This is a genomic window from Labrys sp. KB_33_2 (assembly GCF_052114505.1).
GTDB lineage: Bacteria > Pseudomonadota > Alphaproteobacteria > Rhizobiales > Labraceae > Labrys.
Genome location: NZ_JBFREW010000003.1, coordinates 512133 through 567787 on the forward strand (window position 1 = coordinate 512133; position 55655 = coordinate 567787).

Annotated in this window: 53 protein-coding genes (2 of these 53 cut by a window edge); 27 read left to right on the plus strand and 26 right to left on the minus strand. The window is 63.9% G+C overall.

Features of this window, described 5'->3' with window-relative positions:
* The 5 genes from AB4037_RS07885 to AB4037_RS07905 form a co-directional block, all read right to left on the minus strand.
* Positions 1 to 383: the 5' portion of an ABC transporter ATP-binding protein gene (locus tag AB4037_RS07885; RefSeq protein ID WP_441771116.1), read on the minus strand. 802 nt of this gene lie to the left of the window's left edge; the window shows 383 of its 1185 coding nt (coding positions 1-383); it begins with the start codon at positions 381 to 383; the stop codon falls past the left edge of the window.
* 191 nt (positions 384 to 574) lie between these two features.
* A complete protein-coding gene (locus AB4037_RS07890; RefSeq protein WP_441771117.1) occupies positions 575 to 1615 on the minus strand; it encodes a Gfo/Idh/MocA family protein in 1041 nt (346 codons plus the stop codon).
* 7 nt (positions 1616 to 1622) lie between these two features.
* Positions 1623 to 2456, minus strand: a complete 834-nt coding sequence (locus AB4037_RS07895; RefSeq protein WP_434958387.1) for a carbohydrate ABC transporter permease — start codon at positions 2454 to 2456, stop codon at positions 1623 to 1625.
* A 10-nt stretch (positions 2457 to 2466) separates the two neighbouring features.
* On the minus strand, positions 2467 to 3384 hold the full coding sequence (locus tag AB4037_RS07900) for a carbohydrate ABC transporter permease (RefSeq protein ID WP_441771118.1): 918 nt from the start codon (positions 3382 to 3384) through the stop codon (positions 2467 to 2469).
* Between the two features lie 186 nt (positions 3385 to 3570).
* A complete protein-coding gene (locus tag AB4037_RS07905; protein WP_434958385.1) occupies positions 3571 to 5007 on the minus strand; it encodes an extracellular solute-binding protein in 1437 nt (478 codons plus the stop codon).
* A 349-nt stretch (positions 5008 to 5356) separates the two neighbouring features.
* Between AB4037_RS07905 and AB4037_RS07910 the strand changes: the two genes are divergently transcribed.
* Positions 5357 to 6628, plus strand: coding sequence for an ROK family protein (locus AB4037_RS07910; RefSeq protein WP_441771119.1), 1272 nt, complete (start codon positions 5357 to 5359; stop codon positions 6626 to 6628).
* A gap of 5 nt (positions 6629 to 6633) precedes the next feature.
* Here AB4037_RS07910 and AB4037_RS07915 read toward each other — a convergent pair whose 3' ends face one another.
* Entirely contained in the window at positions 6634 to 7413 is a 780-nt protein-coding gene (locus AB4037_RS07915; protein ID WP_434958383.1) for an SDR family NAD(P)-dependent oxidoreductase, read from the minus strand.
* Positions 7414 to 7861: 448 nt separating this feature from the next.
* Between AB4037_RS07915 and AB4037_RS07920 the strand changes: the two genes are divergently transcribed.
* From AB4037_RS07920 to AB4037_RS07945, 6 genes are all read left to right on the plus strand, one after another.
* Positions 7862 to 8695: a DeoR/GlpR family DNA-binding transcription regulator gene (locus tag AB4037_RS07920; RefSeq protein WP_434958382.1), complete on the plus strand. Its 834-nt coding sequence runs from the start codon at positions 7862 to 7864 to the stop codon at positions 8693 to 8695.
* A 19-nt stretch (positions 8696 to 8714) separates the two neighbouring features.
* The gene (locus AB4037_RS07925; protein ID WP_434958381.1) at positions 8715 to 9515 is read left to right on the plus strand and encodes a BtpA/SgcQ family protein; all 801 of its coding nucleotides are present in this window, start codon (positions 8715 to 8717) and stop codon (positions 9513 to 9515) included.
* A 193-nt stretch (positions 9516 to 9708) separates the two neighbouring features.
* A complete protein-coding gene (locus AB4037_RS07930; protein WP_441771120.1) occupies positions 9709 to 11208 on the plus strand; it encodes an FGGY-family carbohydrate kinase in 1500 nt (499 codons plus the stop codon).
* Positions 11205 to 11882 (plus strand): HAD family hydrolase, encoded by a 678-nt coding sequence (locus AB4037_RS07935; RefSeq protein WP_441771121.1) that lies wholly within the window; start codon positions 11205 to 11207, stop codon positions 11880 to 11882. Before AB4037_RS07930 ends, AB4037_RS07935 begins: the two co-directional genes overlap by 4 nt.
* Positions 11883 to 11977: 95 nt before the next feature.
* Entirely contained in the window at positions 11978 to 12298 is a 321-nt protein-coding gene (locus tag AB4037_RS07940; protein WP_441771122.1) for a hypothetical protein, read from the plus strand.
* Between the two features lie 79 nt (positions 12299 to 12377).
* Complete coding sequence (locus AB4037_RS07945; protein ID WP_441771123.1) at positions 12378 to 14657, plus strand: N,N-dimethylformamidase beta subunit family domain-containing protein; 2280 nt, start codon at positions 12378 to 12380, stop codon at positions 14655 to 14657.
* Between the two features lie 136 nt (positions 14658 to 14793).
* On the opposite strand, the gene AB4037_RS07950 is transcribed toward AB4037_RS07945, so the two are convergent.
* Positions 14794 to 15717, minus strand: coding sequence for a hypothetical protein (locus AB4037_RS07950; RefSeq protein WP_441771124.1), 924 nt, complete (start codon positions 15715 to 15717; stop codon positions 14794 to 14796).
* A gap of 110 nt (positions 15718 to 15827) precedes the next feature.
* A complete protein-coding gene (locus AB4037_RS07955; RefSeq protein ID WP_441771125.1) occupies positions 15828 to 16370 on the minus strand; it encodes a DUF2569 family protein in 543 nt (180 codons plus the stop codon).
* Positions 16371 to 16614: 244 nt separating this feature from the next.
* On the opposite strand from AB4037_RS07955, the gene AB4037_RS07960 reads away from it, so the two are divergent.
* The 6 genes from AB4037_RS07960 (at position 16615) to AB4037_RS07985 (ending at position 23181) form a co-directional block, all read left to right on the plus strand.
* On the plus strand, positions 16615 to 17658 hold the full coding sequence (locus AB4037_RS07960) for a LacI family DNA-binding transcriptional regulator (protein WP_441771126.1): 1044 nt from the start codon (positions 16615 to 16617) through the stop codon (positions 17656 to 17658).
* A gap of 72 nt (positions 17659 to 17730) precedes the next feature.
* Complete coding sequence (locus AB4037_RS07965) at positions 17731 to 19008, plus strand: ABC transporter substrate-binding protein (protein ID WP_441771127.1); 1278 nt, start codon at positions 17731 to 17733, stop codon at positions 19006 to 19008.
* A gap of 117 nt (positions 19009 to 19125) precedes the next feature.
* On the plus strand, positions 19126 to 19974 hold the full coding sequence (locus AB4037_RS07970) for a carbohydrate ABC transporter permease (RefSeq protein ID WP_441771128.1): 849 nt from the start codon (positions 19126 to 19128) through the stop codon (positions 19972 to 19974).
* Entirely contained in the window at positions 19971 to 20810 is an 840-nt protein-coding gene (locus tag AB4037_RS07975) for a carbohydrate ABC transporter permease (protein ID WP_434958372.1), read from the plus strand. The genes AB4037_RS07970 and AB4037_RS07975 overlap by 4 nt, the downstream gene beginning before the upstream one ends.
* A gap of 9 nt (positions 20811 to 20819) precedes the next feature.
* Positions 20820 to 21857: an ABC transporter ATP-binding protein gene (locus tag AB4037_RS07980; RefSeq protein WP_441771129.1), complete on the plus strand. Its 1038-nt coding sequence runs from the start codon at positions 20820 to 20822 to the stop codon at positions 21855 to 21857.
* A 40-nt stretch (positions 21858 to 21897) separates the two neighbouring features.
* Positions 21898 to 23181, plus strand: coding sequence for an MGH1-like glycoside hydrolase domain-containing protein (locus AB4037_RS07985; RefSeq protein ID WP_441771130.1), 1284 nt, complete (start codon positions 21898 to 21900; stop codon positions 23179 to 23181).
* A gap of 5 nt (positions 23182 to 23186) precedes the next feature.
* Here AB4037_RS07985 and AB4037_RS07990 read toward each other — a convergent pair whose 3' ends face one another.
* From AB4037_RS07990 to AB4037_RS08020, 7 genes are all read right to left on the minus strand, one after another.
* Positions 23187 to 24677, minus strand: a complete 1491-nt coding sequence (locus AB4037_RS07990) for an HAL/PAL/TAL family ammonia-lyase (protein ID WP_441771131.1) — start codon at positions 24675 to 24677, stop codon at positions 23187 to 23189.
* A gap of 250 nt (positions 24678 to 24927) precedes the next feature.
* On the minus strand, positions 24928 to 25707 hold the full coding sequence (locus tag AB4037_RS07995) for an ABC transporter ATP-binding protein (protein ID WP_441771132.1): 780 nt from the start codon (positions 25705 to 25707) through the stop codon (positions 24928 to 24930).
* Positions 25708 to 25718: 11 nt separating this feature from the next.
* A complete protein-coding gene (locus tag AB4037_RS08000; protein ID WP_434958367.1) occupies positions 25719 to 26441 on the minus strand; it encodes an ABC transporter permease in 723 nt (240 codons plus the stop codon).
* Between the two features lie 8 nt (positions 26442 to 26449).
* On the minus strand, positions 26450 to 27205 hold the full coding sequence (locus tag AB4037_RS08005) for an ABC transporter permease (protein ID WP_434958366.1): 756 nt from the start codon (positions 27203 to 27205) through the stop codon (positions 26450 to 26452).
* Between the two features lie 209 nt (positions 27206 to 27414).
* Positions 27415 to 28269, minus strand: a complete 855-nt coding sequence (locus AB4037_RS08010) for a transporter substrate-binding domain-containing protein (protein WP_434958365.1) — start codon at positions 28267 to 28269, stop codon at positions 27415 to 27417.
* A 154-nt stretch (positions 28270 to 28423) separates the two neighbouring features.
* Positions 28424 to 29281 (minus strand): transporter substrate-binding domain-containing protein, encoded by an 858-nt coding sequence (locus AB4037_RS08015; RefSeq protein WP_434959710.1) that lies wholly within the window; start codon positions 29279 to 29281, stop codon positions 28424 to 28426.
* 36 nt (positions 29282 to 29317) lie between these two features.
* On the minus strand, positions 29318 to 30724 hold the full coding sequence (locus AB4037_RS08020; RefSeq protein WP_441771133.1) for a formimidoylglutamate deiminase: 1407 nt from the start codon (positions 30722 to 30724) through the stop codon (positions 29318 to 29320).
* A 112-nt stretch (positions 30725 to 30836) separates the two neighbouring features.
* On the opposite strand from AB4037_RS08020, the gene hutC reads away from it, so the two are divergent.
* From hutC to AB4037_RS08045, 5 genes are all read left to right on the plus strand, one after another.
* Complete coding sequence (gene hutC / locus AB4037_RS08025) at positions 30837 to 31640, plus strand: histidine utilization repressor (RefSeq protein WP_434958363.1); 804 nt, start codon at positions 30837 to 30839, stop codon at positions 31638 to 31640.
* An 80-nt stretch (positions 31641 to 31720) separates the two neighbouring features.
* Positions 31721 to 33394 (plus strand): urocanate hydratase, encoded by a 1674-nt coding sequence (gene hutU / locus AB4037_RS08030; protein WP_441771134.1) that lies wholly within the window; start codon positions 31721 to 31723, stop codon positions 33392 to 33394.
* 399 nt (positions 33395 to 33793) lie between these two features.
* Positions 33794 to 35050 (plus strand): porin, encoded by a 1257-nt coding sequence (locus AB4037_RS08035; protein ID WP_441771135.1) that lies wholly within the window; start codon positions 33794 to 33796, stop codon positions 35048 to 35050.
* 357 nt (positions 35051 to 35407) lie between these two features.
* Positions 35408 to 36577, plus strand: coding sequence for an ATP-grasp domain-containing protein (locus tag AB4037_RS08040; RefSeq protein ID WP_441771136.1), 1170 nt, complete (start codon positions 35408 to 35410; stop codon positions 36575 to 36577).
* 4 nt (positions 36578 to 36581) lie between these two features.
* The gene (locus AB4037_RS08045; RefSeq protein WP_441771137.1) at positions 36582 to 37340 is read left to right on the plus strand and encodes an esterase family protein; all 759 of its coding nucleotides are present in this window, start codon (positions 36582 to 36584) and stop codon (positions 37338 to 37340) included.
* A 20-nt stretch (positions 37341 to 37360) separates the two neighbouring features.
* On the opposite strand, the gene AB4037_RS08050 is transcribed toward AB4037_RS08045, so the two are convergent.
* A complete protein-coding gene (locus AB4037_RS08050) occupies positions 37361 to 38893 on the minus strand; it encodes an MFS transporter (RefSeq protein WP_441771138.1) in 1533 nt (510 codons plus the stop codon).
* 220 nt (positions 38894 to 39113) lie between these two features.
* On the opposite strand from AB4037_RS08050, the gene AB4037_RS08055 reads away from it, so the two are divergent.
* On the plus strand, positions 39114 to 40004 hold the full coding sequence (locus tag AB4037_RS08055) for a LysR family transcriptional regulator (RefSeq protein ID WP_441771139.1): 891 nt from the start codon (positions 39114 to 39116) through the stop codon (positions 40002 to 40004).
* Between the two features lie 113 nt (positions 40005 to 40117).
* Complete coding sequence (locus AB4037_RS08060; RefSeq protein WP_434958357.1) at positions 40118 to 40594, plus strand: VOC family protein; 477 nt, start codon at positions 40118 to 40120, stop codon at positions 40592 to 40594.
* A 165-nt stretch (positions 40595 to 40759) separates the two neighbouring features.
* Here the strand turns inward: AB4037_RS08060 and AB4037_RS08065 are convergent, their stop codons facing one another.
* Positions 40760 to 41017, minus strand: a complete 258-nt coding sequence (locus AB4037_RS08065; protein WP_441771140.1) for a hypothetical protein — start codon at positions 41015 to 41017, stop codon at positions 40760 to 40762.
* Positions 41018 to 41110: 93 nt separating this feature from the next.
* Here AB4037_RS08065 and AB4037_RS08070 point away from each other — a divergent pair, with 93 nt between their 5' ends.
* The gene (locus AB4037_RS08070; protein ID WP_441771141.1) at positions 41111 to 42022 is read left to right on the plus strand and encodes a LysR substrate-binding domain-containing protein; all 912 of its coding nucleotides are present in this window, start codon (positions 41111 to 41113) and stop codon (positions 42020 to 42022) included.
* On the opposite strand, the gene AB4037_RS08075 is transcribed toward AB4037_RS08070, so the two are convergent.
* Positions 42001 to 42426, minus strand: coding sequence for a DUF1772 domain-containing protein (locus AB4037_RS08075; protein WP_441771197.1), 426 nt, complete (start codon positions 42424 to 42426; stop codon positions 42001 to 42003). The genes AB4037_RS08070 and AB4037_RS08075 overlap by 22 nt on opposite strands.
* Positions 42427 to 42479: 53 nt before the next feature.
* On the opposite strand from AB4037_RS08075, the gene AB4037_RS08080 reads away from it, so the two are divergent.
* Positions 42480 to 42962 (plus strand): MarR family winged helix-turn-helix transcriptional regulator, encoded by a 483-nt coding sequence (locus tag AB4037_RS08080; RefSeq protein ID WP_441771142.1) that lies wholly within the window; start codon positions 42480 to 42482, stop codon positions 42960 to 42962.
* 13 nt (positions 42963 to 42975) lie between these two features.
* Here AB4037_RS08080 and plsY read toward each other — a convergent pair whose 3' ends face one another.
* Both plsY and AB4037_RS08090 read right to left on the minus strand, forming a co-directional pair.
* On the minus strand, positions 42976 to 43662 hold the full coding sequence (gene plsY / locus AB4037_RS08085) for a glycerol-3-phosphate 1-O-acyltransferase PlsY (protein WP_441771143.1): 687 nt from the start codon (positions 43660 to 43662) through the stop codon (positions 42976 to 42978).
* A gap of 1113 nt (positions 43663 to 44775) precedes the next feature.
* A complete protein-coding gene (locus AB4037_RS08090) occupies positions 44776 to 46332 on the minus strand; it encodes a vWA domain-containing protein (RefSeq protein WP_441771144.1) in 1557 nt (518 codons plus the stop codon).
* 225 nt (positions 46333 to 46557) lie between these two features.
* Between AB4037_RS08090 and rtcR the strand changes: the two genes are divergently transcribed.
* On the plus strand, positions 46558 to 48153 hold the full coding sequence (rtcR, locus tag AB4037_RS08095; RefSeq protein ID WP_434958352.1) for an RNA repair transcriptional activator RtcR: 1596 nt from the start codon (positions 46558 to 46560) through the stop codon (positions 48151 to 48153).
* Between the two features lie 21 nt (positions 48154 to 48174).
* On the opposite strand, the gene AB4037_RS08100 is transcribed toward rtcR, so the two are convergent.
* The 3 genes from AB4037_RS08100 to AB4037_RS08110 form a co-directional block, all read right to left on the minus strand.
* Complete coding sequence (locus AB4037_RS08100) at positions 48175 to 48819, minus strand: dihydrofolate reductase family protein (protein WP_441771145.1); 645 nt, start codon at positions 48817 to 48819, stop codon at positions 48175 to 48177.
* A 159-nt stretch (positions 48820 to 48978) separates the two neighbouring features.
* The gene (locus AB4037_RS08105; RefSeq protein WP_441771146.1) at positions 48979 to 49371 is read right to left on the minus strand and encodes a nuclear transport factor 2 family protein; all 393 of its coding nucleotides are present in this window, start codon (positions 49369 to 49371) and stop codon (positions 48979 to 48981) included.
* 68 nt (positions 49372 to 49439) lie between these two features.
* On the minus strand, positions 49440 to 50045 hold the full coding sequence (locus AB4037_RS08110; RefSeq protein ID WP_441771147.1) for a TetR/AcrR family transcriptional regulator: 606 nt from the start codon (positions 50043 to 50045) through the stop codon (positions 49440 to 49442).
* Positions 50046 to 50122: 77 nt separating this feature from the next.
* Between AB4037_RS08110 and AB4037_RS08115 the strand changes: the two genes are divergently transcribed.
* On the plus strand, positions 50123 to 51043 hold the full coding sequence (locus AB4037_RS08115; RefSeq protein ID WP_441771148.1) for an alpha/beta hydrolase family protein: 921 nt from the start codon (positions 50123 to 50125) through the stop codon (positions 51041 to 51043).
* A gap of 106 nt (positions 51044 to 51149) precedes the next feature.
* On the opposite strand, the gene AB4037_RS08120 is transcribed toward AB4037_RS08115, so the two are convergent.
* The 3 genes from AB4037_RS08120 to AB4037_RS08130 all read right to left on the minus strand — a co-directional run bounded on the left by AB4037_RS08120 (position 51150) and on the right by AB4037_RS08130 (position 53177).
* Positions 51150 to 51671, minus strand: a complete 522-nt coding sequence (locus AB4037_RS08120) for a YegJ family protein (protein ID WP_441771149.1) — start codon at positions 51669 to 51671, stop codon at positions 51150 to 51152.
* A 152-nt stretch (positions 51672 to 51823) separates the two neighbouring features.
* Positions 51824 to 52429: a hypothetical protein gene (locus AB4037_RS08125; RefSeq protein WP_441771150.1), complete on the minus strand. Its 606-nt coding sequence runs from the start codon at positions 52427 to 52429 to the stop codon at positions 51824 to 51826.
* Between the two features lie 10 nt (positions 52430 to 52439).
* Positions 52440 to 53177: an SH3 domain-containing protein gene (locus AB4037_RS08130; RefSeq protein WP_434958345.1), complete on the minus strand. Its 738-nt coding sequence runs from the start codon at positions 53175 to 53177 to the stop codon at positions 52440 to 52442.
* A 150-nt stretch (positions 53178 to 53327) separates the two neighbouring features.
* Between AB4037_RS08130 and AB4037_RS08135 the strand changes: the two genes are divergently transcribed.
* The 3 genes in view from AB4037_RS08135 to AB4037_RS08145 are tightly spaced (at most 23 nt apart) and all read left to right on the plus strand, a layout consistent with a single transcriptional unit that may run on beyond the window.
* Entirely contained in the window at positions 53328 to 54332 is a 1005-nt protein-coding gene (locus AB4037_RS08135) for a 2-hydroxyacid dehydrogenase (RefSeq protein WP_434958344.1), read from the plus strand.
* A gap of 23 nt (positions 54333 to 54355) precedes the next feature.
* Positions 54356 to 54946, plus strand: a complete 591-nt coding sequence (locus AB4037_RS08140; protein ID WP_434958343.1) for a nucleoside 2-deoxyribosyltransferase — start codon at positions 54356 to 54358, stop codon at positions 54944 to 54946.
* 9 nt (positions 54947 to 54955) lie between these two features.
* Positions 54956 to 55655, plus strand: partial view of an AraC family ligand binding domain-containing protein gene (locus AB4037_RS08145; protein ID WP_441771151.1) — the 5' portion only. The gene runs 113 nt beyond the window's last position; 700 of the gene's 813 nt are visible here — the first part of the coding sequence; the start codon lies at positions 54956 to 54958; its stop codon lies beyond the right edge, outside the window.

Sequence of the window (55655 nt, forward strand, 5' to 3'; positions counted from 1 at the left end):
AGCAGAGGGGTGAGATCGAGAATGCGGGCGGCCTTTTCCACCTTCTCCTTGATCGCCGCCGGCGGCACTTTGCGCTGGCCGAGGCCGAAGGCCATGTTCTCATAGACGTCCATATGCGGATAGAGCGCATAGTTCTGGAACACCATGGCGACGTCCCGATCGCCCGGATCGGCATTGGTGACATCGCGGCCGCCGATCAGCACCTGGCCCTGCGACAGGTCCTCCAAGCCGGCGGCGCTGCGCAGCAAGGTCGACTTGCCGCATCCCGAGGGGCCGACCAGCACCAGGAATTCGCCATCCCTGATGTCGAGATCGACATTGGCGAGCGCCAGCGTGCCATCGGCGAAGCGTTTACCGACGGATTTGAAGGAGAGAGTTGCCATCAAGCACCTGCCTTTTGGGGGGAAGCGACCTTTACCCTCCCCTGGAGGGGGAGGGTCGGCCTGAAAGGCCGGGGTGGGGTGAAAGCCGCCTCTCTATGATTCGACGGATCGGCCACCATGTACTTCAGCCGTAAAATCACCCCACCCCGACACTGCGTGTCGACCCTCCCCCTCCAGGGGAGGGTATTTCCTCAGCCCTTCGCCAACGTCACGGCGTTGCCGCTGGCGGCGGCCTGCTCGATGGCCGCGAGCACGCGCGTAACCTTGAGACCGTCCGTCGCATCGGCCAGCACGAGGGAGTCGGTGGTGACGGCATCGACGAAGCGGGCGATGGCCTCCATCACGAAGCCGCCGATGCGCCCGCCAGCGGCAGGCGTCACGCCGAGCAGGTCGGCGGTCTTGAGGCCGGCGCCGGCATATTTGCGGAAGGCGCCGTTCTGGGCCGTATCGAGCTGCAGCGAGCCCTTTTCGCCGACGATTTCGGCCCGGAAGTCGAAGACCAGTGGTAGGTCCGATGGCAGCACCCAGCTGTTCTCCAACGTGGCGATGGCACCATTGTCGAATTCCAGCAGCGAGATATGGACGTCGGCGGTGTCGACGCCGTGGGCGGCGAGATGGCCGCGGCGCACCATCGCCTGAACCTTGACGACATCGGCATCCAGCATGAAGCAGAGTGCATCGACCGCATGGCTGCCCAGGAACCACAAAGCGGAGGAACGGCTTGCCCAGGACAAGAGCTCGAAGGGCACGAAGACGGTGTTGGAGAGTCGAGCCGAGGCATGCAGCGGCTTGCCGATCTCACCCTGGGCGATTGTTTCCTTCGCCGTGTGGACGGCCGGGTTGACGCGGTTGTGGAAGTCCACCATCACCTTGACCCCGCTCCTGGCGGCGGCTTCGGCGATGCGCTCGGCCTCGGCGAGGGTGGTCGCCAATGGCTTTTCGCTCATGACATGCTTGCCGGCCTCGATGGCCGCCAGCACGATTTCGGCATGGGCGAAGTCTGGCGTGGCCACTGTCACCGCCTCGACATCGGGATCGGCGATGAGAGCACGAAAGTCCTGATAGACTTTCTTCGCCCCGAACTGGCGCTGCATTTCCGCGCCGCGCTCCGGATTGAGATCGCACACCGCTGCGAGCTCGGCGCCAGGAATGGCGTTCAGCGTCTTGCAGTGGAAGGAGCCCCACAGGCCGGCGCCGACGACACCGAAGCGGGCGGATTTCTGGCTAGACATCAACAATTCATCCTTTAACGGAACCAAAGGTGAGCCCGCGCACGACATAGCGGTCGAGCGCCAGGAAGATGATCATCGGCGGCAGCATGGCGGCGAGGGCGGCGGCGCCGATGAAGCCCCAGGTCACGCCGGCCGTGCCGAAATATTGCAGCGTGCCGACCGGCAGGGTCGCGGTCGCCCGGTTGGCCAGCACCAGAGGAAAGGCGGCGTTGTTCCAGGCGAAGACGAAAGCGAACATCGAGGTGACGATGATGCCGGGCCGCACCAGCGGCAGCACGATCTTGAGCACGATGGCCGGCGTCTTGGCGCCGTCGACGCGCGCGGCTTCCTCGATCTCGACCGGCACCTCGTCGATGAAACTCTTCATCAGCCAGATCGAGAAGGGGATGGTCAGCGTCTGCATGATCAGGATCATGGAGAAATAGCTGCCCTTGAGGCCCACCGAGCTTGCCAGGATCGAATAGGGGATCAGGAAGGCCACGGGCGGCGCCATCAAGAGGCCGAGATACCAGAGCATGATGTTCTTGCGGCCGCGGATGCGGAAACGCGACAGCGCATAGGCCGCCGGCAGGGAGAAGGGCAGGTTGAGCAGCACCGCGCCGATGGCGACGATCAGGCTGTTGACGAGCTGGGGCAGGTTGTTCCCGGGATTGCCGAACGTGTAGTGCAGCGAGGTCCAGTCCGGCTTGAAGGCCAGCACCGGCGGCATGGTGAAAAAGGTGTCGGACGGGCGGATCGCCAGCAAGGCGAACCACAGGATCGGGCCGATGAAGAAGGCGAGCAGCAGCAAAGTGAGCGCATAGCTTACCGCGGTACCGGCCAGTTTCTTGCCCTTGCGCATGGTCGGCTCCTCAGTCCAGGTCTTTGAAGGCAAAGAAGACGAACAGGCCGATGATGGCATTGACGATGATGACCATCATCCAGGTCATGGCGCTGGACAGTCCGATGTTGAAGTCGACGAGGCCCTGCTGATAGAGGCTGTAGCCCAGCGTTCGGGTGGAGGATCCCGGTCCTCCCTTGGTCAGCACCAGCACCAGGTCGAAGGTGTTGAACAACTGCATGAAGCGCAGCATCACCACGATCAGCGCCGTCTTGCGGATCAGCGGCAGCTTGATGCGCATCAGCATCGCCCAGGCCGAGGTCTTGTCGAGGCGGGCGGCCTCGATGATGTCGGGCGGCACCGAGAGCAGGCCGGCATAGAGCACGATGGCGAAGAACGGCGTCCACTGCCAGATGTCGGCGAACAGGATGGCCCAGAGCGCCGTGCTGCCGGAGCCGAGCAGGCCTTGCGCCGGCAAGGGAATGCCGGCCGAGGACAGCATCCAGGGGATCAGGCCGCCATTGGGATCGTACATGTAGCGGAAGAGGAAGCCGACCACGATCGGAGCGATGGTGGTCGGCATGATCAGCAAGGCGCGGGCGAGATTGAGCCCGGGCAGCTTCTTCACCAGCAGGAGGGCGATGGCCAGGCCCAGGCAGAATTCGATGGCGGTGCCCACCAAAGTGAGCAGCAGTGTGTTCCACAAGGCGCCCAGGAAGAAGGAGTTCGAGAACGCCATCTCGTAATTGCCGCCGCCGATATAGCCCATCGGCACCGGGCTCATCTGCAGGTTCCAGAAATAGAAGCTGTTCTTGAGCGCGAAGAGCAGCGGGAAGGCGATCAGGGCCAGCAGCAGGATGATCGAGGGGCTGATCAACAGATAGGGCAGAAAGGCCGGCACCCGGCGCTTCGGCCGGGCCGGGATGGCTGATGTTTCGGCGATGGTCATGGGCGTGTCCCCTCTTCACCCTCCCCTGGAGGGGGAGGGTCGACGCGATAGCGTCGGGGTGGGGTGAAATTTCGAGGCGGTTGAGCTGTCACCCCACCCCGGACTTCGTCCGACCCTCCCCCTCCAGGGGAGGGTGAAGTGCGGCACGGCCCGCGCGGTGGGAGACCCGGCGGGCCGTGCCCACCCTCACGCGAGCGAGGCGATCAAGGCCTTGGTCGCGTCGAGTGTATCGTCATAGGTGGGTTGCTTGTAGGGGATGAGGAAATTGCCGGTCAGGATGTTGGAGAAGAAGGATTCGGTATCCTTCAGCGCGGCATCCGGCGCGGTGTCGCCCGACAGCACCTTGTTGAGGTTGAGACCGTAAATGCCCTCGAGCGTGGTGTAGACAGGGCAGGGCGGTCGCACGATCTTGCCGTTGCCACGCTTGAGATCGGCGATCTGGGCGGGCAGATAGGGATAGATCTTCAACAGGTCGGCATCCTCGTAGAGCGAGGGGCGAGCGAAGTCCGAGAACTGGTGGCCATATTTGGTATAGAGCGCCATGGCCTTCTGCGTCTTGGCCGAGGTCGCCCATTTGATGAACTTCCAGGCCCCGTCCTTGTTAGCAGTGTTGGAGGGAATGCCGAGGCTGTGGCCGCCGATCGAGACCACCTGGTCCTTGCCGGGGGAGCGGGGCAGGCGGGTGATGCCGAGCTTGTCGGCCACCACCGAATCCTTGCCGGACATGTAGCCGTCCTTGCGGCAGAGATAGGAATAAGGCGTCCACCAATAGAACATGCCGACATCGCCCTTGGCGAAGCGCATGCCGGCGTCGAACCAATTGTAGCCGATCGCCTCGGGCGGGGAGTTCTTGTAGAGCTCGAGGAAGAGCTTGAGCGCCTCGACATTCTCCGGCGTGTTGATGGTGGGCGTGAAGTCCCACTGGCCGGTGGGGAACTGCTTGAACCAGCGCACGCCGGAGCTCGCGGCGAGCTGGGTATACATGTGCACGATGGGCGCGGGCTGCTGGCCGGCGAGCACGGTGCCCGCCATCTTCTTGCCGTCGAACTCCTTGCCGTTGAGCTTCTTGACGATGTCGAGATAGTCGCTCCAGCTCCAGGAGCCGTCCTCGGGGATCTTCACGCCGGCGGACTCGACGAAGTCCTTGCGATAGAGCACGCACTGGCCATAGGTCGCCACCGGCAGCGTGCCGACCTGCCCGCGCCAGGTGTTCATGGAGTAGAGCACCTCAGGCACGAAATCCTTGATGTCGGTGTCCTTGTCCGCCTTGATGAAATCGTTGAGCGGCAGGATCCAGCGGCTTTCCAGATATTGGCCGAGCCACATCTGGTCGACGGAGATGACGTCGGCGTCGGGCTGGTTGGAGATGAAGGAAGAAGTGAGGCGGGCCTGCAGGGCTTCCAGCGAGATACTTTCGATCTGTAGCTCGATGCCGGTCTCCTGCTTGAACTGATCGGCGAGGCCCTGGATGGCATAGTAGAAGGGGTCGCCCGCCAGCAGCACCCGCAAGGTCTTGCCCTGTGCGGAGGCGCGCCCGGAATTCAGGCCCAGGGCGGCGGCGCCTGCAAAGGCAGCCGTGCTGCGAAGCAAGGCGCGGCGCGAGATCTCAGGTGTCGTAACCATGCTCGTTCTCTCCTCTGATGTCGGTCTGGTGGTGCAGTTCTTGTTGTTGCGAGGTCGGGTCAGGCCAATGGCCCTGCCGCCTCGGTTGATTGCTTGAACGCTGACCAGTTGGGAGCACCTGGACGAATGCCCCTCATAATGACCGGTTGTATCCCGCCGGTTTCTCTAATATGTTTGATGCTCACACAAACTAACTATATCGTCAAGACGAAGCCTTGCGATTATGGGCGGGATGCGCGGGAAACCATGGGGGACATTCCGGCGCGCTGGCACTAAGACTGGGCGAGCAATTCGTTTTCCTGCAACGACCGTCGGTCCTCGCAGGCATTTCAGTTCGGGACTGGCGGCCATGGCGTCCGAAGATAGGTTTTCGTCCGATGGCGAACGCGGCGGCCTGGCCGCGCTGAACGACTTGTTCGACGATACGCCTCGCCTCGAGACCCGGCGGCAGGGCTTGATTTCCTCGACCTCCATCGGCCTCGCCAATCGCGGCCGCGTCCTCCAGGTCCTGTTCGATCTCGGCCCGACCAGTCGTGCCGACCTGGCCAGGCATGTCGGGGTCAACCGCGCCACCATCACCGGCATCATCCAACCCCTGATCGACCAGGGTATGCTGGTGGAAGGCGAGCCTCTGCCCTCGAAGGAGGGCGGTGGCAAGCCGGCGCGACCGATCTGGTTTTCCGAGGACGCCGCCCCGATCTGCGCGGTCTTGCTCATGCATGACGGCGTGCATTGCTGCCTGGTGTCGCTGGACGGCACCATCGCGGCGGAAGTCCGGGCCCCCTTCCCTGAGGATCCCGCGACGGTGGAGCCCCTGATCGACATCGTGTTCGATTGCGTCGGGCAGGTCCTCGATCTTGCCCATCGTGCGCCGCTCGGCATCGGCGTGGCGGCAGGCGGCATGATCGACACCGATACCGGCACGATCGTCGCGGTCAATCTGGCGCCTCTGCTGGACGGCTTTCCCCTCGGTCCCACTCTGGCGCGCCGATTCGGCCTGCCGGTGCGCGTCGATCATCATCCCAGAGCCCTCCTGGTCGGCGATCGCTGGTTCGGCATCGGGCGTGGCAAGCGCAATTTCGCGGTGATCTATACTGGGGACGTGCTGGGCGGCGCCATCTTCCTGGACGGCCATCTCTATCGCGGGCCGGCGGGGGCCGGCGGGGAGCTCGGCCACACCTTCGTCCAGGTGGATGGCACGACTTGCCGCTGCGGACGCAGGGGGTGCTGGGAGACGATCGCCACTGTGGGCTGGCTGCGCGGACAGGCCCGGCAACGCCATCTTCCCTCGCCCGATACCCTGGATTCGCGCAGCCTCGCCGCGCTGGCGGCGGAGAATGGCGGTGCGGCAGCCGGCCTCCTCGATCTCTATGCCCGCAACATCGCCATCGGCATCGCCAATCTGCAGCAGACCATGGCACCGAATTTCTTCGTGCTGCATGGCGATGTCGTCGGTGCCGGCGCGGCCCTGCTGGCGGCGATCACCGCTCATGTGCGTGACCTCGTGCCATGGCGCCCTGGCAACGATATCCAACTCGTCATGGGGGACCTCGAAGACCGGGCGGCGCTAAAAGGGGCCGCCGGCTTGATTCTCTCTGAGTTGCTGCATTTCGCGCTGTGACGGCCTCAGCCCATATAGACGCCGCCGGTAACGTTCACGGCCTGACCGGTCATGAAGGCGGCGCCTTCCGAGGCGAGGAAGGCGACGAGAGGCGCGATGTCCTCCGGCGTCTCGATGCGCCCGAGCGGGGTCTGCGCGATATAGTCCGCCGCCACGGCCTCTGCCGTGATGCCCCGGAGCTTGGCCTCCCACTCGATCTCGCGCTCCTGCATCGAGGTGCGCACGAAGCCGGGGCAGACGCAGTTGACTCGGATGCCGTGCGGCGCCATCTCGCGGGCGATCGCCTGGGTCCAGCCGACGACGGCAAATTTACTGGCCGAATAATGCGCCAGCAGCGGCGCGCCGACCTTGCCGGCTAATGAGGCTGTATTGACGATCGTGCCCTTGCGGCCCGCTTCGAGGAAATGGCGCACGGCGGTCTGGTTGGTCAGGAAGATGCCGCGAATGTTGACGTCGAAATTGAAGTCCCATTCCTCGTCGGTGAGATCGACCACCTTGTTCATGGTGGAGACACCGGCATTGCCGATCAGGAGGTCATAGCCGTCCCAATCCTGTGCGACTGCCGAGAAGGCCGCCTCGACCGAAGCGCGCTTGCGCACGTCGATGGCGATGCCGCGATGATCGGTGCCCAGGCTGGACGCCAGCTCCGACGCCCGCTTCCCGTCGAGATCGGCCACGGCGATCCTGACGCCCAGGCCGGCCAGGTGGCGGGCGATCGCCGCACCGATGCCGGAGGCGCCGCCCGTTACGATTGCCCGTTTTCCGGCCAGGTCCTGCATCGACATGTTCCCGCTTCTGAGTAGATTTCGAACATATTGAAACACAATCGAGCGTTATCGCACAAGTGTAAATGTTGGCATCATGAATGCCGATTGCCATGAAAACGGAGGAGAGGCGCGAACGTCGAGTCGCCGCGGGATGCTGTCCGTCATTTTGGGCGGTGATTGAGCGCAAATAATCACCAGATGGTCGAAACCCTCCCTTGTGGACAAGTTTTGGCGGGTTACCCTGGCGGTGAGGCAGCCTTGGTGTGGCCGCGCGCTCCTATGTGAGCCTTGCCGGTTGGGTCTGTGCTTATCGGCGGAAAATTCCTGCGCTTTGTGCAGATGGGGCTTGCTACCTGATCGAAGATGTTACATCTTGTGATCGAATATGTTCGATTTCGTCATAGTGCATGCTGCCTTTGTGGGCGCTACAAGGGCAATCTGAATGCAGCTGAACATGGCGAAGAGAATGCAGATGACGCCCGTGATGACGAATGCTTCCCGGATCCCGGCAACGGCGCGGCGCGACAGGCTGATCCAGATGATCGGCCAGCGCCGCTACATCAACGTATCCGATGCGGCGGCGGAGCTTCAGGTTTCGGAAATGACGATCAGGCGCGACCTCGACCGCCTTGCCGAAAGCGGGTTGATCAGCAGGGACCATGGCGGGGCGACGGCGCGGGCACCCGAGACGGCGTTCGACGCCGAGGAACCCGCCTTCGAGGTCCGCGGACGGCGCCAGGCCGATGCCAAGGAGAAGATCGCGCGCGCGGCAGCAAGCTTCGTGCAGCCAGGGCAGACTATCGGCATCGACACCGGCAGTACCACCCATCGCTTCGCCCGCGAACTGCTCGACCGGCCCGGGCTCAGGTTATTCTGCAGCAATCTGCGCACGGCAGGGCTGCTGGCCAATGGCAAGAGCCCGGTCTACGCCCTCGGTGGGCTGATCCGTCCGCACGAGTTTTCCGTATGCGGGCCGATGGCGAGCTCGCAGCTCTCGACCTTGTGGCTCGACGCCGTTTTCCTGGGTGTCTCCGGCATCACGGCGCAGGGTATTTTCGACTACACGCTCGAAGATGCCGAGATCAAGCGCGCCTTCATGGAGCGCTCCCGCCAGGTGGTGGTGCTGTGCGATTCTTCCAAGTTCGACCACCGCTCCCTCGTGCAGGTCGGCCCTTACGGGCAGATCCACGTCCTCGTCACCGACGCCGCCTTGCCCGAACACCTCGCCGAGCCCCTCGATCGGGCCGGTGTCCAGGTCGTTGTCGCCGGGCAGGAGGCGCCGGCTTTCTCAGAACCTTAAGTTTCGACAGGAGTTATCGATGGTTTTCGACTTCCTCGGCCCCCGCCGCAAGGCCGTGATCGCGATGGTGCATATCGGCGCGCTGCCCGGCGCCCCGCTCTTCGATGCGAAGGGCGGCGTGAACAAGCTCATCGACGATGCCGCAAGGGATATCGAGAACCTGCAGGACAATGGCGTGCATGCCGTCATGTTCGGCAATGAGAATGACCGGCCCTATCGCTTCAAGGCTCCGATCGAATCCGCGGCGGCGATGACGGCGATCGTCACCGCGCTCAAGCCGCTGCTCAAGGTGCCGTTCGGCGTGAACTATCTGTGGGACCCCACCGCCTCGGTGGCGATCGCAGGGGCGACCGGTGCCTCCTTCGCCCGCGAGATCTTCACCGGTCTGTTCGCCTCCGACATGGGATTGTGGCAGCCCAACGCCGCCGATGCCCACAAGCTGCGCCGCGAAGTCGGCCGTCCGGACCTCAAGCTGCTCTACAACATCAATGCCGAATTCGCCTCCTCGCTGGATAGCCGGCCGATCGAGCTGCGCGCCCGCAGCGCCGTGTTCTCCTCTCTTGCCGACGCCATCCTGGTCTCCGGCCCGCTCACCGGCCAGCCGGCTGCCGCAGCGGACCTGAAGAAGGTGGCCGAGACGGTCAAGGATGTCCCTGTCTTCGCCAATACCGGCGTCAACATCGACAATGTCGCCGACGTTTTGTCGGTGGCCTCCGGCGTGATCATCGGCACCCATTTCAAGATCGACGGCAATACCTGGAACGCCGTCGATCCGGCACGGGTGAAGCGCTTCATGGACAAGGTGGCGCCGCTGGCGTGATCCCTGGGAGCGCGGACTTCGCAGCGACATGCATGCGTGTCGCGATGCCCGCTCTTGCACCGCCACTCTAGCAAAACGGGTAGATGCGGGCCTCAACCGCCGAATCTACCCGTTTTGCAAATGAATCGTCTCCAAGAGCGGACACCGCGACATGCAAGCATGTCGCTGAGATGTCCGCGCTCAAGGTTTTTCCATGCCCTGCGTCCTCGGCCTCGACATTGGCACGACCTCCACCATCGGCATCCTGATCCGCTTGCCCGGCGATGTGCTCGGCCTCACCTCCCGTCCCGTAACGCTGCGCTCGCCTCATGCCGGCTGGGCGGAGGAGGATCCGAACCAGTGGTGGGAGAATGCCTGTGCCATCACCCGCGAGTTGATTGCCACGAGCGGCATCGCGCCTGACGAGATCCATGCCGTCGGCGTCACCGGCATGCTCCCGGCCGTGGTGCTGCTGGACGGGGATGGCAATCTGATCCGCCCGAGCATCCAGCAGAGCGACGGGCGCTGCGGGGAGGAGGTTGCCGAGCTTGCCGCGGAGATCGCGGAGGACGCCTTCCTGGCCCGGGCCGGCAACGGCATCAACCAGCAATTGGTGACGGCCAAGCTGCGCTGGCTCGAGAAACACGAGCCGGATGGCTTTGCGCGCATCGCCACCGTGTTCGGCTCCTACGACTATATCAATTGGCGCCTGACCGGGGTGAGGGCGGTCGAGCAGAACTGGGCGCTCGAAGCCGGCTTCACCGATCTTTCCACCCAGGACATCGCCGATGACCTGGTAGCGCTCGCGCATATCCCGCGCAGCGCCGTGCCGCCGCGCAGGCTATCCCACCAGATTCTCGGCTCGGTGACGCAGGAGGCGGCGGCAGCCACCGGCCTCAACGCCGGAACGCCCGTGGTGGGCGGGGCGGCCGACCATATCGCCTCCGCCCTGTGCGCCGGCGTGGTGGCGCCCGGCGACGTGCTCCTGAAGTTCGGCGGCTCGGCGGACGTGCTGATCGCCTCCGACAAGGTGACGCCGGATCCGCGCATGTATCTCGACTACCATCTGGTGCCGGGGCTTTACGTGCCCAATGGCTGCATGGCGACCGGCGGTTCCGGGCTCAACTGGTTTGCGGCAACCTTCGCGGGCGGAGAGCGCGAGGCGGCTGCCCGGGAGGGCCTCAGCCTGCACCAGCATCTCGACCGGCTCGCTGCCAACATTCCGGCCGGGGCCGAAGGCGTTGCCGTGCTGCCCTATTTCCTCGGCGAGAAGACGCCGATCCACGACCCCGTCATCCGCGGCGCCTTTTCAGGCCTCAGCCTGGCGACCGGCCTTCCCCATCTCTGGCGTGCCTTGCTCGAGGCCTATGCCTACGCTATCCGCCATCATGTCGAGACTTTGAACGACATGGGGCACGCCACCACCAATTACCTGGTTTCGGATGGCGGTTCGAACAGCGCGATCTGGATGCAGATCGTCGCCGACGTGCTGCAGGTCCCCCTGCAGCGTCTCAACGGCCATCCCGGTTCCTGCCTCGGCGCGGCCTGGACGGCGGCCATCGGGGCGGGGCTTGCCTCGGAATGGCCTGAAGTCTCGCGTTTCATCAGCCTGCGCGACCGGATCGAGCCGAATGCGCAGAACAAGGCAGTCTATGAAGCGGGGTACCGGGCCTTCCGAGGCCTCTATCGCCGGCTTCGTGAGGAGGATGTATGAGAATCGAGGCCATCGCCTGGGACATCGACGGCACGCTGGTGGACAGCGAGCCGCTGCACCAGGAGGCGCTCAACGCCATCAGCCACGATCTCGGCATCGACATGTCGGACCTGCATGACGACCGTTTCCGCGGCATCCATATGGGCGATGTCTGGCGCATGCTGGAGAGCCGCATGCCGGCCGGGGTCACGGAAGAAAGCTGGGGCACGTCAATCGTCGACTATTACATCGCCCGTGCCCACACGCTGAAACCCTTGCCGGGCGTGCTCGATCTCGTGCGCCGCTTCGCTGCCGCCGGTATCCGGCAGGCCTGCGTCTCCAATTCGAGCCGCCGCGTGGTCGATGCCAATCTCGCCGGGCTCGGCATCCTGCCTTTCATCGACTTCTCGATCAGCCTCGATGATGTCGCCAAGGGCAAGCCCGATCCCGAACCCTATGCGACGGCATGCCGGAGACTTGGAGCTTTGCCGGCTCATGTTCTCGGCGTCGAAGACAGCCATACGGGTTTCGCCTCGGCCAAGGCTGCGGGCCTCGTCACCGCCTTCCATACCGTCGGCGGCAATGCGCCTGCAGGCGCCGACATCGTCTTCTCCGATATGCACGATCTCGGGGCCTTCGTGCTCGCGCCGGCCGCTTCGGCCGTTCCATCAGGAGCAAAGCGCGTTCAGGTGTGAATGCTCTTTGCTCTCGCTCTTTGGTCCGACGCGTCTTTGCGATTTGACGTGATTCAATCAAATCGCAAAACACTTTTGCCCGTGAAGGCAGTGCCATGGTCTACAAGATCGATCCCCACGCGGACCGTCAGTATATCGAGGAATTCCGCCGCTGCCCGATCGGGCGCCACAGCCCCGGCCTGCAGCGCATGCTGCACATCATGCGCCAGGACCCTTCGGGCAGCCAGGTGATCCTGTTCTGCCGCAAGCCCTTCCAGGAATGGGTGCTCGCCACGATGCCGCCGGACCGGCGCGATCCGATCGTTTACGAGGACGAGCCTGTCTTCACCAGCCGCGAAGAGGCGGAATGGGAGATCTTCCGCCGGCGCTGGCGCCTGCTCACCGGTGAGAGCATCAACCTGCCGTTCCGGGACTGAGGCGCGTTTCCCTTCTCCCGCAAGGGGAGAAGGCTCTTGCGCCCCAACACGATAACAAAGCCATCCGAGAGCCCACGCCATGCTGAAAATCACCGGCTATCCCGACCGCTATTCAGTCGCCCCGGGCGAGACCATCGCCTTCAAGATCTCGCTCGAGGAAGGGCACGACTTCGAAGCCCGGCTGGTGCGCGTGCGGCATGGCGATTGCAATCCCGAGGGACCGGGCTTGAAGTTTCCGCATGTGCCGACCGCCATCGACGGGCGCCACCCAGGCCAGCCCCAGCGCATCGATGCCGGTTCCTACATGCAGGCGGACGGCGTGCCGGCACTTGGGAGCGCCCCGTTCACCTTCTTCGCCATGCTCTGGCCGACCCTGCCGTCCCGCGGGCCGCAGACCATCGCGGCGCAATGGGACCCGGTCACGCAACGCGGTTTTCGTATCCAGATGAAGGAAGGTGGCCGCCTCGCCGTCATCGTGGGTGATGGTCCGGGCCGGCAGGCCGAATTCGCCCTGCGCGACGGCATGCTGGTGCGCCAATGGTATGCCGTCGCTGTCGCCTTCGAGCCTGTTACCGGCCGCATCATGCTCTCCCAGCGCCCGGTGAAGCCCTATGCCCATGTTTTCGATACAGGCTTTGAGGAAGCCAGCCTGAAGGTGCCGCTCCCCCCCGTCGAGGCGCCCTTCCTGCTGGCCGGCTGCCATCAGGCCGACGGCACGGTGGCCGAGCATTTCGACGGCAAGATCGACGGGCCCGTTCTCTTGGCCGGTTTCCATGCCCCCGAGGAACATCAGGCACTGCTGCTGTCGCCCCAGCCGGCGGCTCTGGAGGCCAAGGTCATCGCGCAATGGGATTTTGCCCGCGAGATCGGCTCGACCAAGGCTGTCGATATCGGGCCCTCGCATCATCACGGCGAGCTCTTCCATCTGCCGACCCGCGGCATGAAGGGGTGGAACTGGACCGGCGAGGAGCATGACTTCAACCGCAAGTCCGAGCATTATGGTGCCATCCACTTCCATCACGACGATCTCTACGATGCGGGTTGGGAGACCTCCGTCAGCCTCGTCATTCCCGAAGAGCTGAAGAGCGGCCCCTATGCGCTGCACGTCACCTGCGGCGACAGCGACGAGACGGTGACGCGCGAAAACTACATCGCCTTCTTCGTGCGCCCGCCGCGCCGGTGTGCCCAAGGTTCACGGCCCCTGGGTTCGCGCCCAAAACTCGCCATGCTGGCCCCCACGGCCTCCTACATGGCCTATGCCAATCATGGCGAGCACATCACCGCGCGCGGCGCCGAACTCGCCATGAACCGCCTCCTCACCTTCGGCCATTCCGACGTCTATCTCTACGAGCATCCCGAGCTCGGCGGCTCGCTCTATGACTGCCATGCCGATGGCTCGGGCGTGCACTATTCGAGCCGCCTCAGACCCGTGCTCAATTTCTCGCCGCGTTACCACTCCTGGCTCGGAGGGCATGGCTCTGCCCTCTACCAGTACAATGCCGATACCCATCTCTATGACTGGCTCGACCATCGGGGCGTCGACTACGACGTCATCACCGACGAGGACCTGCACGAGGACGGCTACGAACTGCTGCGGGACTACCAGGTGGTGATCACCGGCACGCATCCCGAATATCATTCCACCAGGATGTGGGATGCGATGAAGGCCTGGATCGATCGTGGCGGCCGGCTGATGTATATGGGCGGCAATGGCTGGTACTGGCGCATCGCCTATCACCAGACCCTGCCGGGCGTGATCGAGCTGCGCCGGGCCGAGGATGGCATCCGCACCTGGATCGCCGAGCCGGGCGAATACTACCAGTCCTTCAACGGCGAATATGGCGGTCTGTGGCGTCGCATCGGCCGGGCGCCTAACGTAATCTGCGGCGTCGGCTTCATCGCGCAGGGCTTCGACGTCTCCAGCCCCTATCGCCGCGCGCCCGACGCCGACAATCCCCGCGCGGCCTTCATCTTCGAGGGGGTGCCGGACGAGATCATCGGCGATTTCGGCCTGATCGGCGGCGGAGCGGCGGGCATCGAGCTCGATTGCCTGGCCACGGATCTCGGCTCGCCGCCCAACATGCTGCGGCTGGCTTCCTCGGTCGATCATTCGCCAATGATGCTGCTGGTCAACGAGGAGTTCGGCGTGGTGCCGCCCAATATCGGCGGCGACACCAATCCGCGCGTGCATGCCGATCTTGCCTTCGGCGAGACGCCGTCAGGCGGCGCGCTGTTCGCGACCTCGTCGATCGCCTGGTGCGGCTCGCTCAGCCACAACAACTACGACAACAACGTCTCCAGGATCACCTGGAACGTCCTGAAGCGCTTCCTGGAAGACGAGCCCTTCGCGGTGGCGTGAGGGGCGCAGAATGAAACGCGTCGGGCCTTCCCCACTTCGTGGAGAAGGCTTTCCGCGTTTTTTCTTGCGGGGCTACAGTGAACCTTCCCAGGCCGAGATGGGCCTCAGCCTCTACCGGAAAAAAGCCTGCCGCTCCCTACTTCCCATAGGTCGCGGTGATCGATCCGTCCGGGAACAGGGTCCCGGGCGATACGCCGCCGACCATGGCGCGGAAGAGGTCCTCGACGCCCACCGGCTGCGGCAGCTTGATGCCAAGATAAAACGGCTTGGTGGCCTTGGGCAGCTCCATCATGGCGGCGATCGTTTCCTCGGTGCTTTCCTTCGGCACCCCGAGCAGGCTGAGCGTGAGCCGCATCCAGGTCGCGCCCTGTTGCTTGAGTTCGGCGAGGCGGGCCGCCGGGTCCGGTGAGCCCTTGAGCAGGGAGAGCGCGAGTGGCATGGCGACCAGCCTCTGGATCTCGCCGTCCTCGTCATGCAGGTTGAATTCCAGCGATTTCAGCGCTGTCCGCATGACCACATCTTGCGGCGACCAGCTCTTCAGCATGGGCTCGATCCGGGCAAGCTCGACGGAAAGAGAGAGGGCGCCATGCGAGGTGTTGAAGGTGAGGGCGTTGACCTTGAGGGCATCCTTGGGCACATCGCGTTCATAGTCGAGCGACAGGGCCATCGGTGGTGCCGTCAGCTGCTGCACATAGGAAAAAACCGGGTCGCCTGCCACGGCCCCCGACACGCGTATGCCGCTGAGCGAGATGCGCATGGCGAGCGGCATCTTGTCCGCTCCGGCCGGATCGGGTTCGATCCTGTCGAGATCGATGGTGTCGATGCTCCAGCGGACATGGCCCTGTTCGAGAACGCTGTCGGTATAGAGGCAGCCGCCATTGGATTTGGCGCTGACCTTGCCGATCTTGGGAAGGGGAACGTCCAGTTTGGCGAGATTGGCGATGAAGTCGCGGCAGCGCTGCTCGCCGGCCGGAGGGGCTTCCTGAGCCTGGGCTGCCACCGCGGACAGGAGCCAGGGCGCCAGCAGGATGGGCCAGTAAGGACGTTGCTTCATCGACATGGTTTCTCCTCAGCTCAGATAAGCCCTGCCGGTAGTCGCTTGGGCACGGTTGGCTTTTGGCGCAATGGCTCGGATTGAAAACGCAGGTGGCGGGGGCAATCGTTCCCGCCTCACGAGAATATCTCCCCAAGGTGCCTGTCGGCCTCCGCCTGCTGCGATCGGAACGTGTTGGCCACCCGCCGGGAGCGCCGGAAATAGGCGATCCAGATCAGGCAGATGGCGATGTTGAAGGCCAGGATCCAATAATCCTGGGAACCGGCCTGCTGGAGGATGCCTTCCAGGGCTCGATTGATAAAGAAATCCAGGAAACCGAACATGAATTCCATCGCGTAATAGATGATCATCCATCTCGGCGTCTGGGGTGAGCGTTTCAGCATCAGAGAGAGGCAATAGGCGGCAAGAGCGCCCCTGGCGACCGATGTGAAGGCGTAAGCGAGAAGCGGCAGCCGGGCGGCCTCGAAGCGCCCGTCCACCGCACCACCGACATTGGGGCCGAGCAGGTCCCAGCCGGTCAGCATGGAATAGACTTCATAGACCGAATAGAACGGCGTGATGACGATATCCAGCAAGGGCAGAACGAGCCAGCCGCCGATGCCCACCGGCCCGACGACCGGCGGCAATGAATCTGGCCTATGCTCGCCTGCGATGCTCATAGGTTGCCGCCACCGCCCTTTCCACCAGATCCTCCGTCCATAGCATCGGCGTCGGGTTCGCCCAAGTGACCTGGGTTACCAATACGAGGACGCATGCCAGTTGCCCGCCCAAATGCCTCCTGGGCTGGCTCTGCCCGGAAGAGAGCCCGTGGGTAGGCACCTCCGCCATTCCCAACACAGCATCGCTTGACATTTTCCAAAACGTTTTGGATCTTACTCAAAACGTTTTTGATGAGAAAAAATAGTGAGCGAAACGTCGCGTGCAATTGGGCTCAAGGAGCTCGCCAGGGTGCTCGGCCTGTCGGTGCCGACGGTTTCGCGCGCCCTCGGCGGCTATTCCGACGTTTCCGAAAAGACCCGTGAACGCGTGGTTCAGGCTGCGCGTGAGCATGGCTATGTCGCCAGCCGCGCCGGGCGCATGCTGGTCTCGGGGCGCTCCAATGCCATCGGCATGATGCTGCCGCAGCCGGCGGGACAGATCACCGATGCCTTCGTCGGCGAGTTTCTCCTCGGCCTGGCCGACAGCCTTGCCGAACTTGGACGTGATCTCTTCCTGGCCGCCAGCTCTCAGAGCCGTGACGAGCTGCAATTGTTGCGCCACATGGTAGACGGTTCGCAGGCCGACGGCCTCGTCATCAATCGCCTGACCGTCGACGATGCCCGGGCGCGCGTGCTCATCGCACGGCGCATTCCCTTTGTCGCCCATGGCCGGTTGATCGAGGCACCAGGTCCTTATTCCTGGCTCGATACCGATGGCGAGAAGGCGTTGGATGGCCTGGCGCGCCGGCTGGTCTCCCTTGGCCACCGGCGCTTCGCTCTGCTCATGCCCGATGTCGCCTATACCTTTGCCCATTTCCGCAGCCTCGGCCTGGAGGGGGCCCTGAACGAGCTCGGTCTGCCGCTGCGGCCTGATCATGTCGCCAAGGTGGCTCCCAATGATCGCGACGGTGCGCATGACGAGGCGCGCGCCCTGCTTTCGCTCGATCCCCGGCCGACGGCGGTGATCGCATTGACCGACCAGCTCGCCTTCGCCGTGCTCGATGTCGCCCGCGAACTCGGCCTGCGCGTACCGGAAGACCTGTCGGTCGTCGGCTTCGACAATGTGCCGATGGCTGCCTACGCCAATCCGCCACTCACCACCTTCGACCAGAACATCCGGGAGAGCGGCCGCATCGCCGGCGACATGGTGGTGGCACGGATAGAGCTGGGCGAAGCCGGCATCAGGACCCTGCTGCTGGAACCGAAGCTGGAGCTTCGGGCCAGCCATGGCCCCGCGCCCGTCGACTGAGCGGCGGGGCCGAGCCGGGACCCGCAGAGGCCTCGCGCGAGGAGGAAAGACCATGCACAAGGGGAGGGAAGCATGAGCGGATCGATGAAAAGGCTTTTGTCAGGCGCCGTTCTGGTTGGAGCACTGGCCATGCCCACCGTGGCGATCGCACAGAATCTGCTGTTCTGGTCGACCCAGGCCACGCCCGTGGAGGAATCGCAGGCCATTCGCGACGGCGTGCTCACCGGCTTCGGCAAGCCGGTCACCTATTCGGCTCAGGAAGCCGGCCCGTTCATCACGCGTATCCAGGCCGAGCTGCAGGCCGGGTCGGGCGCCATTACCGTGCTGGGCGGCCTGCATGGCGAGCTTGCCAGCATTCCCGACGGCCTCGTCAATCTCGAAGGCGTGGTGCCCGCCGGCACCGTCGCCGAAAGTTATATGAGCTTCGGCAAGCTCGGCACGGCCGAGCAGAAATACATTCCCTGGATGCAGGCGACCTATGTGATGATCGCCAGCAAGCAGGCGCTGCAATATCTGCCTGAGGGCACCGACCTGCAGAAGATCACCTATGAGCAGTTCTATGCCTGGGGCAGGGCGATGGCGCAGGCCTCCGGTGGTCCCAAGATCGGCTTTCCGGCCGGTCCGAAGGGGCTGTCGCACCGTTTCTTCCAGGGCTATCTCCTGCCCTCCTTCACCGGCGCGGCGGTGGTGAAGTTCAGGTCGCCGGAAGCCGAGAAGATGTGGAACGACTTCCGTGACTTCTGGCATGCGGCGGTGACGCCAGCTTCAACCTCCTATGCCTTCATGCAGGAGCCCCTGCTGAATGGCGAGGTCTGGGTGGCCTGGGACCATGTCGCCCGGCTGAAGGATGCGCTCAACCAGAAACCCGACGATTTCGTGGTCTTTCCGGTGCCGGCCGGGCCGAAGGGCCGCGCCAACATGCCGGTGATCACCGGTATCGCCGTGCCCAGGACCTCGAATGCGCCCGAAGATGCCAAGGCGCTGGTCGCCTATATGCTCAAGCCCGAGACGGAGATCGCCATGGTGAAGGCGACCGGCTTCTTCCCGGTGGTCGACGTCAAGTTGCCCGACGACGTGCCGGCCAGCGCCAAGATCCTCGGGCCGGTGGTGGCCGCGCAGAATGCGGCGACGGACTCCCTGCCCGTGCTGCTGCCGATCGGCATCGGCGATGCGGGGGGACGCTACAACAAGGTCTTCTCCGATACCTTCCAGCGCATCGTGCTCGGCGCCCAGCCGGTGCGCGATGTGCTCGACCAGCAGGCGCAGGCCCTGCAGGCCATCCTCGACGAGAAGAAGGCGCCTTGCTGGGCGCCCGATCCCAAGAGCGAGGGACCTTGCAAGGTCGAATAGCCATAGCGTTTTGTGATTTGAGGGAGTCACCTGGAATCGCAAAGACGCGTCGAAGCAAAGAGTTAGGGCAAATAGGCGTTCACACTTGAACGCGTTTTGCTCTAGGGGGACCGAGCCGTGAGTAATGTCCGCATTCTACCCTATCTGCTGCTCGCCCCCGCGACGCTCTTCCTGGTCGCCTTCTTCCTGCTGCCGTTCAGCCAGGTCGCGGTGGAGGCCTTTATGCAATATGGCCAGATCTCGACCGGCAATTTCCGCTCGATCATGAGCGACTGGAAGTTCTGGCCGGCCTTGCGCAACACGGTGGTGCTGACGGCAATCGTGGTGCCGCTGCAGATCGCGCTAGCTCTGGCCATGGCGGCCTTGGTGATGAATCTCGGCAAGGGGCGCGATCTCGCCCTCTATGTCTTCACCATCCCGCTCGGTATCTCCGATCTCGCCGCCGGGCTGATCTGGCTGGCCATCCTTGAGCAGAACGGCTTTCTCAACAGCGCCCGTCATGCCCTCGGGCTGATCGGCGGTCCCCAGCTCCTGCTAGGCTATCAGAACATCGTCCTGCTTTTTGCCGCCATCGTGCTGGCCGAACTCTGGCGGGCGACGGCGGTGGTGCTGGTCATCCTGGTGGCCGGCATGTCGCTCATTCCGCGCGAATATTACGAGGCGGCAGAGGTGTTCGGCGCCGGGCCTTGGAAGCGTTTCGTCAGGATCACCTTGCCGCTGCTGCGCCCCAGTCTGCAGACCGCGTTGATCCTGCGCACCATCCTCGCCTTCGAGGTCTTCGCCATCGTGCTGGTGCTGGCCGGCACCAACCTTCCGGTGCTGATGGGCGAGACCTATGGCTGGCAATTCACCCTGCAGGACCGCGCGGGCGCCGCTGCCTACGCCATGGTGATCCTGGCGATCTCGATCGCCCTCACCGTGTTCTTCCTGTGGGCGCTGGGGGAGAAAAAGGAGACGGCGCCATGAGCGAGGCCGCCGTGACCCAAGATGATACGGGCGCCGCCGCCCCGGCACGCTGGGGCCTGCGCGTCGCCGCGATCGTCCTGTGCGCCTGGGTGCTGGTGCCGATCTATCTGCTGGCGGTGGACGCCTTCAATGCGCCTGCGGCGGTGACGGGCTGGCCCAAGCGCTTCTGGCCGGCCTTCGATCTCACCAGCCTCGCCTTCTTCTGGAACTATGCCGGCGTCACCAGGGCCCTGGTGAATTCGCTGCTGGTCGCGGGGCTGACCATGGTGCTCTCCATCGTGATCGGTGCGCCGGCCGGCTATGCCCTGGCCCGCTTCCGCTTCAAGGGCAAGGGCGCCTTCCGCATCCTCGTGCTGATGACGCGCGCCTTTCCTCTGCCGCTACTCGCGCTGCCGCTGGCGGTGTTCTATCTGCGTACCGGCCTCGACGACACGCTGCTTGGCCTGGCGCTGATCCACACCGTGCTGGCGCTGCCCTTCGCCATTCTGATCACCTCCTCGCTCTTCGTCAGCATTCCCGTGGAGCTGGAGGAGGCCGCCTGGACGCTCGGCTGCAACCGGGCCCAGGCTTTCGTCAGGATCGTGGCGCCCTTGGCGCTGCCCGGCATCTCGGCCTCCGGCGTGTTCGCCTTCGTCACCTCCTGGAACGAGGTGTTCGCGGCCTCCGTGCTCACCGTGCAGAACCAGACCCTGACGGCCTTCCTGCTCACCAGCCTGGATGTCTCGCCGCTGCCGTTGAAATTTGCCGGCGCCTTCGTGCTGATCATCCCGGCCCTGATCTTCCTGTTCCTGGTGCGGAAATATCTGTTTTCGCTCTGGGGCATCGCCAATCGCTGAGGGGCTCCCATGGCCGACATCGAGATCCGGGGCGTGCGCAAGAGTTTCGGTTCCTATACGGCACTGCACACGCTCGACCTGACCATCCGGGACCAGGAGTTCCTGGTGCTGCTCGGGGCTTCGGGCTGCGGCAAGACCACGCTGCTGCGCATCGTCGCCGGGCTGGAGAGGGCGAGTGCCGGTGAGGTCCATATCGGCGGCAGGCGGGTCGACGGACTGCCGCCGCGCGACCGCGGCATCGCCATGGTCTTCCAGAACTACGCGGTATTCCCGCACATGACCGTGTTCGAGAATATCGCCTTCGGCCTGCGGATGAAGAAAATGTTGAATCAGGAAATCGAGCAGCGTGTGAAGCGCACGGCCGGGCTGATGCATATCGAGCAACTCCTGCAGCGCTATTCGGGCCAGCTCTCCGGCGGCCAGCGCCAGCGCGTCGCCGTGGCCCGCGCCCTGGCAGTGGAGCCGGCCGTCCTTCTGATGGACGAACCGCTCTCCAATCTCGATGCCCTGCTTCGGCTCGAAATGCGGGCTGAGCTCAAGGGCATCCTGCAGGAAAGCCGCACCACCACGATCTATGTCACTCACGACCAGGTCGAGGCGATGAGCCTGGCCGACCGCATCGCCGTGATGCATCAGGGCCGGATCGTGCAGGCGGCGCCGGCGACGGAAGTCTATGCCTACCCGGCCACCCGCTTCGTCGGCGGTTTCATCGGCAATCCGCCGATGAACTTCCTGCCGGCGACGGTGGCCGGCGCAACGGCCGACGTTGCCGGCCTGAAGCTGCCGGCGCCCGCGACGTCCCGCCCGATCGAATTCGCCATCCGGCCCGAGGAACTGACGCCGAGCGGCGAGGGGCTGACGGGACGGGTCAGGGTGGTGGAGCCGCTCGGCCCGCACCAGCTCGTCTCGCTCGATGTCGGCGGCCACCTCTTCCGCGCCGTGCTGGAGAACGAGTTCAAGGTCCGCCCCGGCGAGGCGCTTACCCTGGCGCCGCGCCCGGACAGCGTGCGCTGGTTCGACGTCGAGACCTCTGCAGCTGTGCTCTAGGGCCCTTCCTCTCCAAATTCGACCATACTGGGAGCCTTCCATGACCCGACTTGACCGTGCCGCTGCCTTCGAACGGGCCGCCGCCGTGCTGCGCGAGAATGATCGCGGCGCCTACACCATCCCCACCAAGGGGCTCTATCCCTTCCAGTGGAACTGGGATTCCTGCTTGACGGCACTGGGGCTGCGTCATCTCGACGAGGCCAGAGCCTGGCAGGAGGTCGAGACCCTGCTTGCCCATCAATGGCCTGATGGCATGGTGCCGCACATCGTCTTCCACGTCGACGACGATGGCTATTTTCCCGGTCCCTCCGTCTGGCGTACCGGCCGCCCTGTGCCGACATCGGGCATCACCCAGCCGCCGGTGCTGGCCTATGTGATGAAGCGCCTGCATGACGAGGCCGGCGACAAGGAACTCGCCCGTCGCAAGGCGCATGGGTTGCTGGCCAAGGCGGATGCCTGGCATCACTGGTTCTATGCCTGCCGCGACCCCGAGGGCAGTGGCCTCGTCGCCATCATCCATCCCTGGGAATCCGGACGCGACAATTCTGTCGACTGGGATGAGGCGATGATGCGGGTGCCGACCGACGGGGTGGAGCCCTATGAGCGGCGCGACACCCGGCACGTCGATGCTGCCCAGCGCCCGCACAAGGCCGATTACGATCGCTTCCTCTGGCTGCTGCAGCGCTTTCGCGGCCTCGGCTGGGACAATGCAAGGCTGCATGAGGCCTCGCCCTTTCGCATGGTCGACCCCGGCTTCAACGCCATTCTGGTCCGCTCCGACAGCGATCTTGCCGATCTTGCGCAGACCCTGGGCGAGCCGGAGATCGCCGCCCGCGCCCGCGCCCGTGTCGCCAAGGCGAGGGCGGCCTTCGAGCGGTTGTGGAGTGAGCGCTTCGGTCAATATCTCTGTCTCGACCGTGTCTCGGGCCACTTGATCGACAGCCCATCGATCGGCGGTCTGTTGCCCGTCTTCGCCGGGCTCGGCGATGAAGCGCGCCAGAGGGCCATCGCCGAACGCATCGCGGCTTGGCGCAGGCGCACGCGCTACGGCATTGCCAGCCACGATCCCGGCGACCGGCGCTTCGAGCCCAGGCGCTATTGGCGCGGCCCGATCTGGATCATCGTCAACATGCTGGTCGCCGACGGCCTCCGGCGCTGCAATCTCGTCGAAGCCGCGGCCAAGGTCGAGGCCGACAGCCTGGCCCTGATCGAGGAAAGCGGCTTTGCCGAATATTACGATCCGATCTCGGGCGAGGGCCTTGGCGGCGGTCATTTCACCTGGACGGCCGCGATGGTGGCCGAACTGGTGAAACGCACGCCATAGGAGCTTCAGGCGCCACTGGCGTCGGCTCGGCGGATGATCCCGCGCGCGACGGCGATGTCATCAGCCAAAGGACGATCGTCGCGATAGGGCGGCAGCGCGGTGCGCACGTCGCGATAGAAGGTGTCGGTGCCGGGCGCCTTGGCGTGATCTTCGGCCTGCAGGTCATAGGCCTGGGCATCGGCGATGAGTTCGATCGCCAGGATGTACTCGGCATTGTCGAGGATCTGCAGGGCCTTGAGGGCTGAAGGCGTGGCGTGGCTGAGATGGTCTTCCTGCAGGCCCGAGGTGATGCCGCCGTCGAGGCTCGCGGGACTGGCGAGGCGGCGATTGAGCGCCACCAGAGAGGCTGCGGTGTACTGGGCGATCATGAAGCCCGAGGAGACGCCGCTGCCCACGGCGAGGAAAGCCGGCAGATTGCTGACATGCGGATTGACGAGGCGGTCGATCCGCCGTTCCGCCATCGCCGCCAACTCGGCCATCGCGATGGCGAGCGTGTCCATGGCGAGCGCGATGCCGGGCGCTACGGCATGCGCCTGCGAATAGACCTCGGGTGCCTCAGGCGTGCCGAGTACGGCCGGATTGTCGGTGACCGAGGCAAGTTCCCGGTCGACAGTGGCGCCGATCTCGGCAAGTGCGTCGCGCACCGCGCCGTGGACATGCGGCACGGCGCGCAGGCTGAGCGGGTCCTGGGTCTGGCGCCCGGCCGCGGCAGCCAGGATGGCGCTGCCGTCCAGCAAGGCGCGCAGATGCCGCCCCGTCGCCTGCATGCCTGCCGAAATGCGCAGGGCAAGCGAGGCCTCGTCGAACGCCCTGGGCTGGCTGCGCAGGTTCTCGAAGCTCATGGCGGCAGTGACATCGGCCCAGCCGACCAGCTTTTCGCTGCGGGCCAGAGCGAGCGCGGCGAGGCCGGTGACGCAGGGCGAGCCATTGACCAGGCTCAGGCCCTCCTTGGCCTCCAGCACCAACGGGGTGCGCCCGATACGGGCGAGCGCCTCGCTCCCCGTCAATCTCTGTCCGTCGACGACGGCGTGGCCCTCTCCGATCAGCACCAGGGCGATGTGGGCCATATGGCTGAGATAGCCGACCGAGCCGAGCGAGGGCACCTCGGGCAAGCAGTCTTGCGTCAGCAGGGCCAGCATCTGTTCGACCACGTCAGGCCTGACGCCGGAACGGCCATGGGCGTAATTGTTGATGGCTGCGGCAATGATCGCCCGCGTTTCGGCCTTGCCGAGGGGAGCACCGACGCCCACGGCATGGCTCATCAGGATGTTGCGCGACAATTGCTGCTGTTGCGGCCTGTCGACGATGACGTTGGCGAGGCCGCCCACGCCGGTGTTCACGCCGTACGCGAGGATGCCGCGCTCGACGATGGCATCGACGATGGCGCGGGCCTGGGCCAGGCGCTGCCAGGCAGCCTCGGAAAGGGAGAGTTCCGTCCCGTCGGCAATGGCGGCGATCTCTCGCCAGGTGAGGGGACGGTCAAGGATGATGGACATGCGAGGAGACCTGGCAAATAGGGCGCGATTATCCTTCCCCGGCTTCGGGGAAGGTGTCGATGCACAGCATCGACGGAAGGGGGAGTGTGGTGTTGAGGGGGCAAGAAATGGCCAAGTCGCGCCACTCGACCCCACCCGACCTCGCTTACGCTCAGCCCAGCGCACACAAACTGTGTGCGCGACCTCCCCGAAGCCGGGGAGGGATTGTCGCCCTTTATCCGTCAAAACGGCGGATTGGCGCTTTTGGTCATTAATGATGCTGGCTGGAGATGAACTGCTTGAAGCGCTCCGACTTCGCTTCCTTGAACAATTCGTCGGGCGAGCCGTCGGCCTCCACCTCGCCCTTGTGCAGGAACATCACGCGGTTGGAGACGTTGCGGGCAAAGCCCATTTCATGGGTGACCACCAGCATGGTGCGCCCTTCTTCGGCGAGGCCGCGCATCACGCGCAGGACTTCACCGACCAGTTCGGGATCGAGCGCCGAGGTCGGCTCGTCGAAGAGCATCACCTTTGGCTTCATGGCCAGCGCCCGGGCGATGGCGGCGCGCTGCTGCTGGCCGCCCGACATGTGGGAGGGATAGTAGTTGCGCCGCTCGGCGAGGCCGACCCGTTCCAGCAGGGCTTCCGCCTCGGCGACGCACTCGGCCTTGGGACGGCCCAGCACATGCACGGGCCCTTCGATCAGGTTCTGCAGCACGGTCATGTGCGACCACAGGTTGAAACTCTGGAACACCATGCCGAGTTCGGATCGGATGCGGTCCACCTGCTTGCCGTTGGTGGGGGCGAGCTGGCCTTTCTTGGTCCGGCGCATCTCGACCTTCTCGCCGGCAACGACGATCTCACCCTCGTCGGGCGTCTCGAGCAGGTTGATGCAGCGCAGGAAGGTACTCTTGCCAGAGCCCGAGGCGCCGAGAATGGAGATCACGTCGCCCTGATGGGCGTCGAGCGAGATGCCCTTGAGCACTTCGTGATCGCCGTAGCTCTTGCGGATGTTCTTGACGCTGAGCGCGATTTCGCTGGAAGCGGTCATGACGTTTCCTTTCAGCCGACGATGGTGCGCGGTGTCTGCGCGCTGGGCGGCATGAAGCGCAGATGAGGGGAGAGTTTTCGTTCGGCGAGGCCTAGCAGAAAGATGATACCGTAGCTCAGGACGAGGTAGATCGCCCCGGCCAGGGCCAGGACCGGTACGTCGAGGAGGGCTTGGCGGCCGATCTTCTGGGCGATGCCGGTCATCTCGACCACGCCGATCAGCCCGGCCAGGGAGGTCGATTTCAAGGTCAGGATCACCTCGGTCGAATAGGCTGGCAGGGCTTGGCGCAGAGCGATGGGCGCGATGATGCGGTAGAGCAACTTGAAGCCGGACATGCCGATGGCACGCGCGGCCTCGATCTCCTTAGCTGACACGGCCAGGAGGCCGCCGCGCAGGATCTCCGCCTGATAGGCGGCGGTGCACAGCGCCATCACGAACACGGCCGAGGCGAAGCGGTTCTTGAGCACCAGCCAGAACCAGGATTCCTTCATGAACTGGAATTGCGCCAGTCCGTAGAAGATCAGGAACATCTGGATCAGCAGCGGCGTGCCGCGAAACGTGAAGATATAGGCCTTGGCCAGACCGACCAGCAGGCGGTTGTTGCTCATGCGCATCCACAGCACGATCAGGGCGAAGGCCAGGCCGAGCAGGACGGAGAAGATGAAGAGCATCAACGTCGTCGGCAGGACGGCGAGGATCTTGCTCAGGGCTTCGAGGGCGAAATCGAGGCTCATGGCGGCACCTACTGTCCCACCGGGCGGCGGAAGCTCTTGGCCACACGCCGCTCGCCGGCATTGAAGATCTGGGTCGAGAAGGTCGTGAGGACGAGGTAGAGGCAGGCGGCGACGGTGTAGAACAGGAAGGATTGCCGCGTCGATCCGACCGCCTTGTTGGTGGCGTTCATGATCTCGATCAGGCCGGTAACCGAGATCAGGGCCGAGTCCTTGACGCTGAGCTGAAAGACATTGCCGAGACCGGGAATGGCGAAGCGCATGATCTGCGGCGCGATGATGCGGCGAAAGCGCATGAAGCGCGGCATGCCGATGGCGCGGCCCGCCTCGATCTCACCCTTGGTGATGGCGGTGAAGGCACCGCGAAAGACTTCCGCCTGATAGGCGGCGGAAATCAGGCCGACCCCGAGCGCACCCGCCAGGAAATTGTTGACGATCGTGCTGTTGCCGATGCCGAGCGCGCCCAGTGAGTTGCCGACCACGTCGACTACGCGGCCGAAATAGACCATGTAGATGATCAAAAGTTCGGGGGCGCCGCGCAGCACGATTGTGTAGACATTGCCCACCATACGGGCGGGCAGGTTGTCGGTGATCTTGGCCCAGGCGACGAACGAGCCGACGACGGCGCCGATCAGCATCGCAGCGAGGGTGACGGCGAGGGTCATCGCGGCGCCGGCGAGGAGATAGAAGCCCCAGCCGGTCTCACCGAAACCGAGAATGGAAACCAGATAGGAGATCTTGTCGGGCAGGCTCGTGATTACGTCCACAATTTGGCTCTCCTCTCGGGGTAGGCCAGTGAGACAGGAAGCGATGATTGCGATGCAGACCGTTCTTCCGCACCAAGGGTGGTGAGGCCAGCCGCGCAATCCCGCTCCGACGATCCTGCGGGGCGTCTACGCCGGCCCGCAAGGCTCGTGCATGGCGTTTTGCGATGAGACGGGATCACACATCCAATCGCAAAGACGCGTCCTGCGGCTCAGGATCCCTTGATAGGGGTCACGTCGAGCTTGAACCATTTCAGGCTCAGCTTCTTGACCGTGCCGTCGGCGATGGCGGTGCCGATCGCCTTGTCCCACATATCGCGCAGATCGTTGTCCGACTGGCGGAAGGCCGGGCCGATGCCCTCGCCCCAGATCGGGCCGGCGATCTGGGCGCCGAGCAGCGTCATCTGCTCATTGCCTGACTTGGCGAAGGCGGAAGTGAAATAGGTGTCGTCGTCGAAACCGACATCGATGCGCCCGCCCGTAATGTCGAGGTCGCGCTCGCCCGAGGTCTTGTACTCGGTGATGGTGGCGATGTCCTTGAAGTTCTCTTCGACGAATTTGGTGTAGACGGTGGCGGTCTGGATGCCGATGGTCTTGCCCTTCAGCGCCTCCCGCATCTTCTCCACCGTGCTCTTGTCATGGCCGGCTTCGCCCGTCAGCGTCACCGTGGTGCCGGTGCCCTCCATCTTGGCGAGGTCGCCGGTCTTCAGCCCGGCGAAACCGGCCGGGGTCTGGGCGTAGGGCTGCGAGAAGGCGACCTGCTTCTTGCGATCGTCGGTGATCGACATGGCATCCATGATCATGTCGAACTTGCCGCCATTCAGGCCGGAGATCATGCCGTCCCAGTCCTGCGCGATGAATTTGCACTCGATCTTCATGCGCCCGCACAGATCCTTGGCGAGGTCGATCTCGAAACCGTCCATGCTGCCGTCGGGCTTGGTCAGGTTCCAGGGCTCGTAGGCGCCTTCCAGGGCGATGGTGACCGTCTTCCACTCCTTGGCCTGCGCGGGCATGGCCGCAATGGCCGTCAGTGCCAGCAGCGCCGAGGAGAGCAGGTATTTCTTCATTGTCGGTTCCCCTTTGGGTTCTGCCGCCCGGTTTTCCGGATCGGCTTCATTCTGGATCGCCCTTGCAGTGCCCCGATCGGTCTTGCGCCGCTTGCATGAGGTCGTATCCGGGCGGAGCGTAGTCGCCGCCCGGATGTCGGCATCTGTTCTCAGCTCAGGACTTGTTCTCGGGCGACATGTCGATCTTGAACCATTTCAGGCTCAGCTTCTTGATGGTGCCGTCGGCCTGGGCCTCGCCGATCGCCTTGTCGAACATGTCGCGCAGATCCGTATCGGATTTGCGGAAGGCCGGGCCGATGCCTTCGCTCCAGACCGGGCCGGTGATTTCAGGGCCGGTGAGCGTCATTTCCGAATGATCGGGCTTGGGCAGCACCGAGGCATAGAAGGTGATGTCGCCTACCGTGGCGTCGACGCGGCCGGCGGCCAGGTCGAGATCGGCCTCACCGACGGTCTTGTATTCGGTGACGGTGACGACGTCCTTGAAGTTCTTGGCCAGCCACTCGGCATAGTTGGTGGCGACCTGCACGCCGACGGACTTGCCCTTCAGCGCTTCGCGCAGGGTATCGAGCGTGGCCTTGTCCTTGGTGGCATCGCCCGACAGCGTCACGATGGTGCCCTTGCCCGGAATCTTGGCGAGGTCGCTCGACTTCAGCGTGGCGAAACCGGCCCGTTCACCGGCATAGGGGCGCGAGAAGTCGATTTGCTTCTTGCGCTCCGCGGTGATCGACATGCCGTCCATGATCACGTCGAATTTACCGGCATTGAGGCCCGGGATCATGCCGTCCCAGTCCTGGGCAATGTACTTGCATTCGACCTTGATGCGCCCGCATAGATCCTTGGCGAGGTCGACCTCGAAGCCGTCCATGGTGCCGTCGGGCTTGGTCAGGTTCCAGGGCTCATAGGCGCCCTCCAGGCCGATGGTGACGGTTTTCCACTCCTTGGCCTGCGCGGCCGGAACGCTCATCAGCGTCGCCAGCGCCAGGATGGCGGTGGAAATGAGGGTCTTCTTCATCATCAATTCCCCTATGTTGATCGCAACCTGCGTGCCTCACTGGCGCGCCAGGTTTCTGATCGCGGTCTTGAAGGCCGCATTGATGATGTCGTCCTGGTCGTGGCGCCCGTCGCGGATACGCCACTGCCCCTCAACCATGACGTCACGCACCGTACGGTCGCCAAGCGCGAACAGCCAGCGATCGACAATAGCGTCATCCTTGGCGCTGTCCATGAAAGCATCATCGCCATCGAGCACGACGAGACTGGCTGTCATGCCGGGGGCGATGGCGCCGATGCGCTGGCCGAGGGCCTGGGCTCCGCCGGCGAGCGCTGCGTCGTAAATATCGCGGCCGACCGAGCGGTGCGGGCCGTTGGCGAGGCGGTTGCGGCGCTCGTCACGCAGGCGCTGCGAATATTCGAGCGCGCGCAGTTCGTCGACGACGCTGGGGGAGACATGGCTGTCGGTGCCGATGCCGAACCGCCCGTTCTGCGCACGATAGGCGACCGCCTCGAAGATACCGTCGCCGAGATTGGCTTCCGTCGCGGGACACAGGCCCGCGACGGCACCGCTCGCCGCCATGCGGGTGAGCTCGGACGGATCGGCATGGGTGGCGTGGATCAGGCACCAACGCTCGTCGACCGGCATATGATCGAACAGCCACTGCATCGGGCGCTTGCCGCTCCAGGCGATGGAATCGTCGACTTCCTTCTGCTGCTCGGCGATGTGGATATGCAGCGGCCCGGGTTTCGACATCACCTTGGGCAGGCTTGCCAGCAGCGTGGTCATTTCTTCCGGCGTTGCCGCCCGCAGCGAATGGAAGGCATAGCCGAGCGTGGCACCTTGTGCGGTGCAGGCCGGGGCAAGGTCCGCCATCAGCCGCTCGAAGCCTTCGACGTCGTGGATGAAGCGGCGCTGGCCCTCATGCGGGGCGACGCCGCCGAAATTGGCGTGGGCGTAGAAGACGGGCAGCAGCGTCATGCCGATGCCACTGGTCCTGGCCGCGGCCAGGATGCGCTTTGCCATCTCCGCGCGGTCGGCAAAGAGGGCACCGCTCTTGTCGTGATGCAGATAGTGGAACTCGGCGATCGAGCCGAAGCCGGCCTTGAGCAGGTCGACATAGAGCTTGGTGGCGATCGCCTGCGCATCCTCGGGCGTGATCTGGCCGACGGTGCGATACATTTCCTCGCGCCAGGTCCAGAAACTGTCGCTGCCGGCGCCGGACACTTCGGCAAGGCCGGACATGGCGCGCTGGAAGGCGTGGGAATGCAGGTTCGGCATGGCGGGCAGCACGGGCCCCGCGGTGATCTGCGCGCCATCGGCCGGGGCATCGGGGGTCACGGCGCTGATCCGGCCTGCGACATCGATGTCGATCCGCACATTCCTCGCCCAGCCATCGGGCAGCAGGGCCTGGCTGGCATGAAGGCTGTGGTTGCTCTGGAGTTGTGGGCGGAAATCGGGCATGTTTGTGTACCGACGAGTTCGCAACTTGTATGTATAAGTTTTATACATATTTTTGCAGTCGTGACAAGCGCCGTGTGACACGGTGAAGCGATTTTTGAGGAATGACGTCGCCATGAGCATGTCGCCGGACCGAAAGCCGGAACCCGCCATATCGGTCACGCCGCTCTATGCGGAGGTGAAGCAGCACATCCTGACGCGGGTGCGTAGCGGCGAATGGCCGCCGGATCATCGCATTCCTTCTGAAAGCGAGCTGGTGGAGCAGCTCGGGGTCAGTCGCATGACGGTGAACCGGGCGCTGCGCGAACTCAGTCTCGAGGGCGTATTGGTGCGCATGCAGGGCAGGGGCTCCTTCGTCGCCGGCGGCAACAGCCACTCGGATGTGTTTGCCGTCACCAATATCGCCGAGGAGATCCGTGGGCGCGGCCACGATTACAGCGCGCAGGTTCTCCTGCTCGACACGCTGAAAGCGACGCCGGACATCGCCGATTTGCTCGAATTGCCGATCGGAAGCCCGGTTTTTCACTCGATCGTCGTGCATTGCGACAATGACGTGCCGATCCAGCTCGAGGATCGCTTCGTCAATCCTGCCGTGGCGCCGGCCTATCTCGACCATGATTTTTCCAAGGTGACGCCCAATGAGGTGCTCAGTGCGGTGGTGCCGTGGAGCGAGGCGGAACATCGCATCGAGGCGGTGCTGCCGCAGGCCTGGGAGTGCAAACTGCTGGCGATCTCGCGGGCCGATCCTTGTCTGCTGATCCGTCGCCGCACATTTGCCACCGGCTGGGTTGGGGCGCCTACACCGGAAGCCGGCGGGGAAGAAGAGGCTGTGCAGCATGTCGTCACGGCGGTGCGTCTGTTGCTGCCGGGCGGCCGTTATCGCATCGAGCATCGCCGGCACTCGAACCGGGTGGGGTAGTCGTCCGGGGCGTCAGATGCCCTTGACGGCTCGTAAAACTGCTGCTAACTTGTATATACAAGTAACAGGAGGTCATGTACATGCTAAGCAATGCCCGTTTCCGCGATGTCGAGATCCGCGCCCCGCGTGGCACCCAGCTCAACGCCAAGAGCTGGCTGACCGAAGCGCCGCTGCGCATGCTCATGAACAATCTCGATCCCGACGTCGCCGAGAACCCCAAGGAACTGGTGGTTTATGGTGGCATCGGCCGCGCCGCGCGCGACTGGGAGTGCTTCGACACCATCGTCCGCGAACTGAAGAACCTCAACAATGACGAGACGCTGCTGGTGCAATCGGGCAAGCCGGTCGGCGTGTTCAAGACCCATGCCGATGCCCCGCGCGTACTGATCGCCAATTCCAACCTGGTGCCGCATTGGGCGACCTGGGAAAAATTCAACCAGCTCGATGCCGAAGGCCTGATGATGTACGGCCAGATGACGGCCGGCTCCTGGATCTATATCGGTTCGCAGGGCATCGTGCAGGGCACCTATGAGACCTTCGTCGAGGCCGGTCGCCAGCATTATGGCGGGGACCTCGCCGGCCGCTGGGTGCTCACTGCCGGTCTCGGCGGCATGGGCGGCGCTCAGCCGCTTGCCGCGACCCTCGCCGGCGCCGTGTCGCTCAACATCGAATGCCAGCAGCAGAGCATCGATTTCCGCCTGCGCACCCGCTATGTCGACAAGCAGGCCCGGGATCTCGATCACGCGCTCGAACTCATCAAACATCATTGCGACCGCAAGGAAGCCGTCTCGATCGCCCTGCTCGGCAATGCCGCCGAGATCCTGCCCGAACTGGTGGCCCGCGGCGTCCGCCCGGACATGGTCACCGACCAGACCTCCGCGCATGACCCGCTGAACGGCTACCTGCCTGCTGGCTGGACCTGGGAGGAGTACAAGGAGCGCGCCCGCACCGAGCCAGCCCATGTCGTCGCCGAGGCCAAGAAGTCGATGGCCGTGCATGTGCGCGCCATGCTCGACTTCCAGAAGATGGGCGTGCCCACCTTCGATTACGGCAACAATATCCGCCAGATGGCCAAGGAAGTCGGCGTCGACAACGCCTTCGATTTTCCGGGCTTCGTGCCGGCCTATATCCGCCCGCTGTTCTGCCGCGGCATCGGCCCCTTCCGCTGGGCGGCCCTGTCGGGCGATCCTGCCGACATCGCCAAGACCGACGCCAAGGTCAAGGAGCTCATTCCCGACGACAAGCATCTGCACAACTGGCTCGACATGGCCGCCGAGCGCATCGCCTTCCAGGGCCTGCCCGCCCGCATCTGCTGGGTCGGCCTGGGACAGCGCCACCGCCTCGGCCTCGCCTTCAACGAGATGGTGCGCACCGGCGAATTGTCCGCCCCGGTCGTCATCGGCCGCGACCATCTCGACTCGGGCTCTGTCGCTTCGCCCAACCGCGAGACGGAATCGATGCGTGACGGGTCGGACGCCGTGTCCGATTGGCCGCTGCTCAACGCCCTTCTCAACTGCGCTTCGGGTGCGACCTGGGTCTCGCTCCATCATGGTGGCGGTGTCGGGATGGGTTATTCGCAGCATTCGGGCATGGTCATCGTCTGCGACGGCACCGAGGACGCAGACCGCCGCCTCGCCCGCGTGCTGGTGAACGATCCCGGCACCGGCGTGATGCGCCATGCCGACGCCGGCTACGACATCGCCATCGACTGGGCCAAGCAGCAGGGCATGAATCTGCCGATGCTGAACAAGTAAGGCGGCGTGCCGGCTTTGCCCGGCATCCTCTAAAATACGATCATGGCCAACCCCGGGGGGTGGTCGACAGGCGGGTCTTCGGGCCCGCCTTTTTTCTTGCCCGGATGGAGCGTTTCCGTCGCCGGGCGTCCCACCAAGCGGTGACCTTGGTTTACCGCTCGGTGCAAGGTGGAGTTGCAGCATGTCGTTGTTGCAATGTGACTTTTAAGTAACAAGGAGGCTAAAAAGCAGCCATTCTCAGGCGAGTGGCAAGAATTTGTGTTGTCGGCTTGGTTCGATTGGTTCAGATTCAAGCGGTAAATTTTTTAACGTCGTACTTTTGCTTCTGATGCCGATACGATTTTAATCCGAAGACCTTCTGTCTTTTACTGGGTGGCAGATATTTTCTTGGAGGAAATCATGATAAAAAAATCATTTATTTTGGGAACAGTCGCCGGTCTCACCAGTTTTGCGGCCGCCCATGCGGCGGATCTTCCCATGACCAAGGGCGAGGCCGTCGAATATGTGAAGGTCTGCACGGCTTTTGGGCCTGGCTTCTTCTATATTCCCGGTAGCGATACCTGCCTGCGGATCGGCAGCGAGTTCCGCATAGACTATCGCGTCTATGGCGGCGGCAAGTTCAATCGCGACGACAACCGCACCGCCTTCAACGCCCAGGCCCGTATCTGGTTCGATGCCCGCACCGAGACCGAATATGGCTTGCTGCGCTCCTATTTCCAGATCAACGCGGACAGCAATACCGCCACCCGTGTCAATGGCACGGAGCAGCGCAACCGCTTCACCATTGACAAGGCCTTCATCCAGTTCGGCGGGCTGACGGCCGGTTATGCGCATTCCTTCTTCGGCTTCTACGACAACGACTATGGCAACACCATCTTCGGCCCCTACTACGCCCAGTCGAACACGGTGAACCTGCTCGCCTACACGGCGCAGTTCGGTGGCGGCTTCTCGGCCACCCTGTCGATCGAGGATGGCCGCGATCACCGCCAGAATGATGTGTTCGCCTATCAGGGCGGCCAGCAGGTGCCGGATGTCGTCGGCGTGCTCAGGCTCGATCAGGAGTGGGGTACAGTAGCGCTTCAGGCCGCGGCCCATCAGTTCCGCAGTGCCTCGCGCTTTGACGACGGCACGCCGGACGGGGTCGCCCTGCGTCACCAGAACAAATGGGGCTATGCGATCGGGGGCGATGTGCTGATCAAGATCCCACAGCTCCAGGACGGGCATCTGGTGATCGAAGGCCAGTATGCCGATGGTGCGCTGGACTATCTCGGCGCCGACAATCTCTATGCCATGCGGGCGCAGGACTTCTATTATCGCAACGGCTTTTCGCGGCTGGAAGCCGGCAAGGGCTGGTCGATCACGGCGGAACTGGGCGGCAACTTCACGCCGCAATGGGGCTTCAACATCGTGCCGAGCTATATCGACACGCGCTATGACGGTGCCGGCATCAATGGCCAGGACCTGAAGGCCAAGGAATATGCCATCACCGGCAACCTGACCTACATGATCGTCAAGGGCCTGTCGGTGACCGGGGAAGTCTCCTACATCCGCTCGGAGTTCGATCGTGAGCTGGGCACCGATACCCTTGCCGATGTCAGGCCGAAGGAGAAGCTCAACTCGGTGGTCGGCGGCATCCGCATCAAGCGGATGTTCTGAGGAGGACTGCAGTCCGATGCCGGCGTGAGCTGGTGCGCAAGAAAGGGGGCAGGGTCTAATCCGCGTCACTTGAGACAGGCGAAACGCGCCGGCGAGGGTCGTATAAACTCGACGACGCCTCAGTGAACGGGATTGGGCATTGCGGCCCCCTTTTCTACTATCCCCAACCTGCTCGCCAGCGTGTTTCCAAGCGCAGGCGAGGGCACAGGACTCCGGGGGGGGCGCGTCCCCCGGCAAATCAGCCGTCAATGCGCCAGTATTTTTGGAACTTCAGATGAGAAGCGGCATGGTGCCGGTCTTTAGTGGCGGGCCGCGATGTTGTAGAGCGAGATGTGCTGCCCGCTCTGGAGCCTTGCCTTGAAGTTCGTCTATTTCTCCCCGCATTTCCCCGACAATGGCGCGACGTTCTGCAGCCGGCTGGCTAGCGCCGGCGTGACGGTCCTGGGCATCGGCGATGCTTCCTACGAGACACTGCGGCCCGAGCTCAAAAGCGCGCTCGCCGAATACTACCGCGTTTCCAACATGGAGGATGGCGATCAGGTCCTGCGCGCCATGGGCCATTTCATCCATCGCTGGGGACGCATCGATCGCTTTGAATCCCTCAACGAGCATTGGCTCGAGCAGGATGCCGGAATCCGCACCGATTTCAACATTCCCGGCATCAAACGCGATTTCGTCGACAATCTGAAGCAGAAGTCGAAGATGAGGGCCTTTTTCGACAAGGCGGGCGTCGAGACGATCCGCCAGTGCCCCTATGTCGACCGCGCGGGTGTGGAGGCTTTCATCGGCGAGGTCGGTTATCCCCTCGTGATCAAGCCTGATCAGGGCTCGGGGGCCAGCAACACCGTGAAGATCGCCTCGGCTGGCGATCTCGACCGTTTCGAGGCCAGTCGGCGACCGGGGGTTACCTATGTGGTCGAGCAGTTCATCGACGGCATCGTGCTCACTTATGACGGGCTTGTTGATCGCGAAGGCCGAATCGTGTTCGCCGCCAGTCACCGCTTCGAGCAATCCATCATGGGCGTGGTCAACGCCGACAGCCATCTCAACTATTACTGCCTGCCCCATGTCGATCCGGCGATTGAACAGGCGGGACGGGCCGCCATCGCCAGTTTCGGCATTCGCGAGAAATTTTTCCATATCGAGTTCTTCCAGACACGGACGGACAAACGCATCGTGGCGCTGGAGATCAATATGCGCCCCCCCGGCGCCTGGATGACCGATGCCATCAACTATGCCTATGACATGGACGTCTATCGCGAATGGGCCAGCATGGTGGCGGATCATGCGGTCGGCGGTCCGTTCAAGGGGCGTTATTATGTCGGCTATGCCAGCCGCAAGAACCATATCCGCTACGTCAACGGCCACCAGGCCATCTTGAAGGCGCATGGTGACAAGATCGTGCATTTCGCGCCGATCGAGGCGGTATTCAGCCGGGCCATGGGCAATTTCGCCTATCAGTTCCGTTCCGAGGATTTCGACGAGGTGAAGGCGATCGTGCGTTTCATCCAGGCCGTGGAGGATTGAGACGTTGCAGATCGCCTATCACAAGCGTGGCAGCGCCGAACTCGGGCGCGAGATGGAATTCAAGGTCTATGGCCATGCCGGCAGGCCGGTTCTGGTCTTCCCCACCTCGAACGGGCGCTTCTATCAGTATGAGGATTCGGGCGGCATCGCCGCCCTTGCCGACCGCATCGAGGCCGGCGAACTGCAGGTGTGGACTGTTGATGGCATCGACGGCGAGAGTTTCTTTGCCGAGCATGGCGATCTCCAGCACCGCGTCGGCCGCCACGAGGCCTATTTTCGCTATGTCCGCCATGAATTGCTGCCGGAAATCCTGGACGCGGCCGGCGGAAGAGCGCCCCTGTTGACCGGATGCTCGATGGGGGCCTTCCACGCCAGCAACTTCCTGTTTCGTTTTCCGGAGACGGTGGCGGGTGTGATCGGCTTGAGCGGCGTCTACTCGACCCGGCACTTCTTCGGGGCGGCGCTCGACGGACAGATCTATTTCAATTCGCCGCTTGCCTATCTCGGTGGTCTGGAGGAAGGCGAGTTGCTGGATCGGATCCGCTCGCGCCGCCTGTTCTTCTGTTGCGGGCTGGGCGCCTGGGAAGAGAGAATGATCGAGGATACCAGCAATCTAGCGCAGGTCCTTTCCGCCAAGCGGATTCCGGCCTGGATCGATTTTTGGGGTCCCGATGTCAGCCACGACTGGCCCTGGTGGCACCGGCAGATCGTGTATTTCTTCGGTAAATGGCTGGAGGCCGACCGCGCCAGCCCGGTGGGATAGCGCGGCGGGCCGGGTTGGGGTCAGAGGGAAGAGGACAGGGCGGTCGCCTCCTCCGCGTTGGCCCGCGTCGGGGCTTCGCGGCGTCCGAGAAAGACGAAGACTACCACGGCCGTGACGATGGTGATGGCGGCAAGCAGCAGGAGCAGTGTGGCGAAAGCATCGCCATAGGCCTGGATCAGCGCGGAGTGGGCAAGCTGTGGCAGCGCACCGGCAGCGCCGGCGACGTCGCCCGTCACCAGTTTCTGGGCTCCTTCCCTCACCTGTTCACCGGCGAGGTGGCCGGCGGTCAGGGCCGAGAGCACGGCGCTGACGATAGCGAGCGCCACACCTTCGCCGGCGACGCGGACCGTCGAGAAAATGCCGGTTGCCATGCCGGCGCGCTCGGCGGGCACCACGGAGACGGCGAGGCCGTCCATCAGGCCCCAGGGCAGGCTGATGCCGATGCCGATCACGGCCATGGGCGCGAGCATGGCTGATACCGCGCCACCAACAGGCATGAAGCTCAACCAGGCAAGCCCGGCAGCGCAGACCAGCAGGCCGAGGCCGCAGATCGCGGCCGGTGCGATCCAGCGCGAGAGCCAGCCCGCCAGAAGCGGAAGAACCAGCAGCGGAGCGGACAGGGCCATCATCATGCGGCCAGCCGCGACTTCATCGACGCCTTCTATGCCGACGAAGCGGATCGGCAGGAGGATCAGCAGCACCACGAAGGCATAGGCCGGGGCGGCTGCCAGCAATTGCACACCGACGAAACGGCCATAGCGGAACAGGCTGAGATCGAGCATCGGGCGGGGCGAGTTGAGTTCGATGCGCACGAACAGTGCCATCAGGGCGACGGCACCGATGAGGAGGGCGATGACGAGTGGATCGCCCCAGCCGCTTTCGGGGGCCTGCAGCATGCCATAGGTGAACAGGGTCAGGGCGAGCGTGAAGCTGATCGCGCCCGGCCAATCCAATCCGCGGGCCTTGGGATCACGGGATTCCCGCAGCACGACGATGCCGATGAGGAAGGAGGCAACCGTCAAGGCGACGACGGCAAGGAAGATGCTGGGCCAGCCGAAAGTCTGCGTCATCACGCCCGAGCTGATCGGGCCGAAGGAGAGGCCGGCGCCGAAGCTCGCGCCGACGACGCTGAAGGCGCGCATGCGGGCAGCATCGGAGAATTCCTGTGCCAGGGCCGCCATGCCGCCGGCGAAGGCCGCGGCGGCGGCGATGCCCTGGAGTGCGCGCAGGAGGTCGAAGACCAGTATGGAGCGTGCCCCCACCAGGGCCAGCGAGGCCAGGGCGAAGCCGGCGACGCCTGTGAGGAAGATGCGCTTGCGCCCGAAACTGTCCGCCAGGGCGCCGGCGGCCATCAGCGCACTGCCGAAGGTCAGCATGAAGGCATTCGTCACCCAGTTCAAGGCGACCGGGCTGCCGCCCAGTGTGTCGGCGATAGCGGTCAGCGCCACGGCCGGGCCGGTGAAGGTCAGCGGCATGGCGATGGCGGCAAGGCAGACGGATAGGAGGATGAGCGCCTTGTGGGCTGCGCTCGGAGCCAAGGTTCGGTCTGTCATGAAATCGGTGCTCAAAGTTTGGTGGCAGGTCGCCGGCCCGATCCAGGCGGCTCCGCGTAGAAGCTAACCGGTGGAAATGGCGCGATCCGTTGCGAGCAATCTATTCTTGCCGCATTATCGGCGAAATAGGGGCTTCGTTCCGAAGATAGCGGAATGAAATTCCGGAATGGCGAGGAGGCTTGACCAGGCCTTCCCGGCTGGATGCTCTCGCGGAGGATATATGGACAGGAGCGGCAATCTCACGGCCTTCGTGCGCACGGCGGATCTCGGCAGTTTCGCCGCGGCCGGACGGGTGCTCGGCCTTTCGGCCTCGGCCGTCGGCAAAGCGGTCGCGAAGCTGGAGCAGGATCTCGGCGTGCGGCTGTTCCAGCGCACCACCCGCACCATTCGCCTCACCGAGGAGGGACGCCTGTTCCACGAGCGCTGCCGCCGCGTCCTTGACGATCTCGATGATGCCTGGGCCATCGTGGCGGGTTCACGCGATGCGCCACGGGGCAGGCTGCGGGTGTCGACGCCGGTCGTCACCTATCACATCCTGATGCCCCTGATGCCGGAATTCACCACGCTCTATCCGGAGATCGAACTCGACTTCGACTTCAACGACCGGCTGGTCGACCTGGTCGAGGAGGGTGTCGATATCGCCGTCCGCAGCGGTGAGCTGCCGGATTCCCGGCTGATGTCGCGGGTGTTCTGCTCCTTCCGCCAGATGCTGTTCGCTTCACCCGCTTATCTCGATCGTCATGGCACGCCGCAGAAGCTGCGCGATCTCGATGGCCATCTCGCCATCCGCTACCGCTTTCTCAACAGCGGCAGGATGCTGGAATGGCCCTTGATCCTGCCGCCGGACGAGCCCGAACCGCGCACGCGTACCATCTTCACCTGCAACAATATGGAGGCGATGCGAGGCGCCACGCTGGGTGGCCTCGGCATCGGCGTCATGCCGGATTTCCTGGTGCGCGATGCCGTCGCGACGGGGACGTTGCGAACCGTGCTGCCCGATCACGTGGGCGGGCCGCGCAATTTCAACATGATCTGGCCGTCCAACCGGCATCTCTCGCCGAAGGTTCGTGTCTTCGTGGACTTCATGCAGGCCCGGCTCAGTGGCGTGTGAGCATGAAATGCGCGGCCAAGATTCGCGGCCAAAAATTTGGGCCATTGTCGGATTGGCAGACCTTCCCTCGTCCTTGAGATATCCGGCCGCGAGGCCCCTCGGAGGAGAACGCCATGTCCAAGATTTCGCCGTGCTTGTGGTTTGCGGGGGAGGCCGAGGAGGCCGCCAGTTTCTATGTCTCGCTCTTACCGGATTCGCGCATCGATCATGTGCAGCGCAATGTTGCGGACGGTCCGGGCGGCAAGGCCGGCAGTGTGCTGATGGTCCGCTTCACCCTCGCCGGCGAGAGCTATCTCGCCCTCAATGGCGGCGAGAAATGCGAATACAATCACGCTGTTTCCTTCCACATCGACTGCGCTGACCAGGCCGAGATCGACCGGCTGTGGGATGCGCTGGGCGAGAAGGGCGAATTGATCCATTGCGGCTGGCTCAAGGACCGCTATGGCGTGCACTGGCAGATCGTTCCCTCGATCCTGCCGACGCTGCTGGCCGATCCCGATCAGGCCAAGGCGCAACGGGTCATGACCGCCGTGCTCGGGGCGATCAAGTTCGACATCGCCACGCTGCAGAAGGCCTATGACGCGGTGTAAGGCACTGTCCGGAAGGGCTGAAGCGCTACCTTTGTCTTGCCCGGGCTTGACCGGGCAGCCGGCGGCCCGGTCTCGATGCCTCGAAAGGCGGGCTGGATTGCCGGGTCAAGCCCGGCGATGACAGAGGTTGAGCCCATTCAATTCGGTTATTGGTGATCAGCCGTTCTAGCGAGCGGCGATCGCTGCTCCCCGCATGGGCTGATGCGATGGTGCGCGACACGCTGCCGCCCTGCCCGGATTGGGGGCCAGCGCGCCCGCATTATGACCGGGTGCCGGTGGTGGTTCCAGCGGCAGGTCGGCCAGTTCCCGCAGGGACATGGCCTGGAGGCTGGGATGGTCGAGCGGCTCCAGGCTGCGGCCTGATACCAGCCACAGCTTGGTCCAGCACTCCTTAAGGGTCTTGAGTATCCTGACGGTCAGCATGTCTGCGATATCCCTGAATTCTGCTGCTGAATCTCGGGCAAAGGAGGCAGGAAAGAAATGGAGTTCTGCGCGGGCATGCTATAGAAAAACTATATGGATGGTCTGCTGCGATATCAGCTCGGTGCCTTGCGGGCGGTCGAGGCCGCCGGGCGCCTGGGCTCGATGGCGAAAGCCGCCGAGGAACTCGGCGTCACCGTGGGTGCCGTCAGCCAGCAGGTACTCAAGGCCGAGCAGCGGTTGGGACGGCCGATCTTCACGCGCGGACCGAAGGGACTGATGCCGACACCGCTCGGCCAGTCCCTGCTCGCGGGCCTCACCCGCGGTTTCCGGGAGATCTCGCAGGCGCTGACCACGGCCGAGGCCCGGGCCGAGCATGTGCTGACGGTGACGGTCGCGCCGGTTCTTGCCGCCAAATGGCTGGTGCCGCGCTTGCATCGCTTCCATGAGGCTCATCCGGGCCTGCAATTGCGCATCGATGCCTCGGTCGAGCTGGTGGATTTCGACATTTCGGATGTCGATGTCGGCGTGCGCGTCGGCGCCGGGCCCTGGCCGGGCGTACGGGCTGACTATCTCATGGGTCAGAGCCTGTTTCCGCTCTGCTCGCCGTCATTGGCGGCCGGCATTCGGGACATTGAAGATCTGGTCAAGCTTCCTGCCATCATCGACTACAACTCGCCCGAGACCTGGCCGATCTGGCTGGCGGCTAATGGCAAGGCGGATCTGCCGCTCGCGGCCGGTCCGGCCTTTTCGGATGCGGCGCTCTGTCTCGATGCCGCGATCGCCGGCCAGGGCGTGTCGATCGGTTGGCTGACATTGGCCCAGGATGCCCTGCGCGATGGGCGCCTGGTCGCGCCTTTCCCGCGCCCGGTGCAGACAGGCCTTGCCTATTGGCTGGTGAGTTCGGCGCGCCGCAAGCCTTCAGCCAAAGTAAAGGCTTTCGAAGCCTGGCTGCGGGCCGAGCTGGCCGATGTGGCAGCCGGGTCTCAGGCGGAGGCGACGAGATAGGTCAGTGTTGCCGCTGCGCCGAGGGCGGTGCGGACGGCGTGCAGCCGGCCCCAGCGCCCGATGAGCAGGCGCGTCTGCGAGCCCGCCTCATCGTTCGGCGTTGCCTCCAGGAGCCGGTTGGTCGGCATGATGCCCAGCAGCGTATAGGGCCAGTTCGCCAGCATCAGCACGGCGCCAACCAGCCAGAGTGAGCTGCCGGCGAGCCAGGCAGCGGCGAGGCCTGCGAGACCCGAGGCAACGGCGAGACTGGCCTGCATGGCAAAGCCGCGTGCATAGCTCGGTTTCCATTGCGCCAGCAGGGAGGCGTCGTCGAGGCTGAGCCGCGCCGGCTGTTCGGCAACGTTGATGTAGAAGGCGGCCCCAGTGAAGGCGGCTGCAAGGATGAGGGCGATCTGGCCGATCAGCATGGATCTGCTCCAATTTGACAATATGTTGTCGAGTTGGATATATATTGTCAATGAATGAATCGGATCCTGCGCTGGTCGGCGAAGGCGTTACGGCCCTCATCCTCGAAGTGTTCCGCCTGAATGGACGCCTGCTCGCGGCCGGCGACCGGCTGGTGGCCGGAGTCGGGTTGAGCAGTGCGCGCTGGCAGGTGCTCGGCGCCATTGCGCTGGCCGGCACCCCGCAGCCCGTAGCCCATCTTGCCCGTTCCATGGGACTCAATCGCCAGGGCGTGCAGCGCATCGTCAACGAACTGGCGGACGAGGACATTCTCGCCTTCCGCGACAATCCCCATCATCGCCGGGCCAGGCTGGTGATGATGACGGCAAAGGGGAAGACTGCCTATGAAGCCGCGAACCGGCTGCAGAGGCCCTGGGTGGACGCTCTCGCGCAGGGATTGACGGCCGAGGATATCACGGCCTGCCTTCGCTTGATCGAAACCTTACGCCGCCGGCTGGAGGCGGAGGCCGATCCTGACGGGGCCGAGTTCGCATAGATTTTCGGGTGCCTTAAATTTGAGTTTCCGTTTTCGGTCCAGGGCTATTTTGCCCTAGGCGAGGCTCTGTCCCAGTGAGCAGCCGCTGGATGTTGGCGCGATGGCGCACGATCACATAAAGACTGCCTGCGATCACCAGGAGCCGATACGGCAAGGGCTGCTCCAAGGCACAGGCGAGGATGATCGCGGTCAAGGCCGCGAGCATGGAGCCAAGGGAAACAATACGAAAAACAGCCAGCACGATGGCGAAAACTGTCAGGGCACCCAGGCCAACAGGCCAAGAGATCGCCAGCAGCACGCCGAGTCCGGTCGCAACAGACTTGCCACCCACAAAGTTGAGCCAAATCGAACGACTATGTCCCAACAATGCGGCAAGCCCGGCCAGGCAAACCGCCCAGGGAACCCATGTTTGCTGATCAAGCGCCGTCGGTGGCGTGACGGACGGCAATGTATAAGACCAAGGATAGAACCAGAGAGCAAAGGCAATCGCCCCCGCGCCTTTCAGCACATCCACTAGGAGTACCGTCAGCGCCGGCCATTTTCCCAGGGTTCGCAAGACGTTCGTTGCCCCGGTGGATTTGGAGCCATGCTCCCGGATATCGATGCCCTTGAGCAGTTTCCCCGCCAGATAGCCCGTGGGCGTGGAACCGAAAAGATAGGCGATCGCCAATCCAACCGCATTCACGATCCAGAAAATCATGGAGTTCACCTCGATACCGCAATCTCGGCAATCACTATCGGGTTGTCTACCTCCTTGGCTGTTATGGGTTTGTTCAATGGACTGAGCGAAGGGGCGGGCTTGGTCGACATCCCTTCTAGTGGGAATAAGAAAGGAAGACGTTGCGGCGACGAGGATGGCGAAACATATGCTCTACCATTGAGCTACGGGCCCGCATGGTGGACCCGACGGGACTCGAACCCGCATCACTTGGGGAATAGCCATGTAGTTCCGCCGGCATTCGCCGCAACGTTCCAAATCATGCCGGGCAGACGCGGCGACGAAAGGGATGAAACCTCTTCACCCGCGCGGAGCCTTTCGGCCTGGCGCAAGGTTCCGGATTCGAACCAGGAGGACCATGTAGTTCCATCGGCATTCGCCGCTCTGCGCGGTGTCGTTCAAGGTTTGGGCCACGGCGACGAGAGGGATGAGAATGGGCTCCCGATAACGGTGAGTCGGGTACAGCTTGTCCGGCTGCGGCGCCCATGCTTTGGCGACATTGTATTCCCATCGGCATTTGCCGTGACGTGTCGAAATTCCTTTCAGTCGAGGTGCGTGCGGCGACGAGGTTTGAAGGGGGACAATGACTGAGCTACCGCTTGCGCGGGGCGCCATCGAAAACGCCGACCTCCCCCTCTGATGAAAGGGCGCTCTAACCTGTAGTCCCACTGGCATTCGCCGCTTGCTGCAAAATGTCATGTTGGGCCGCGGCGACGAGAGTGACGAAACATCCTGCTCTATCCACTGAGCTACAGGCCTTGCGGCCTGGCGGGAATCGAACCCGCGTCCTGGAGCGTGAAGGCTGTAGTTCCGCCGGCATTCGCCGCGTCCGGTATTAAATCTCCAAAAGCGTTTGCTGAAACGCGCCTTGCTCTGGCAGTGGAAGCCACGACAACAAGAGTGACGAAACGTTACCGCCTTGCGGCGGTCCGTGCTCTAACCGATTGAGCTATGCAGCTTGCGCCGCAGCGGGATTTGAACCCGCAACCCCGGGATTCGCAGTCTGTAGTTCCGTCGACATTTGCCGTGGCCCATTGCCGTACACCTTAGGCTCCGGCCGGCAGCGTGAAGCCGCCGGCCGGAAATCATGTTGCATCAGAGCTCGATCTTCTCGATCTCGCCGACCCAGTGCTCGGCGCTCATCTCGCCCTTCGTGAAGGCCGCGATGGTGTCGAACACCGCATCCGAGAAGCCGCCGATGTTCATCACATCGGCGCGCTCCTGCGCCTGGGTGGTCGTGTAGGGCTGGATGTCGAGACACACCAGCTTGGCATTGGGATTGCTGGTCTTCACCCGCTCCCACTGCTTCATCATCTGCGTGGCCTCGCCGCCCCGGCGCGCATCGATCCAGGACTGGTTGTCCGAGACGAAGATCACCAGGTCCACCTTGGCCTTTTCGTTCGCCAGCTTCTCCAGCGGCGCCGAGCAGTTGGTGCCGCCGCCGCCGATGGAGGCAAGCTTGCGCGCATTGGTCATCACCGTGTCGCGCGGCTCGAGGTCCACGCGGACCACGGTCTGCTCGAACGGGATCACCCGGGCCGACGGATTGGCCCGAAGCACCGAAGCCGCCACCAAGCCGGCCACGTCGATGCAGCGCACCTGCGTGGTCGAACCCTTGCGATAGCCGGTGACCGGCGAGGACATCGAACCCGACACGTCCGGGCAGACGACCACGCGGCCCTCGATCGCGGGCACATTGGCGACCGCGGTCTCCATCGCATCGTGCAGCGCCTCACGCACCACGGGCGGGATGTCCTGCCCGGCCTGCGCATAGGCCATCATCAGCTGATACGGGAACACCCGTGCCCGCTTGATGGCCTCGCGATCGGCAAGCCGCGCGGCAAGCTTTTCGGCGAAGCCCTCCACCTCGAACACGCCGTGGCGCGCAAAGGTGGCGAGATTCATCCGCAGCATCTGCCAGCCGGCCTTGTCGGCGATACCGGCCCAGTGCTGCCGGGTGAGCGGCAGCGCGGTGAGCATCTGGAACGGCACGGCCGGCACCGGCAGCGACGGATCCTGCTTGAAGGCCTCGAACGCCCGGGCGATGTCAGGCAGCGCCTCGACATCGTAGGGACGCCCGATCAGCCAGGCATAGAGTGCCTCGCGCGCCTTGCCGGCGGGCTTGGGGTGGACCATCTTGATCACATCCGCGAGCGAGGGATTGTTGCCCACGCTGGCACGCATGATCTCGATGTCCGAAGCGGTCTCGAGCCAGGCCTGGACCAGCTTCTTCGGCCGGGTCCCGAGGGACTTACGACCGACGGCACCCGACCGCATCACCTGCACGAAATTGCGCAGCATCTTGCCGTTATCGACCACGCGCGGAAACGCCTTGGCGAAATCGCCCGTCTGCAGCATCGAGAGATAGGCGAGCAGGAGAGCCGGCATATCCTTCATATGGCCGCGCTGGCGGGCATAGATGGCCGCCTTGGCGATGAACACGCTCTCCACCTCGCAGACCGCCTTGAGCGTCTCGTCGAGCTGCGCGGTGGCGCTCGCATAGAAGGTGCGGTTCAGCGTACCGGTGACGGCGAGCTGGGCCAGCGCGTGGCGCGGCGTGAACTGATAGGCCGGGGCACCGTGCTTGTTGGCCGCATCGGTCTTCGGCAGCATCTTCCCCACAAAGGAGGCAAACAGCGACTTATTTGCCATGGCAATCATCCTCGTTCGTTACGAGGATCTCTTTGCAGGGAGCGTGCCAAGTCGAATGAGAGGCGACGATTTATTTTACAAGATATTGATTTTAAAGGATAAAAATTTACATACCCAATTCACTGCGCTTCATGAAGTCGGTGGAGGAATGGCGCCATCTTAGAATATTGGATATAGTATTATATCATGGTATCTCTTCTGTGAGCCTGCGCCTGTGGAGGATTCATGAAAAAGCGTGTCGCCATCGGGTTCCTCGGCGTCAGCCTGGACAGCGGCAAGCGTGACAAGCGCTGGGAGCGCTGGCGGCCGACAGTGGCGCTTTGCCAGCAGGGGGATCTGCCCATCGACCGCCTCGAATTGATCCACGATATCAGGGCGACGTCGCTGGCCGAGCGGATCACAGGCGACATCGCCGTGATTTCGCCGGATACGCAGGTGGTCAGGCACATCATGAATCTCGCCGATGCCTGGGATTTCCAGGAGGTCTATGGGGCTCTCTATGATTTTGCCAAGGCCTATCCCTTCGATGCCGAGGAAGAGGAGTACCTCGTCAACATCACCACCGGCACCCATGTCGCCCAGATCTGCTGGTTCCTGCTGACCGAGGCCCATTATGTGCCCGGCAAACTGATCCAGCTCTCGCCGCCCAAGCGCCAGGGCGAAGGCGTCGCCGGCTCCTATTCGATCGTGGATCTCGATCTTTCGCGTTATGATGCCATCGCCAGTCGTTTCAGGGCGGAGACGCATGAGGCGACTTCCTTCCTCAAATCCGGTATCCCCACCCGCAACACTGCTTTCAACGCCATGATCGACCAGATCGAGCGGGTGGCGATGCGCTCGCGCGCGCCGGTGCTGCTGACCGGGCCGACCGGCGCCGGCAAGTCGCTGCTGGCCCGCCGCATCTTCGAGCTCAAGCAGGCGCGGCGGCAGCTCACGGGCGGTTTCGTCGAGGTCAATTGCGCCACCTTGCGCGGCGATCATACGATGTCGGCGCTGTTCGGCCATGTGCGGGGCGCCTTCACCGGCGCCCAGACCGATCGGGCCGGTCTCTTGCGTGCGGCCGATGGCGGGTTGCTGTTCATGGACGAGATCGGCGAACTCGGCCTCGACGAACAGGCCATGATCCTCAGGGCGATCGAGGAGAAACGCTTCCTGCCTGTTGGCGCCGACAAGGAGGCGGCCAGCGATTTTCAATTGATTGCCGGCACCAATCGCGATCTGTCGGTCGACGTGCGTTCGGGCAAGTTTCGCGAGGATTTGCTGGCCCGTCTCAACCTCTGGACCTTCGAACTGCCGGGCCTTGCCGCGCGCCGCGAGGATATCGAACCCAATCTCGACTTCGAACTCACGCGCTACGCCGAACGCGAGGGCGAGAACATCGCCTTCAACCGTGAGGCGCGTGCCCGCTACCTCGCCTTCGCGACGGCGGCGGAAGCGCGCTGGACCGCCAATTTCCGCGATCTTTCCGCCTCCGTCACCCGCATGGCCACCCTGGCACCGGGCGGGCGCATCACCGAGGAGGGGGTCGTCGAGGAGATCGCCCGCCTCGTCAGGCTTTGGCGAGCGGGTGACGGCGACGGCACGGACAGGCTGCTCGCGGACCTTGTCGGCGAGGAGCGCGTTGCCGGCATCGACCGGTTTGACCAGGTGCAATTGGCCGAGGTGGTTCGCGTCTGCCGCGCCAGTTCCTCCCTCAGCGCAGCCGGGCGCGTGCTGTTCGCGGCATCGCGACAGGCCAAGGCCAGCTCGAACGATGCCGATCGCCTGCGCAAATATCTGGCGCGCTTCGAACTGGATTGGGAAGAGGTGCGGCAAGGCTGAGTGTGGGTCTTCGAATATGCCTCACTCCCGGACGATGGTCAGGTGGGTGGCTTGTGGTGTCGGGACGCGGTCGGTGACGCGATAGCCCAGGGCCGGCAGGTCGATGCCGGCGAAGAAGCTCTCCCCCTTGCCGAGCAACACCGGCGAGATGACAAGATGCAGGTCGTCGATCAGGCCGGCCCTGAGATATTGATGGATGGTCGCAACGCCACCGCCGATTCGCACATCCCTGTTGCCGGCGGCCGCCCTGGCCTGCCGCAGGGCCGACTCGATGCCGTCGGTGACGAAATGGAACACGGTGCCGCCCTCCATCTCCATCGGGTCACGGGCATGGTGGGTCAGTACGAAGACCGGCACGTGATAAGGTGGATTGTTGCCCCACCAGCCTTTCCAGCTTGCGTCGGGCCAGGGGCCGCGAACCGGACCGAACATGTTGCGCCCGAGGATCCAGGCGCCGAGATTGTCCATGCTGCGGGCGGCGAAATCGTCATCGATGCCCGCCTCGCCGCCTTCCTGTCCGAACATCTTGCGGAAAGTCCGGGTGGCGAAGGCCCAGCCATGCAGCTTGGTGCCATTCACGCCGAGGGGATTGTCGAGGCTCTGGTCGGGGCCGGCGCCATAACCATCGAGCGAAAGGGAAAAGCTGCGGACGATGAGTTTCGACATGTCGTTTCCTCGCCGGTCTGATTGCGCATTGAAACTGGTCCAAAGGTTAGTCAAACCGGTTCCATTTTGCAATCAGTTTCATCCAAGGCGTAGGAAGCCCAATATGCGCCGGCTGCCGTCGAGTTTGTCTCTATCTGACAGGACCGGATGCGGCCGGGTTCACGGACGCAGGTCGAAGTGAAAGACCTTCGAGATGATCTGCCAGCGCCCGTCGAGATGGACGAAGGTCAGGAGGTCGGTGAAATGCTTCGGCCCGATCGCGCATTCGACCCGGGCAAAGGCCGTGACCGGACCGGCGAATTCGATGGACACGATCCTGTCAGCCCGCTCTTCGTTGCGGCTTGCGGGTGAAGGGCGCTTGTCCACCATGGGGAAATATTCAGCCATGCCGAGATGCGTCAGGCCTCCTTCGCTGGCGCAGGCATAGAGAGCCTGGGGATGAAAGACATGGCGCAACCTCTCGGTGTCGCTGTGATAGAGCCCGTCGAAATAGGTCTGAAGCGCCGTGACCAGCGCCTCGAAACCGGGATCCTTGGGAGTGTGGCTCGTCATGGCGGTCTTGGCCCTTTCCTGCATGGAATATTAAACGCGAAGAGATATAATTTGCCGGCTATTGAGGGTCAGGCCGCGGCGGGTGTGCGGGAAGTCCTGTTGCCGAGCGCCGTGGTGATCAATGTGGCCGCCGCCTTGCCGGCAGCTTCCATATAGTCGGGGTCGCGGTGCAGCAGCACGACGGCAAAACTGCCATCGAGCAAAAGCACGACCTGCCGGGCGAGCAGGCCGGCGTCGGCAAGGGCCTCCCGCTCCAATTCGAGCCGCAGCCAGCCCTCGAAGCGCTTCTTGTGGGCGGCGCCGACCTTGATGGCGGGATGGCCGGGCAGGTCGGCGAGTTCGGCGGCGGTGCGCAGGAAGCCGCATCCCTTCCAGCGCGGATGACGGGCCGCGACGGCGAGATTGCGGAAGATGGCCTCGACCTTGGAGGCAATGTCCCCCTGCGCCTCGTCGAACCAGCGCCGGAACAGAGCGAGGTTGGGCTGGTCGCGGGCCGCCAGATAGGCAGCGATCAGATCGTCCTTGCTGGTGAAGTGATAATAGAGCGTGCGCTTGGTGATGCCGGCCTTGGCGGCGACCGCGTCCACGCCGACATTGCGAATGCCTTTGTCGTAGAACAGGCGCGCCGCGGCGCTGACAATACGCTCGCGCGTGGTGGTCGCGGATCCAGGCATGGCACGGCCTCAATGTATACTGACTAGTGAGTATAATCATTGTTGGAAACCGTGCTATCCCTTCGTTCGAGCAAGGGATGGCAATGGCTATGGACACGGCGCCGGCCGAACCGGTCGAAATCATCTGCGGGGACGGGGTCGTTCTTGGCGGCCACCTCTGGCCGGCGGGTGGTGGACGAAGAACGGGCACGGTCATCATCAATGCCGCGACAGGCGTGCTTGCCCGTTATTACCATCGCTATGCCCGTTTTCTCGGCGAACACGGTTTCGATGCGATCACCTATGACTATCGCGGCATCGGCCTGTCACGCCCGAATGATCTGAAGCATTGCGGCTATCGCTGGAGCGAGTGGGGAACGCGCGATTTCGAGGCCGTGCTGGGCTTTGCCAGGCAGCGCCGGCCGGATGGGCCTCTCTTCGTGGTCGGCCATAGCATCGGCGGCTTCCTGCCGGGACTCGCTGGTAATGCCGCCTGTATCGATCGCATGCTCACCGTCGGCGCCCAATATGCCTATTGGCCCGATTATGCGCGCAGCCACCGTCTCCAATTGCTCTGGCGTTGGCATGTGCTGATGCCCTTGCTTACCGCGATATACGGCTATTTCCCGGGCCGGCGGCTGGGCTGGCTCGAAGACCTGCCGGGCGGAATCGCTCTCGAATGGAGTTTCCGCCGCCGGCGCGTGGAAGACAGCCATCCACGCAAGGAGCGGGAGGAGGTCCTCGCGCGCTTTGCCGCGGTTTCCGCGCCGATCCTGGCGGTGACGGCGTCGGATGATGAGTTCGGCACCGTGCCTGCCATCCGCCGTGCCCTGGCCTATTACAGCTCCAGCGCCACGACAGCGGTGCGCCTGCTGCCGCAGGACTACGACCTGGCCGAGATCGGCCATTTCAGCCTGTTCCATGACCGCCATCGCGCCGGCTTCTGGCGGGACACACTCGCCTGGCTGCAGGACGGCGTGAATCCCTGGCCGCACCGGCGCTTCGAGACGATGGGGTGAGGCATGGCGCACCTACGTGGCTCGATCGAAAAATTGTAAGAACCTCGACCTCTGCCGGCCCCACTGCGATCTTCGAGTGAGGCTTCACAGGGAGAAACGGCCGACCTCATTGCGGCGAGGGGGCGCCCTCGCAGGTCAGGCCGATCTGGTCCTTCAACTCCTGGGCCTCGCGCGGATCCTCCTTGGCCAGCAGGGCGCAGGTGGTGAAATTGCCCTGCAGCTTGCCGTCGCGGTAATAGCCCCAGTCCCGGATCCGGCTCCTGACAAAGGTGAGCTGTTGGCCGAACGTCACATTGCCCACCAGTTCCGGGCGGTTGTTGATCTTGCCGGTGAAGCGGTCGCCCCTGTGGCTGACCTCGTTGAGCCAGAAATATTCGGTCTGGGCACCCTGGATGATCGGCACCTTCACGGCGAAGTCGCTGGCGCCGGTGACGTTGCCGTCCAGGGCGTCGATGAAGTCGGGCAGGCTCTCCTGCGCCTTGGCGAAGGCGGCCTTCATGGCGGGATCGTCATCCCTGGCCTTCAGCGTGCCGTCGCGGCCGGCCTTCTGGGTCACGGTTTCGGCATGGGCCGCGGACAGGCCCAGAAAGGCGAGGCCTGTTACGGCGAGGAGGAATGCTCTCGTCATCGGCGGCTCCGATTGCTGGCGTCATCGTAGCGGCAGGACGGGCCGGATCGCAACGGGGGCGTTTTCTGTGGGCGTCTCGCCCTTTATACGGGCCTCGCCGGAGCGGTGCGAGATCGGCACAGAATGTTCCCCTGTATCGTTTGTAGGTAAATTCATAGGGCCGTGAGCGCTGCAGCGAAGCGGTGCAAGGCAGGTAGGTCGAAGCCATCCTCGCCGGCGAGCACGAAATCGATGGCGTGGGGTTGTAGCGCGGCGGCGGCCGGGAGGAGTGCCGGATCCGTCAGCGCGAGAAAGCAGGGCAGGCCTGCCAACTCGATCAAATGTCGGCAGGCGCTCAGATCGTCCGCGTCATCGAGGTTCAGATGCAGCGCATCGGCAAGGCTGGCATAGGTCTCCACCAGGGCGCCGGCATCGCTGTGGGCTGGATCGATCGACTGGATGATCTTGCGGCCACGGATGATGCGCTTGAGGCCGGGATATTCACTGGTGGCGATCGGCCTTGCAAGGCGGACGGCGAGCGCCGCTGATGCATCGACCTGCTGGGCCACGGTACCGGCCGTCAGCGCCGGGGTGACCAGGATCGGCGTGACCGCCGGCGGCAAAGCGAGTGCGATCGCCGCCAGCGCCTCGCTGCCTTCCGGCCCCGCCTGCGGAAAGGCTGAAGGGTCGAGCCCGATGGCGTCAGCGCCGGCCTCGACCGCCGCGCCGGCTTGCTCGCGGGAGGCGATCCCGCTGATCATCAGGCGAAGGCGCGGCACCGGTCCCGTCTCAGTCGACGGCTTCGCCGGGATAAGCGCCCCACAGATTGTTTTCCTGGATCCAGCCGTCGAAGCCTTCGCCCTGGATGCGGCACCAGTTCGAAGCACAGCTCTTGATCGAGGCCTGCACGCCGGGCTGCAGCATGGCGACGGCCGTCGCCTTGGCGTCGGCGGTGGCACGGAGTGGCAGCGTCTGTTGCTTGGACCAGGGCGCGATCAGGGCTGTGCGCTTGCCTGAGAGCAGGTTCTGCAGCACCCAGCCTTCGGAGCCGTCGGCGTCGCGGATGCGCCGCCAGTTCTCGAATTCGGCGATCACTTCCACCGGTAAATTGGACTTCTGGTAGATGAAGGACACGGTCTGGTCGCGCGAAGGACCCTGGCGCACATTCACCCTGTCGGGCTTCAGGCTGACGAAGCGTGGCATCGGTAGGCCGGAGACCGGCCCGAGTTGATCCTTGCCGGACCGGTCTCCGGTTGCCGACTTGGGATCGGGCAGCGAGCCGGTGACGTCATCGGCCTGCTTATCCGGAATGGCGGCCTTGCCTGCGCCGGCGATGAAGGCGGCTACGGTGGGGTCGGCAAGCGTATCGGCGCTGATGCCTTCGGTGACCGAGCCTGCCGGCTGCTTCAGGCGCTTGTGGTGAAGATAGTAGACCCCGCCAGCGACGATGAGGGCACAGAAGGCGCCAGCAAAACCGATCTTGGCAATGGGACTTAAACGGGGCGCTTCTTCTTCGTAATAGGACATGCCGGACCTCGACGCACACACTCGCCCGCAACCACCTCTGTTGCTGCGCTTGCCTGTCTGTTAGAGGAAAGACAGCGACGGGCTGCGGGCTTATCGGTGCAGTTTGTCTGAGGGCGGTGAACGCCGTCTTAAAGTTTGCGGGAGGTCGGCATGTCGTTACGAAAAAAACCGCGGGTCGTGGTCACACGCCGCCTGCCGGACAGCGTGGAAACCCGCATGCGCGAATTGTTCGACGCGCAGCTCAACCTGACCGACGAGAAGATGTCGCAGGAGGCGCTGATCGAGGCGGTGAAAACCGCCGACGTGCTGGTGCCCACCATCAATGACCGCATCGACAAGGCGCTGATCGAGGCCGCCGGCAGCAGCCTCAAGCTGATCGCCAATTTCGGCAATGGCGTCGACAATGTCGATGTCGAGGCTGCCGTGGCGCGAAAGATCACCGTGACCAATACGCCGCGTGTGCTCACCGACGACACCGCAGACATGACCATGGCACTGATTCTCGCCGTGGCCCGGCGCGTCACCGAGGGCGCGCGGGTGATTCCCGAAGGCGACAATGCCTGGCCAGGCTGGTCGCCGACCTGGATGCTCGGCCGCCGCATCACCGGCAAGCGCCTCGGCATCATCGGCATGGGCCGCATCGGGCAGGCGCTGGCGCGCCGGGCCAAGGCCTTCGGCCTGCAGGTGCATTACCACAACCGCCATCATGTCGACCCCGCCATCGAGGCGGAACTGGAAGCGACCTATTGGGATTCGCTCGACCAGATGCTGGCCCGCATGGACATCATCTCGGTCAACTGTCCACATACGCCGGCGACCTACCATCTGCTCTCGGCCCGGCGGCTCAAGCTGCTCAAGCGCGAGGCCCTGGTCGTCAACACGGCGCGCGGCGAGGTAATCGACGAGACCACGCTTGCCAAGATGCTCGATGCCGGCGAGATCGCCGGGGCCGGGCTCGACGTGTTCGAGCATGAACCAGCGGTCAATCCCCGCCTGGTCAAGCTCGCCAAGAGCGGACGCGTGGTGCTGCTGCCGCATATGGGCTCGGCCACCATCGAGGGCCGTACCGACATGGGCGAGAAGGTCATCGTCAATATCCGCGCCTTCATGGACGGGCACAGCCCGCCGGACAAGGTGCTGCCGGAGATGCTGTAGCGCCCCACTCAGGAAGGAACACGATGCGCGTTTATCTGGCCGGTCCCGAAGTCTTCCTGCCCAATGCCCGGGCAGTGCTCGATGCCAAGATCGAGCTCACGCGGCGCTATGGCTTTATCCCGGTCTCACCCGGTGACCTGGAAATCCCGGCCCAGCCGACCAAGCGCGATTTCGGCCTCGCGATCAGCGCCGTCAATGAAAAGCTGATGCTGAGTGCCGATGCGATCATCGCCAACCTCACGCCCTTCCGCGGCATCGCCGCCGATACCGGCACGGTCTACGAACTCGGCTTCATGTGCGCGCGTGGCTGCCCGGCCTTCGCCTTCTCCAATGTGGCCCAATCGCATTTCGAGCGGCTGCAGGTCTATTATGGCGGCCAAGTCGCTGATGATGCCGAGGGCCGGCCACGCGGCTCGGATGGGTTGGCTGTGGAAGATTTCGACATGGCCGAGAATCTGATGCTGGACGGCGGTATCGAGGCACGTGGCGGCGCGTTCGTCACCCGCTCCGTAGCGCCCGGCAAGCTCTTCGAGGATATTGCCGCCTTCGAGGAATGCCTCGGGATCGCCGCCGGGCGGCTGCTGCAAGGCGGCAAACCGTCTTCTTCGTTTTAGGCGGCCGGCATGGGCGCGCGAGGCCTGTTCACCGCACGAGCCTCCGGCATGGCCGGGATCGACGCGGTAATAGCCCAAAGCAGCTACAGCTTTCCGCGCCACATGCATGATCAATACGGCATCGGCCTGATCGATCGCGGCAGCCAGAAGTCGGCCAGCGGGCGCGGCCCGGTCGAGGCCGCTGAGGGAGACGTCATCACGGTCAATCCGGGCGAGATACATGATGGCAGCCCCATCGGCGATCGCGGCCGGGCCTGGCGCATGCTCTATTTCGATCCAGCTCTCATGGCAGAGGCGATCGGGGACATCCGCGAAGGCGGCGGCGCAACGTTCGAACTCGCCGATCCGGTGATACGGGACCGGCGGATTGCCAGCCTTTTCGCTAGGCTTTTCCAGGGCCTGATCGACACTGGGACGAGGGACGCCACCGTTCTTTGCCACGACGAAACCTTGCTGATCTTGCTGGCCCGGATCAGCGGCGTGGCTGTTCCCGATTCCGCCGTGCCTCGCGCCATCGGAATTGCCCGCGATTACATCGATAGCGATCCAGTCGCGCCCTTATCCCTGTTCGACCTAGCGCAGTTGACAGGGCTGAGCCGCTTTCAGGTGGTCCGCGGCTTCGCGAGGGCAACCGGCATGACGGCGCACGCCTATCTGATGCAGCGCCGTCTCCAGCTGTCGCGGCGCCATATCGCGCGCGGCATGGCGC

What these genes read in the sequence shown, in the direction of transcription:
- AB4037_RS08120 (WP_441771149.1), bottom strand. Translation starts at nt 51,671, where the DNA reads ATGACGAGAGCATTCCTCCTCGCCGTAACAGGCCTCGCCTTTCTGGGC.
- AB4037_RS08050 (WP_441771138.1), bottom strand. Translation starts at nt 38,893, where the DNA reads ATGACAGACCGAACCTTGGCTCCGAGCGCAGCCCACAAGGCGCTCATC.
- AB4037_RS08000 (WP_434958367.1), bottom strand. Translation starts at nt 26,441, where the DNA reads ATGAGCCTCGATTTCGCCCTCGAAGCCCTGAGCAAGATCCTCGCCGTC.
- AB4037_RS07940 (WP_441771122.1), top strand. Translation starts at nt 11,978, where the DNA reads ATGGTCTACAAGATCGATCCCCACGCGGACCGTCAGTATATCGAGGAA.
- AB4037_RS07990 (WP_441771131.1), bottom strand. Translation starts at nt 24,677, where the DNA reads ATGTCCATCATCCTTGACCGTCCCCTCACCTGGCGAGAGATCGCCGCC.
- AB4037_RS07890 (WP_441771117.1), bottom strand. Translation starts at nt 1,615, where the DNA reads ATGTCTAGCCAGAAATCCGCCCGCTTCGGTGTCGTCGGCGCCGGCCTG.
- AB4037_RS07955 (WP_441771125.1), bottom strand. Translation starts at nt 16,370, where the DNA reads ATGAGCATCGCAGGCGAGCATAGGCCAGATTCATTGCCGCCGGTCGTC.
- AB4037_RS07915 (WP_434958383.1), bottom strand. Translation starts at nt 7,413, where the DNA reads ATGTCGATGCAGGACCTGGCCGGAAAACGGGCAATCGTAACGGGCGGC.
- AB4037_RS08130 (WP_434958345.1), bottom strand. Translation starts at nt 53,177, where the DNA reads ATGTCCTATTACGAAGAAGAAGCGCCCCGTTTAAGTCCCATTGCCAAG.
- AB4037_RS07910 (WP_441771119.1), top strand. Translation starts at nt 5,357, where the DNA reads ATGGCGTCCGAAGATAGGTTTTCGTCCGATGGCGAACGCGGCGGCCTG.
- plsY (WP_441771143.1), bottom strand. Translation starts at nt 43,662, where the DNA reads ATGATTTTCTGGATCGTGAATGCGGTTGGATTGGCGATCGCCTATCTT.
- AB4037_RS07975 (WP_434958372.1), top strand. Translation starts at nt 19,971, where the DNA reads ATGAGCGAGGCCGCCGTGACCCAAGATGATACGGGCGCCGCCGCCCCG.
- AB4037_RS07930 (WP_441771120.1), top strand. Translation starts at nt 9,709, where the DNA reads ATGCCCTGCGTCCTCGGCCTCGACATTGGCACGACCTCCACCATCGGC.
- AB4037_RS08115 (WP_441771148.1), top strand. Translation starts at nt 50,123, where the DNA reads ATGGCAATGGCTATGGACACGGCGCCGGCCGAACCGGTCGAAATCATC.
- AB4037_RS08105 (WP_441771146.1), bottom strand. Translation starts at nt 49,371, where the DNA reads ATGACGAGCCACACTCCCAAGGATCCCGGTTTCGAGGCGCTGGTCACG.
- AB4037_RS07935 (WP_441771121.1), top strand. Translation starts at nt 11,205, where the DNA reads ATGAGAATCGAGGCCATCGCCTGGGACATCGACGGCACGCTGGTGGAC.
- AB4037_RS07965 (WP_441771127.1), top strand. Translation starts at nt 17,731, where the DNA reads ATGAGCGGATCGATGAAAAGGCTTTTGTCAGGCGCCGTTCTGGTTGGA.
- AB4037_RS08135 (WP_434958344.1), top strand. Translation starts at nt 53,328, where the DNA reads ATGTCGTTACGAAAAAAACCGCGGGTCGTGGTCACACGCCGCCTGCCG.
- AB4037_RS07900 (WP_441771118.1), bottom strand. Translation starts at nt 3,384, where the DNA reads ATGACCATCGCCGAAACATCAGCCATCCCGGCCCGGCCGAAGCGCCGG.
- AB4037_RS08060 (WP_434958357.1), top strand. Translation starts at nt 40,118, where the DNA reads ATGTCCAAGATTTCGCCGTGCTTGTGGTTTGCGGGGGAGGCCGAGGAG.
- AB4037_RS07895 (WP_434958387.1), bottom strand. Translation starts at nt 2,456, where the DNA reads ATGCGCAAGGGCAAGAAACTGGCCGGTACCGCGGTAAGCTATGCGCTC.
- AB4037_RS08065 (WP_441771140.1), bottom strand. Translation starts at nt 41,017, where the DNA reads ATGCTGACCGTCAGGATACTCAAGACCCTTAAGGAGTGCTGGACCAAG.
- AB4037_RS07945 (WP_441771123.1), top strand. Translation starts at nt 12,378, where the DNA reads ATGCTGAAAATCACCGGCTATCCCGACCGCTATTCAGTCGCCCCGGGC.
- hutC (WP_434958363.1), top strand. Translation starts at nt 30,837, where the DNA reads ATGAGCATGTCGCCGGACCGAAAGCCGGAACCCGCCATATCGGTCACG.
- AB4037_RS07985 (WP_441771130.1), top strand. Translation starts at nt 21,898, where the DNA reads ATGACCCGACTTGACCGTGCCGCTGCCTTCGAACGGGCCGCCGCCGTG.
- AB4037_RS08100 (WP_441771145.1), bottom strand. Translation starts at nt 48,819, where the DNA reads ATGTCGAAACTCATCGTCCGCAGCTTTTCCCTTTCGCTCGATGGTTAT.
- AB4037_RS08080 (WP_441771142.1), top strand. Translation starts at nt 42,480, where the DNA reads ATGAATGAATCGGATCCTGCGCTGGTCGGCGAAGGCGTTACGGCCCTC.
- AB4037_RS08090 (WP_441771144.1), bottom strand. Translation starts at nt 46,332, where the DNA reads ATGGCAAATAAGTCGCTGTTTGCCTCCTTTGTGGGGAAGATGCTGCCG.
- AB4037_RS08015 (WP_434959710.1), bottom strand. Translation starts at nt 29,281, where the DNA reads ATGAAGAAGACCCTCATTTCCACCGCCATCCTGGCGCTGGCGACGCTG.
- AB4037_RS08070 (WP_441771141.1), top strand. Translation starts at nt 41,111, where the DNA reads ATGGATGGTCTGCTGCGATATCAGCTCGGTGCCTTGCGGGCGGTCGAG.
- AB4037_RS07905 (WP_434958385.1), bottom strand. Translation starts at nt 5,007, where the DNA reads ATGGTTACGACACCTGAGATCTCGCGCCGCGCCTTGCTTCGCAGCACG.
- AB4037_RS07995 (WP_441771132.1), bottom strand. Translation starts at nt 25,707, where the DNA reads ATGACCGCTTCCAGCGAAATCGCGCTCAGCGTCAAGAACATCCGCAAG.
- AB4037_RS07920 (WP_434958382.1), top strand. Translation starts at nt 7,862, where the DNA reads ATGCAGATGACGCCCGTGATGACGAATGCTTCCCGGATCCCGGCAACG.
- AB4037_RS08020 (WP_441771133.1), bottom strand. Translation starts at nt 30,724, where the DNA reads ATGCCCGATTTCCGCCCACAACTCCAGAGCAACCACAGCCTTCATGCC.
- AB4037_RS08140 (WP_434958343.1), top strand. Translation starts at nt 54,356, where the DNA reads ATGCGCGTTTATCTGGCCGGTCCCGAAGTCTTCCTGCCCAATGCCCGG.
- AB4037_RS07950 (WP_441771124.1), bottom strand. Translation starts at nt 15,717, where the DNA reads ATGTCGATGAAGCAACGTCCTTACTGGCCCATCCTGCTGGCGCCCTGG.
- AB4037_RS08055 (WP_441771139.1), top strand. Translation starts at nt 39,114, where the DNA reads ATGGACAGGAGCGGCAATCTCACGGCCTTCGTGCGCACGGCGGATCTC.
- hutU (WP_441771134.1), top strand. Translation starts at nt 31,721, where the DNA reads ATGCTAAGCAATGCCCGTTTCCGCGATGTCGAGATCCGCGCCCCGCGT.
- AB4037_RS08035 (WP_441771135.1), top strand. Translation starts at nt 33,794, where the DNA reads ATGATAAAAAAATCATTTATTTTGGGAACAGTCGCCGGTCTCACCAGT.
- rtcR (WP_434958352.1), top strand. Translation starts at nt 46,558, where the DNA reads ATGAAAAAGCGTGTCGCCATCGGGTTCCTCGGCGTCAGCCTGGACAGC.
- AB4037_RS08110 (WP_441771147.1), bottom strand. Translation starts at nt 50,045, where the DNA reads ATGCCTGGATCCGCGACCACCACGCGCGAGCGTATTGTCAGCGCCGCG.
- AB4037_RS07925 (WP_434958381.1), top strand. Translation starts at nt 8,715, where the DNA reads ATGGTTTTCGACTTCCTCGGCCCCCGCCGCAAGGCCGTGATCGCGATG.
- AB4037_RS08010 (WP_434958365.1), bottom strand. Translation starts at nt 28,269, where the DNA reads ATGAAGAAATACCTGCTCTCCTCGGCGCTGCTGGCACTGACGGCCATT.
- AB4037_RS07980 (WP_441771129.1), top strand. Translation starts at nt 20,820, where the DNA reads ATGGCCGACATCGAGATCCGGGGCGTGCGCAAGAGTTTCGGTTCCTAT.